Origin of the sequence: Nocardia sp. NPDC059177 (genome assembly GCF_042755165.1) — a bacterium.
Classification (GTDB): domain Bacteria; phylum Actinomycetota; class Actinomycetes; order Mycobacteriales; family Mycobacteriaceae; genus Nocardia.
The window spans coordinates 1-48,325 of the sequence record NZ_JBHZBX010000033.1; the positions used below are offsets into that span (position 1 = coordinate 1).

The following is a 48,325-nucleotide window of genomic DNA, read 5'->3' on the forward strand; positions in this document are numbered from 1 at the left end:
GTGGTCGTCGTCATCGTGGAGTAGGTCCGATCTCGCCCTGCGTCGGGCTGGATTTGCTGAGTGCCGGTGGACTCAACTCACCCTGACACGCAGGGGAAGCCTTCACCGCGCTGCGTGACTGGCACGAACGCGGAAGCATCACGGTCGCCGAAACCGTGAGCAGCGGACTGGAATCCGCGCCGAGCGCGTTGCGTGGGGTCTTCGAGGGCGGCAACCTCGGCAAACAACTGGTCCGGATCGTGCCGTCGTGACGTCGCCATCGCACCAGGCGGGTTTCAGGTGAGGGCGTGGGTGTCGAGGTAGGTGAGGGTGGCTCGGGCTCGGGTGGGGTCTGGGTGGTCGGCGAGGTGGGTGTGGAAGTGGTGGAGGGCGGTGTCGAAGGAGGGGGAAGGGGCGGTGGACGCCAGGAGGATGGCGATGACTTCCCAGGTTTCGGGGGTGGGGGTGGTACTGAGTTCCTCGGCGTAATGGGTGGGGTCGAGGAGGCGGAGGGCGCGGCGGGCATAGGTGTGGACTCGGGTGGGGAGGGTGGTGCGAATGGTGGTGATGTCGGCGGGGTGGGCGTGGCGGCCGGGGCGGGTGGGGTCGACGCGCACGGTCCAGGGTGGGGTGGGGTCGAGGAGCAGGCCGGGGCCGGTGGCTTGTTCGAGGGGGACGGTGGGCAGGCCGTGGTGGGTGGCTCGCCAGGTGCAGTATTCCCACCAGGCGCGAGGGGTGGCGGTCAGTTCCAGGCCGAAGGTGATGACCTGGTTGCCGTCGGTCCAGGTGCGCTGGAGGCGGGTGCGGCGGATGGTGGCGACACCCTCGGGGGCGTGGTGCACCCAGTGCGTGTCGGAGCCGTGGAAACCGTAGGGCTGCAGCAGCTTTCCCGCATCGCGTGTCAATCGGCGCACCGCCGAATCCGAGTCGACCATGACCGCACAGTAGCGGGCGGTACCGACAGGGACGGGCAGGCTCAGCGGGCGGGAAAGCGCAGGATCCGGTCGTCACCGGGGTGGGGGTCGCCGCGGCCGTCGGTGTTGGAGGTGGTGAGCCAGAGGGCGCCGTCGGGGGCGACGGTGACGGTGCGGAGCCGGCCGTAGGTGTCGCCGAAAGTGGACCGGGGATCGGTGGCGGTGCCGTCGGACAGTGTCGCGGTCCAGAGTCTTTCGCCGCGCAGGGCGGCGACGTAGAGGGTGTCGCCGGCGATGGCGATGCCGGAGGGTGAGGCTTCGGCGGTCGACCAGGTCAGCAGGGGGTCGGTGAAGCCGCGGTCGGTGCCACCGGGGCCTTCGACGGTGGGCCAGCCGTAGTTGTTTCCGGGTTCGATCAGATTGATCTCGTCGAGGCGGTTCTGCCCGAATTCGGCGGCGTAGAGGCGGCCGGCTCGGTCCCAGGCGAGGCCCTGGACATTGCGGTGGCCCAGGCTCAGGACCGGCGAGTTCGGGGTCGGGTTGCCGGGGGCGGGGTCGCCGTCGGGGGTCAGGCGCAGGATTTTGCCGTTCGGGCTCGACGGGTCCTGCGACAGGGCGCGGTCGCCCGCGTCGCCGGTGCCGACGTAGAGCATGCCGTCGGGTCCGAAGGCGAGACGACCGCCATTGTGGTTGCCCGCCTTGGCGATTCCGTCGAAGACGACCTCGAACGGGCCGCCGGGACGGAAGCGGACGATGCGGTTGTCGTTGTCGGCGGTGAAATAGGCGTAGACAACGCCGGATTCGCCGGGGGCGACCGCGAGGCCGAGCAGTCCCCCTTCGCCGCGGGCGACCACACCGGGTATCTCGGCGAAGAGTTCGGGGGTGCGGCCGGGTTCCACGCGCAGAATCCGGCCGGAATCGCGTTCGGCGACCAGGGCGGCACCGCCGGGGAGGAACGCCAGGCCCCAGGGCACGTCGATGTCGTGCGCGATTTCCTCCGGGGCGCCCAGGTCGGGCACTCCCCCGGCGCTGCTGGGCGCGGTGGCGGAGACGGGCGCCGGGGGCGGCGGCGCCTCGGCGGCGCAGGCGGATCCGGCCAGCAGGGCGACCGCGAGGACGGCGGCCCGCGACAGCACCGGCATGGATACTCCTCCGCGCTCGGGAGCAGGGCTGCCCTCCAGCGTAGGCGGTCGACTGCACTAGCATCGGGAGCCGGGACGCGAGGGAGGGCAAGCGGTGCACGACGGTGCGATTTTCGCCGGGTATACGGTCGAGCGCCGATTGGGGCAGGGCGGGATGGGTGCGGTGTATCTGGCCAGGCATCCCGCCTGCCGCGGTTGACCGCGTTGAAACTGCTGAACGAGGAGTTGTTCTCCGACACCGAGTTACGTGCCAGGTTCGAGCGGGAAGCCGACCTGGTCGCGCAGCTGGAGCACCCCAATATCGTCACCGTGTTCGACCGGGGCGCCGACGCCGGCCGGTTGTGGATCTCCATGCAGTATGTCGACGGGGTGGACGCGGCCACGGTCGAGCCGCTGACTCTGCCGCCGGATCGCGCCGTGCAGATCGTCGCCGAGACGGCCAAGGCGCTGGACTTCGCGCATCGGCGCGGGGTGCTGCACCGCGATGTGAAACCGGCCAACATCCTGCTGGCCAAGTCCGCGGACGCGCAGCAGCGGGTGTATCTGACCGACTTCGGGATCGCCCGAGTGGTCGACGACGCGGGCAGCCGGCTCACCCGGACCGGGACCTTCACCGCGACACTCGACTTCGCCTCACCCGAACAGCTGACCGGCGCGCAGATGGACGGCCGCGCCGACCAGTACTCCCTGGCCTGCACGCTGTACTGGCTGCTGACGGGCGCCGCGCCGTTCGAGTCGGTCCAGCCTGCCGCGGTGATCCAGGGGCACCTGCAGCAACCGCCGCCCGCACCGAGCACCGTGCGGGCCGGGCTGCCCGCCGCGCTGGACGCGGTGCTGGCGCGGGCGATGGCGAAACGGCCGGCCGACCGATACGCGTCGTGCACGGAGTTCGCCGAGGCCGCGCGGCAGACGCTGACCGTCGCCGCCGCGCCGCCCGCCACCCGGCCGGCGACCCCCGCGCAGCCGATGCCGGTTCCGCAGCCAGGCGCTGTGCCCCAGCCGGTCCCGGTTCTACAGCCGGGCGCTGTGCCCCAGCCGATCCCGATGCCGCAGCGCAGCGCTGTGCCGCCGCGACAGCCGATGCCGTACGCGCCACCACAGCAGCAGTACGCGCCGCAGTACGGCTACCGGCCGATGCCGCCGCGCGAGCGCTCGAACACCGGCCTGGTGGTGGGGTTGTCGCTGGGACTCGTCCTGGTGATCGCCGTGGGCGTCGGTATCTGGGCCGCGCTCGCCAATCGGACACCGCCGCAGCGCTATCTCGGGGAGGCGCAGCAAGCCTTCGCGCAGGTGCTGCCCCAAGCGGACGTGCCCGCGGGACAGGAATACGGCTCGGGTCGGGGATTCGGTGAAATCAACTGTAGTGGCAAAGTTTTCAGCGACCGCCTGAAGGTCGACTGGTTTTGGATGGCGGACCAGCCGGACCCGGAGATAGGTACACCGCTCGCGCAATGGCAATGCAGCTACGCGGGTAGCTATATGGTTCCCGAGGGCCTCACGCTCGCTCGGTCGGTGCGCAGCCAGGTGCGGCCCTGCCAACCGCCGCAGGTGCACATCGCCCGCCAGCCGATCACCTCCTGCTGGGCGCGGGGGTGCCGGTCGCGGGGGGACAGCGGTCGCGCGTCGACTGCCGCGGCGGTGCGCGGCTGCGGTGCGTCGCTGTGGCCGCGCAGCCCGTCGGCGAAGATGTCGGCGACCCAGCCGCGATGATTGTCGAGCAAGCTGTTCATTCTGACTCCGATGTCGAATCCACATGGCTCGGTGGATACACCATCGGCGATACCGGCGCCCCGGGCAATCCCTTCTCGGCGATATTGTAGCCAGTCACATACCGGCCGGTCCGTCTTTGGGAATCCCGCAACACCCCGGCCGCGCACGTTTTCCGCCACCAAGGTCTGCGAGAAAGCGTGTGAGTTTTCCAGTAACGACCGATAGTCCGGTAATTCCGCAGGGCGACAGCGGATTCTGTGACGACCTCGTCAGCACATTCTGGAGTTTTTCATGGTCGCCTCATTTGTCACGTTCCGGGCGATTTCCCGGCGCCTCCCCTACGCCCTGGCCGGCGCGGCCGTGATCACCGCCGCGTTCGCCGGCCCGCCACTCGCATCGGCCCAGCACGCCCCCGCCGGGGCCGCCACGTTCGCCCCGATCGGGTTCCGTGGCCCCGACACCGCGATCGTCATCCTCGGCTACGGCCTGCTGCCCGACGGCAGCATGCGGCCCGAACTCGTTGACCGGCTGACCGCGGGCTATGTCCAGTCGATGCTGGCGCCGCTCTCGCCGATCATCGTCACCGGCGGCAATCCGCACAACGGCGTCACCGAGGCCGACGCGATGACCGCGTGGCTGGTCGCGCACGGAATTCCCGAGTACCGGATCCATCGGGAGTCGCGCGCCGATTCGACGGTGCAGAACGCCGGATTCTCCGCGGAGATCCTGCGCGGGATCGGCGCGCGCGACGCCGTCATCGTCACCTCCGCCGACCATATCGACCGGGCGGTCGCGAACTTCCTCGGCGCCGGGGTCACCGTGGTGTCGGCGGTGACCCCGGACCAGCTGCCGCCGTTCGTCACGCCGTCGGTGCGGGAATCTTGGTGAGACCGGGGCCCGGATCGTCCGGAATCGGCTCACCGAGCCCGATCCGGCGCTGGATCTCCTTCATCCAGGCCGGGGCCCACCAGCAGTCGTCGCCGAGCAGTTTCATGGCGGCGGGGACCAGCAGCATGCGCAGTACGGTGGCGTCGATGATCAGCGCGGCGATCATGCCGTAGGCGACGTACTGCATCAGGACCAGGTCGGAGAAGGCGAAGGCGCCGGTCACCACCAGCAGGATCAGGGCCGCCGCGGTGATGATCCGGCCGGTGTGCGCGGTGCCGATGCGCACTGCGTCGGAGGTGCTCGCCCCGCGGGCGCGGGCCTCGACCATGCGCGAGAGCAGGAAGACCTCGTAGTCGATGGACAGGCCGTAGATGATGGCGATGATCATCACCAGCATGTTGGCCTGGATGGGCTGCGGGGTGAAGTCGAGCAGCCTCGCGCCGTGACCGTCGATGAAGATCCAGGTCAGGATGCCCAGGGTCGAGCCGAGGCCGAGCGCGCTCATGAGCGCGGCCTTGATCGGCAGGATCAGCGAACCGAAGGTCAGGAACATCAGCAGCGTCGTGACCAGCAGGACCAGCGCGATCATCAGCGGCATGCGCGAGAGCAGCGCGTCGAGGCTGTCCTGCTGGATGACCGGGACGCCGCCGACGAGCATCCGCACGCCGTCCGGCAGCTCGATCGAGCGCAGGTAATCGATGGTCGGGCCAGGGGCGTCGGAGTCGACGAGGGTGGTCTTGGTGCGGAAGACCTGCTTGTCTATGCGGGAATGCGAGGGCAGGTCGAAGGGCGCGGCGATGCCGGGAGCCGCGTTGGCCAGCTTCCACGCGTCACCGACCGCGACGCTGTTGTCGGAGACGAAGACCAGGTCGATCGGGTCGGAACGGCGGCCACGGAAGGCGTCGTCGATCTGTTCCTGGGCGACGCGGGTGCTGTTGTCCGGCGGCAGGTAGCGCTCGCTGAATCCGCCGAAGGCCAGGTTGCGGGCGGGCAGGATGAGCAGCAGCAACACGATGCACAGCACGCCGCCCACCTGGACGGGACGCCGCATCACCCACTGCGTGGTCCTGCCCCAGAAACCGTTCTCCACCTCGGCGGCTGTCCTGGTCCGGCGCAGTCGCCTGCTGCCCCACATGTCCACGCGCCGCCCGAGCACGGCCAGCATGGCCGGCAGCAGAGTGATCGCGGTGAGCGCCGCGAGCGAGACGGTGGCTATGGCGCCGTAGGCGATCGATTTCAGGAAGCCGTGGGGGAACAGCAGCAAGCCGCCCGCGCTGGCGATGATCATCGTCGCGGAGAACACCACAGTGCGGCCCGCGGTCGTCACGGTGCGCCGCACCGCGGTCGCGGTGTCGTGGCCTGCGTCGAGTTCTTCGCGGAAGCGGCTGACGATGAACAGGCCGTAGTCGATGGCCAGGCCGGCACCGATCATCGACACCACCGGTGCGACGAAGGAGTTCACCTCGGTGACGTGGGTGAAGGTGCGTACGATGCCGCTCGCGCCGAGCATTGTCAGCCCGCCGACGATCAACGGCAGCGCGGCGGCGACCACCCCGCCGAAGATGAAGAACAGCAGTAGCGCGACCAGCGGGAACGCCAGGAATTCCATCCGCCGGATATCGTCGGCGAGGGTGTCGTTGAGCGCACCGGCGACCGGCTGCAGGCCGCCGACCTGCACATCGATGCCGGGAATGGCGAAGGCGTCCTTCGCCTTACGGTTGCTGCGCAGCATCTCGGTGTCGTTGTCGCCGACCAGCGCCACCGCCGCGACCGCGCGCTGCCGGTCCGGGGTGGCGAACGGGGCGCCGCTGGCCCGGCCGGTGTCGGTGGGCCAGTAGGCGCCGTTGACGCCGGCGATCACGCCGGGGTATCGGCGCGGCAGGTCGTTGAGGTGCGCGACGATGGTGCGGCTGAATTCCGGGTCGTCGACGGTCTTTCCGGGTGGGGCGGTGTAGAGGACGACGACGTCGAGGTCGTGATTGCGCCCGAACGCGGCGTCGGCCAGCCGTGCCGCGAGCGCGGATTCCGACCCGGGGTCGTCCATGCCGCCGGAACTCAGGTGGTCGTGCAGGCCGAGCCCGTAGCCGCCGAGGGCCAGCAGGGCGGCGACGACGACGCCGAGCACGGCGAATCGGAAACGGTGGACGAGATGGCCCCAGCGCGTGAACACCCCATCCAAAGTACCGCTGCGCGGCGGGGTTTCCCGGAGTTCGGCGATCCGCTTGGTGGTATTCACAACCGGCGGAGCCCGCAGCAGCCCGGGTGGCGCCGAACTGAGTGCGGTCGACCGGCCGGTCTAGGACCGGGTGGGTGTGGCGAGGCCGAGTTCGCGCAGGGCGCCGGTGAGGAAAGTGTTGACCGCTGAGGTCTGTTCGAGCTGGACGAGGTGACCCGCGTCCGGAACCCGCACCACCGCACGCAGATCGGTGACGTTGGCGCGCAGGGTGGCGAGGGGGTCGCGGCCGCTGAAGCCTTCCATGTCGGGGTCGTTCTCGCCGTAGAGGAAGTAGGTCGGGACCTCGACGGTGGCCTCGGCGAAGGGGGCGGTGAGTTCCCAGTTGCGGTCGAGGTTGCGGTACCAGTTGAGGCCGCCGGTGAAGCCGGTGCGTTCGAATTCGGTGGCCAGGGTGTCGAATTCGGCCTCGTCGAGCCAGGGCCACGGCAGGGCGGGCGCCTGCGGGAGTACATCGAGGTAGCCGAGGCCGGGCGGGTTCTTCCAGGTGTCGAGGTAGTGGTAGTCGCCGGAGAGCGAGTAGTAGACGCGGGCCAGGAATTCCCGTGGGCGCGCGGCCAGTTCGGCGTCGGCTACGCCCGGTTCCTGGAAGTAGGCCAAGTGCAGGAAGTGCCGCTCGGCGGCCTTGGTCCAGAAGCCGGAGGGGGCGCGCGGTGGGCGGGGCGCGAACGGGTTGTTCAGCACCACGGCGGCTGCGACGCGGTCGGGGGCGCGCAGGGCCAGCTCCCAGACGAGCTGGGCGCCGAAGTCCAGGCCGACGAAGACGGCCTTGTCCGCGCCGATGTCGTCGAGCAGGGCCAGCAGGTCGCCGATCACCGCCTCGTTGGTGTAGGCGGTGACATCGTCGGGCGCCTCGGTCTGTCCGTACCCGCGCAGATCGGGGGCGATGGCGCGGAATCCGGCGGCGGCCACGGCGCCGAGCTGGCGGTGCCAGATGAAGCCGGTGTGCGGGAACCCGTGGCAGAACACGACGGGAAAGCCCTGTCCCTGCTCGGTGAGGTGCATTCGCGCACCGTCGGTGTCGAGGAATCGATGGGTCAGCTCCACTACCATCTCCAATTTCTAGAACGTGTTCTCATTTCACGGTAGTGTCCTGGAGTCATGAGCGGAACACCCCAGATGCTGGCCGGGCGAGTCGCGGTGGTGACCGGCGCCAGCCGCGGTATCGGCAAGGGCATCGCCCTGGAACTCGGCGCGGCCGGGGCGACGGTCTACGTCACCGGACGCACCACCGCACCGGGCAAGCTGCCCGGCACCGTGCACGCCACCGCCGCCGAGATCACCGAGCTGGGCGGGCACGGCGTGGCCGTGGTCTGCGACCATCGCGACGACGCCGCCGTCGAGCAGCTCTTCACCCAGGTCCGCGCCGAGCAGGGCAGGCTCGACCTGCTGGTGAACAATGTCTACAACTCCCCCGCCGCCGCGCGCTGGCTCGGCCGCAAGTTCTGGGACGTGCCTGCGAAGGCGTGGGACGAGACGTTCGAGGTCGGCGTTCGATCGCACTATGTGGCCAGCGTTTTCGCCGCGCCGCTGCTGATCGAGTCGGCGGGCCTGATCGTCAACGTGTCCTCCCCCGGCGCGCAGCGCTACATGCACAATGCCGTCTACGGTGTCGGCAAGACCGCACTGGATCGGCTCACCGCCGACCTGGCCCACGACCTGGACGGCACCGGCGCCACGGCGGTGTCGATCTGGCCCGGCATCGTCGACACCGAACTCCTGCAGCTGGTGCCCGCCGACGATCAGGGCCGCCGGGTGGTCACCCTGCCCGGCGAGGGCAGCTTCGATCTCGACGCGGCCGAGACGCCGCGTTTCCCCGGCCGGGCGGTGGTGGCACTGGCCGCCGACGCGGACCGGGCATCGACCCGCGCGGGCAAGGCCTGGAAGGTCGCCGACCTCGCGGTGGCCTACGGCTTCACCGATGTCGACGGTCGGATCCCGCGCGCCGACTGAACAGCCTAGAAATAGGTGGAACAGTGCGTTACAGTTACCTTGGGACATGCGCCGGAAACCACGCGCATCCCGGTGACCTGGGAGAGAAACAATGACGTTCTCGAAGACTACGACCCGTTCCCCGGACTATGCCGACACCCTGCTCACCCTGTCGGAGGGATCGGTCCATCGACGGTTCGATCCCTATCTCGACATCGACTGGGACGCACCGGAGCTGGCGATCGACCGCGATGACCCGCGCTGGGTGCTCTCGGCCGAGCTCGACCCGCTCGGCGCGACCAGCTGGTATCAGGACCTGCCGCTGGAGCGCCGCATCGAGATCGGCCGGTGGCGCCAGGCCAATGCCGCCAAGGTCGGGCTGGCGTTCGAATCCATCCTCATCCGCGGGATGATGCAGTACGCGATGGCCCTGCCCAACGGCTCACCCGAATTCCGGTACTGCCTCCACGAGATGACCGAGGAGTGCAACCACATCCAGATGTTCCAGGAGCTGGTGAACCGGATCGGCGACGACGTGCCAGGTATGCGGCCGTTGTTCCGGCTCGCCTCACCGTTCATCGGCGTCGCGGGCGGCTACTTCTGGGTGATCCTGTTCATCGGCATCCTCGGCGGCGAGGAGCCGATCGACCACTACCAGAAGGCGCTGCTGCGCTCGGGCACCGCCACCCAGCCGACGCTGCGGCGGATCATGGAGATCCACATCGCCGAGGAGGCCCGCCACATCTCCTTCGCCAACGAGTTCCTGCGCGCCCACATCGCCCGGATGAACCCGGTGAGCAGCGCGGTGTGCGCGGTGTCGTTCCCGATCGCGATGCGCTGGCTGGCCGACGAACTCGTCAAACCGCCGAAGTCCTTCGCCCGCAAGTTCGACATCCCCGACGAGGTGTTCGACGACGCGTTCTGGCGCAGCCCGGCCTCACGCAAGATCCTCAGCGGTTTCTTCGGCGACATGCGCACCCTGGCCGACGAACTCGGGTTCCGGAACCGGGTGACCAAGCCGCTGTGGAAGCTGCTGAAGATCGACGGCGGCTACACCCGCTATCGCGGCGAACCGGACCGTCGCGCGAGCTGACGTGGCCGCCGGTCAGGCGTGATAGGCGTCGGCCCCGGCGCGGGAGATGACGATATCGGGGACGACGGCGCGCGCCGAGAGCCGCAGGATCGCGTCCACCAGTTCGACGACGTCGTTGACCGTGAGCATGGTCTCGGGCGGGATCCGGTCATGGATCCAGGCGCTCATCTCGGTGTCGACATAGCCGGGCGCGAGCGCGGTCGCGGTGACTCCGTTGCCCGATTCCTCCGCGTTGAGGGTGGCCAGCAGCGAGATGAGCGCGGCCTTGGCCGCGCCGTAGACCGCGAGCCCGGCCTCGGCGTAAACCCCGGTGATCGAGGACAGCGCGATCACCTTGGCCCCGCGCGCGGGTTCGGCTGCCGCGCCGGCGCGCAGCAGCGGCAGCACTCCCTGGATGAGCTGCAACGGTGCGCGCACATTGACCGCGAGAGTCTTGTCGAAGCGGCGCATCGAGGACTCCGCCAGTGTGCCCGCGGTGCCGACGCCGGCATTGAGGATCAAGGCGGACAGGCTGTCGTGCCGGTCGGCGTGGGCGGCGACGACACGGGCGATGCCCTCCTCGTCGGCCATGTCGGCGGCGACGGGCACCACCTGCGGTGCGCCCGCCGCGCGCAGTTCCCCGGCGACCACCTCGAGGCGGTCGGCGTCGCGGGCGCTGATGGTCAGCGCGTAGCCCTGCTCGGCGAGCCGGTGCGCGATGCCGCGGCCGATGCCACGGGAGGCACCGCTGATCAGGGCGGAACGGGTGATGGTCACAGTTTTCCTCGCAGTGCGCGTAGTCCGGCGGCCATGAATTCCGGGGTGGCCTCGGCGGCGCGTTCGGCGGCCGAGCCCGCGTCGGAACCCTGGCGCGCACGGTGGGTGATGCCCTCGCCGATGACGCCGAGCTTGAAGTTGGCCAGCGCCAGATAGAAACCCCAGTCGCCGAGGTCGCGACCGGCCGCGGTGGCATAGGCCTGGGCGAGATCGTCGGGGCCGGGCAGGCGGTCGCTGGTCCAGGCGGCGCGGGAGCCGAGGACCAGGTCGAACACCGGTGAGCGGTAGACGCACATCAGGGCGGCGTCGGTGAGCGGGTCGCCGAGGGTGGACAGTTCCCAATCCACCACGGCGCGTACCTGTCCCGGGTCGGTCGCGTCGAGAATCGTGTTGTCGATCCGGAAGTCGCCGTGCACGATCGAGGCGCCCGAATGCTGCGGCACGGCCTCGGCCAGCGCGGCGTGCAGCGTGGCGACGTCGGGCAGTTCGCGGGTCTTGACCCGGTCCCATTGCGAGGCCCACAGTTTCACCTGACGGGCGACGAAACCGGCGGGCCTGCCGAACTCGCCCAGCCCGACCGCGGCGGGATCGACCGCGTGCAGGTCGGCCAGCACACGGACCAGTTCGCCGGTGGCGGCGTGCACCTGGTCGTCGGTGAGCGCGGCGAGGTCGTCCTGATCGCGTACGACGGTGCCCTCGACGAATTCGACGACGGTCATCGGGGCGCCCAGCGCGCTGCCCTCGGCGTCGAAGGCGACGGTCTTCGCGACCGGCACCGCGGAGTCCTGCAGCGCGCTGGTGACGGTGAACTCGCGTGCCATGTCGTGCGCCGAGGGGGTCAGCCCGGCAACCGGTGGGCGGCGCACCACCCAGCGCGATACCTCGTCGGCGGCGGCGAAGGTCAGGTTCGAGCGCCCGCCGCTGATCAGCTCGACCCGCAGCTCGCCGCGGACCTCGACACCGTGGTCGCGCAGGAACTTCTCCAGTGCGGCGACATCCATTCCGGGCAGGCTCATTCGCTGTCCCGCAGTGCTCGCTTGGCCGCGCTCACCGCGCGCTTGGCGATGGCCCACCGGTGCACCTCGGAGGGGCCGTCGTAGATCCGGAACGGGCGCACCTCGCGTGAGAGGCGAGCCAGCGGCAGGTCGGCGGAGACACCGAGGCCGCCGCACATCTGCATGCTGCGGTCGACGATGCGGAAGATCGCCTCGGCGGCGAAGGTTTTCGCGATGGAGGTGGAGTTCGCGGCCGCGTCGCCGTTGTCGAGTTCCCAGCAGGCGCGGGTCAGCAGGGCGCGGGTGGCGGCGATATCGATCTCGTTGTCGGCGATCATCTGCTGGATCATGCCGAGATCGCCCAGGCGGGAACCGAAGCCCTGACGTTCGGCCACCCGCGCCACCGCGACATCGTGGCCGCGGCGGGCCGCGCCCAGCCAGCGCATCACATGGGTCATTCGGGCGGGGCCCAGACGCACCTGGGCGTATTCGAAACCGCGGTCGACCTCGCCGAGCACGGCCGAGTCCGGGACCAGCAGATCCTCGAAGAACACCTCGCAGTGCCCGCCGATCATCGAGCGGTCCAGGGTGCCGATGTGCCTGCCCACACGGAGGCCGGGGGTGTCGGCGGGCGCCAGGAACATGGTGGCGCCGCCGCGCTGGCCGGGTTCGCCGGAGGTGCGGGCCATGATGATGAAGAAGCCGGCGCCGTCGGCACCGGTGATGAACCACTTGTGACCGTTGATCCGCCAGCCGCCCTCGGCACGCACGGCGCGGGTGGTGAGCGCGGCGGGGTCCGAGCCCGCGCCGGGGGCGGGTTCGGTCATCGCGAACGCCGAGCGCACCTCGCCACGGGCGAGCGGGGCCAGGTACTGCTGCTTCTGCTCCGGGTCGGCGATGTGGGCGAGCATGTGCACATTGCCCTCGTCGGGGGCGGCGATGTTCAGCGCGGTCGGACCGAACAGCGAGTAGCCGGCCTCTTCGAAGACCGGGGCGCGATCGGACATGCCGAGGCCGTGGCCGCCGTATTCGACCGGGGCGTGCGGGGCGAAGACACCGGCGTCGCGGGCGGCCTGTTGCAGTTCGATCCGGATCTTCTCGCCACCGGCGGCGGCGATGTCACCGTCGTGCGCGTCCTCGAGCCCGAGCACCTGCTCGCGGACGAAGGCGCGGGTGGCCGCGACCAGCCGCTGCACCTCGGCGGGATGGGACAGCTCGATCGCCACGGATCGACTCCTCGCTCTCACGAGCCGAACGTTCGCTCGGCTGTCGACATTATCGACAGTGACATAACTGAGTTAACTGTGTCAATGAACGGCCACTCGGATAGTCCCGTGTTCAGTTATTCTGAACACCATGAACACCTCTGAACAGGAGGCGCTGGGTGCGCGGGTGCGCCGCGCTCGCACCGCCGCCGGGTTGTCACTGCGGGAGACCGCGGGCCGGATCGGCGTCAGCCCGGCGACCCTCAGCGCGATCGAGAACGGCAAGACCGGCGTCTCGGCCGCCCGGTTGATCGCGCTGGCCGAGGTGTTCGGCATCGCCGCGTCGGCCTTGCTCGGCGAACAGCGCACACCGGCCACCCACCACCCGAGGACCATCGATCCCGGGGGGCACGCACCGGATGCCTGGCGGGTGTTCCCGCCGCTCGCCATCGATCCCGTGCTCGCCGCGGCCATCGCCGCGTTCGTCGAGACCGGCTACCACGGCGCCACCATGCGCACGATCGCCCAGCGTGCCGGCATGAGTGTGCCGGGCGTGTACCACCACTACCGGGACAAACAGGATCTGCTGGTCCGGGCCCTCGACCTGACCATGGACGAGCTGCACCGGCGCGTCGGTGCCGCCCGCCGGGAGGCCGGGACCGCGCGGGAGCGGGTGGCGCGCGTGGTGGAGGCGCTCGCGCTGTTCCACACTCATCGCCGCGAGCTGGCCTTCATCGGCGCGAGCGAGATGCGCAGCCTGACACCGGCGAACCGGCGCCGGATCGCGGCCTCGCGCAACGAGATCCAGCATCTGCTCGACGCCGATATCGACAGCGCCCTCACCGAGGCGGGCCTGGCCACCGATCGTGCCCGCGCCGCCGGACGGGCGATCTCGACCATGTGTACGTCACTGCCACAATGGTTTCGGCTCGACGGCACGGCGACACCGGAGCAGATCGCCACCGACTACGCGGCCTTCGCACTCGGCATGCTCGGCATCGGGTAGGACTGAGGGCCGACGGCCGTTCCGGTGACGGCGCACCCGAATTACGGTGCGCGGCAACCGAAACGACCCGTCTACCGCGTGGCCGTCGCGTGACGCCGTACTGCCGGTGTGTGCGACCCGCCCCCAACTGTCCGGGGCGGGTCCTTCCCCACGCACCATGCGGCGCCGCCACGTCGCACGGCCCTCACCATGGTAGGCGCTAGGGCCCGCAGATCGAGGGAGGCGCACGGGAGCCGGGCGTGGATGTTGCGTCGTGGCGCGGTTTCTCAGGGCGCGACGGGTTCCGGACCGAGCGTGCGGAACCACGCGAGGTAGGCGGTGGTCCGCGCGCGCAGCGCGTCGGCGGGCCAGCCGGGCGGCCGGAGTTCGGCGGGCAGCACCGGGTCGGTGGTGAGGTGGTCGAGCCCGGCGCAGACTGCGGTGAATCTCGCTGTGGGATCGGTGGTTTCGATGGCGGCCAGGAGCCGGGTGGCGCGCTCGGCCCAGTCGGTGAGCGGCCACAACCGGCCGGTCAGCCGGACCGGGTCGTCGACCGGGTGGGTGCGCAGGCGGTGGACGGCGTCGTCGAACCCGGCCGGCCAGGGCCGGTCGAGGTTGGCCGGGCGCATCCAGACGCCCTCACGCAACTCGGCCATGCGCAGCGACAGCAACGCCGCGCGCAGGGCGGCGCGATCGGCGGCGGGGCGGCCGGTCGCGGTGACGACGACCTGGTCCCAGTCCCCCGACCACGGCCGGGTGATCGGCGCGACGAGTTCGCCGCGCCGGGCGCGCAGGGCCGGAACGAGGGTGTAGGCGCGCTGTTCGCGCACCAGATCACCGGCGGCGACCATCCGGGAGACGGCCACCCGCACGGTGGGCTCGGGATAGCCGATGGCGGTGGTGGCGGCACAGATCTCGCGGGCGGTCATCGTGGGGGAATCGGCGGCGATGAGGATGCGGACCAGCGCCGAGCGCGCCGACACCGGGCGGATGTCGACATCGGAGCCGGTCACAGCGGTCTGCACGAGCCCGAGTCTACATATTTCACTATTGCCACAGTTGTTCTTCATCTGTAACGTCCTGGTGCACAGCCGCCTCGCGGCGCCGTCGACGACAAGGAGTCTCCATGGCCACCCCGTTCCCGCTGGCCGGACGCACGATGATCATGTCCGGTGGTAGCCGCGGTATCGGCCTGGCGATCGCGGTCGCCGCCGCGCGCCAGGGCGCCAATATCGTGCTGCTGGCCAAGACCGATGTGCCCGACCCGCGCCTGCCCGGCACCATCCACACCGCGGCCGCCGAGATCGAGGCGGCGGGCGGCCAGGCGCTCGCCGTGGTCGGCGACGTCCGCGACGAAGCCTCGGTGGCGAACGCGGTGGCCAAGGCGGTGGAACGCTTCGGCGGAATCGACTACTGCGTCAACAACGCCTCGGCGATCGCGCTCGCCCCGACCGAGGAACTGCCGATCAAACGCTTCGATCTCATGCAGCAGATCCAGTTGCGCGGCACCTATCTGCTCTCCTCGGCCTGCCTGCCGCACCTGCGCGCCAGCGAGAACGCGCACATCCTGAGCCTGTCGCCGCCGTTGAACCTCACTCCCAAATGGCTCGGTTCCTACCCGGCCTACATGCTCGCCAAGTACGGCATGTCCCTGCTGACGCTGGGCTGGGCCGCCGAGTACGCCGAGCACGGCGTCGCGGCCAACTGCCTGTGGCCCGAGACGCTGATCGCGACCGCCGCGGTGCAGAACCTGCTCGGCGGCGACGACGCGATCGCCAAGGCCCGCACACCGCAGATCGTGGCCGACGCGGCCGTGGCGATCCTCGGCAAGGACGCGCGCACCACCACCGGCAACACCTTCCTCGATGTCGAGGTGCTGCGCGCCGAGGGCATCACCGATCTGTCGGCCTACGGCGGCGCGGGCGAACTCGAGTACGACATCTTCGTCGACCCGCCGCAGGACTGAGCCGCTCACAGGTCGATGACGACCTTGATGTCGGTGTGATCACCCGGATCGAAGGCTTCCAGGGCCCGCTCGAGCGGCAGGCGCCGGGTGATCAGCCGGGTCAGCCAGGTGGCGTCGGCCTTCGCCAGCGCGGCGGCGGCGAGTTCGTAGTGGTGGCGGTTGGCGTTGACCGAGCCGAAGACCAGCGCGTTGTCCAGCACGATATTGCGGTTCAGGCCGCCGATATCGACCTCGGTGTCGGTGCCGGGGGTGGACACCCCGGTCAGGCACACGATCACGCCGGGGTTGTTCACCTCCATCGCCGCCAGGGCGACCGCGGGCGCTCCCGTCGCCTCGATGACCACATCCGGGTCGATCTCGTCGGCCACCTCCGCGGCCGAGCCGGTGTGGAAGGTGCCGCCGAGATCGGCGACCAGCCCCGGTTTCGGGCCCTGGTCGGAGCGGTCGAGCACATGTACGTCCAGGCCGCGCTGGGCGCCGAGCAGCGCCGCCAGCAAGCCGATCGGCCCGGCGCCGGTGACCAGCACCGATTTCGGTTCGAACCAGGCCCGATTGTTGATCCGCTCGATCTGGTCCCAGGCCTTGGCGACCACTGTCGTCGGTTCCATCAGCACCCCGACTTCGGCCAGCGCCGGATCGAGTTTGACGGTGTAGTCGGCCAGGACCGACCAGGACGTCGACCCGTAGCCGTCGATCTCCTTGATCCCGCGCTCGACGTAGTCGCCGTTGCGGCACATGTCGAACTGGCCGCGCGCGCAGGCACCGCACGGCACCGGGTCCGGCCTGCGCACGATGCCGACGACGAGATCGCCGGGAGCGAAACCACTTCCGTCGGGCGCGGTGCGCACCCGGCCCAGTGATTCGTGCCCGAGGACAAGGCGGTCCTTGCCGGGCGGCGCCCAGCCGTAGAGACCGCCGGCGATCTCGCGGTCGGTCCCGCAGATCCCCAGCGCTACACCGTCGACGAGAAGCTCGCCGGGCCCGGCGACCGGGTCGGGCACGTCCTCCACCTTCAGTGATCCGGCCTGGTTCGGCATCACCGTCAACGCACGCATGTCGTCTCCTTGTCGCCCGCCTGCTCGAACACCTCAACTCTCCGCCGCCACACTGATCCGATCCAGCGACACGCCCTTGGTCTCGGACACCCGCCGGGAGCAGAACAGCAGCGCGACCACCCCGTCCGGGCATCGAATCGTGACCAGGTCCGTCCTTTTTGTCTGGTTACAGTGGAAGGTGTGCAGATCGACGTGACGCCACTGCCCGGCGTGGGGGTACGCAAGGATTTCTCGGTGCGCAAGAGCGGGCGGCGGATCGGCATCATCGAGCGCCGTGACGGCACCATCGAGCTGATCGTCGGCAGACCGGGGAACCCGGAGGTCACCGATCAGATCGCGCTGTCGGCGGAGGAGGCCTCGGCACTGGCCAGCCTGCTGGGCGCGCCGCAGGTGGTCGCCCAGCTCGAGGCCGAACATCGTGAATTCGACGGCGTGCACACCCGGCAGTTCCCCGTCGCGGCCGGCTCCCCTTTCGACGGCCGCCCGCTCGGCGAGACCCGCCTGCGCACGCGCACCAAGGCCTCGATCGTCGCGGCGATGCGCACCGGCGCGGTGATCGCGTCACCGGGACCGGAATTCCTGATCACCGCGGGTGACGTGCTGATCGTGGTCGGCTCGGCCGAGGGCCTCGCGGCCGCCGCGCGAATTCTGCACGACGGCTGAGCCTTCCGGGCGCTATCGGTGGTGCGACGACCAGACGGCGACCGCGCTCCACTGCACCAGGCGCGCGGCGGCGGCCACATAGAAGGCATAGGCCATCAGCACGAATACAGCCCCGTAATTTCCTGCCCAGTCCCCCAGACGGAGCAGTGCGACCACGCCGAGTCCGAGCAGGACCAGGCCGAGGATCAGGCCGGGCATGGCCAGCGGAGCGAGTGAGGAATCCGCGACACGGCGGTCGCGATCGGTAACTGACAGATTGCTGTCTGGTTCGAAGTAGATGCTGCTCATAACCATCAGGCCCCTTCCGGATCACCACCCCGGCACAGCAGGTCGGCGATCCCTCCTGGATCTTGCGGTCCGTTCGTGACGAAAGGTCGTCTTCGACCCTCTGGAGATCACAAACGGTTAACGTTCAGCTATTACGAGCGTGCCAGCTCTTCAGCAGAATAACAGTTCTTGTGATCTCCATCACATAGAACACCTGTGCGACACAACTCGGTAACGCACGACGCTTCGGCCAGGAACACCACCCGGAACTGGTCAAACCTCGCAGCAACTGGACGCTTGCTCGAGAATTCGACACGGATGTGATTTATCGAACCGTTATGGCCCCTGACGTGCGCAAACGCGTTACCGACGCCACAACCCGCACCGGAACACCGCCCGGCCCCGCCCCTTCGACGGCGGCATAGACCGCACACCCGAACTCGGAACCGGTACGCGCCGAACCGATTTCGCGCCGCGAACGGCAGCGAAACCGTGCCGACACACCGAAGTTCTCCTACGATGGGCGGCGACATGAACCAGCAGATCAGGAGAGGTCGACGATGACCGACGGCGCGAATGTGATCGACCAGTCCCAGCCGAGCATCGCCCGGGTCTACGACTACATACTCGGCGGCAAGGACAACTACGAGGTCGACCGCGCGGTCGGCGACCACTTCAAGAACAACCTGCCCGGCTCGGTGGCCATCGCGTTCACCAACCGCCAGGCCCTCACCCGCGCCGTGCGCGAGATGGCCGAGGCCGGGATGACCCAGTTCCTCGACTTCGGCTCGGGCCTGCCCACCGCCGACAACGTGCACCAGGTCTCGCAGGCGGTGAACCCCGACATCCGGGTGGTCTACATCGACAACGACCCGATCGTGCTGGCGCACGGGCGCGCGCTGCTGGCGACCAACGAGAACACCACCGTCATCCAGGCCGACGTGCGTGATTCCCTCGCGATCCGGGAGCACCCCGAGGTCAACCGGCTGATCGACTTCGACAAGCCGGTCGCGGTGATCTTCAGCGCGATCCTGCACCACCTCAACGACGACGAGAACCCCAAGGCCGTCGTCGACTACTGGGCCGGCCAGATCCCCGCGGGCAGCCAGGTGTTCATCTCGCATTTCCGCTCGGGTGACAATGCCGAGACCATCGAGGCCGAGGGCAAACTGCAATCGACCTTCGGTCGCGGCCGCTGGCGCACCGACGCGGAGATCATCGACCTCTTCGGCGACCTCGAGATCCAGGAACCGGGTGTCGTCCCGGCCGCGCGCTGGCACCTGCAGGCGGCGGAAACCGCCCAGATCGGCTCGGCCGAGCGGGAACTGTCGGTCTGGGAGGAACTCATGACCGCTGCCATCGCCATCAAGCGGTAAGCGGTTCGTCCGGGGCCGGAAAACCGGGAAAATTTCCGGTCCCGACATTTTTGCATTCGTCTGGGCGAATGCGTCACGGTCGACTATCGTCCATCTTGCTTTTTTCGATGCCGCTGGATCGTTCGTGTCGCTTCGCCGAATCACGTGCCGCGTGAGATCCACGCCTCGTGCGTCGGCGACCCTCATCAGACGAAGGACGCCGGTCACCATGCCCGCACCCGTTATCCTCGATGGCCGCATCGTACGGCTGGAACCGCTTGCACCCCATCATGTTCCCGGTCTGGTCGCCGCGGCGGCCGCGCTCGACGGACAGGCCGGGTTCACCCTCGTCCCGCACGGTGAACAGGAGGCGCGCACCTATGTCTTCCAGGCCGAAGCCGCCCAGTTGGCGGGGAGCGCGCTGGCCTTCGCGATCGTCACCGGTGGCGACGACTGCGTGGTCGGGGCGACCCGTTTCACCCGGCTCGACTATTGGCAGGGCCCGCTGACCTGGCCGTTGTCGGCCGAGCCGATGGCCGCGCTGCCCGGCGGGGCGATCCCCGACGCGGTCGAGATCGGCAACACCTGGCTGATTCCCGCGGTTCGCGGCGGGCGGGTGAACCTCGAGTCCAAGCTGCTGCTGCTCACCCACGCCTTCGAGAGCTGGGGTGTGCGCCGGGTGACGCTGCGCGCGGACGCGCGCAATCAGCGGTCCCGTGCGGCGATCGAGCGGCTCGGCGCGGTGAGTGACGGTGTGCGCCGGGCACATTCGCGCGGACTCGACGGCGCGGTGCGCGACACCGCGTTCTACTCGATCCTGCACGACGAGTGGGCCGGGGTGCGCTCGCGCATCCTCGACCAGCTCGCCGCGCGGGCCGCCCACGCCCCGCTCATCCCGCCGACCGCGGAGTCGTTGCGGCCCTTGGCCTATCGTCGCTGAGCCGGTCAGCGCCGGGTGGACTCGATCCGCTCGGCGACGATCTCGGCGATCTCGGCCGGGCGTTCCTCGGGCAGCCAGTGCGAGGCGCCCTCCAACACGACCAGCCGGTAGTCACCGCGCACGTACCGTTCGGCGAGTTCGGCGCCGCGGCGGCCCAGCGCGGAGTCTCCGGTGCTCCAGACATGGGTCACCGGTGCGTCGATCCGGCCGGTCGGTGCGCCGGTGCCGGCGAAAGGCAAGGCGCGGTACCAGTTCAGGCCACCGGTCAGCGCGCCGCCGTCGATGATCTCCGCGCGCACGCGGTCGATCGCCGTGGGTGACATCCCGGTCGAGGCCAGCGACCGTTCCAGCAGCGCCGGGCGGGAGCGCAGCAGCCGTTCCGGCAGCACGGGCAGCTGGAACAGCGCCATGTAGTACGAGCGCAGCAGCTGGTCGCTGGTCACCAGCGACCGCAGGAACGCGCCGGGGTGCGGCACCGACAGGGTGACCAGCGAGGCGACCAGGTCGGGCCGGGCCGCCGCCACCGCCCACCCGACCATGGCACCCCAGTCGTGGCCGACCAGGTGCACCGGGCCCCGGTCGATCGTCTCGATCAGCGCGGCCACGTCGCCGACCAGTTCCGGGATGCGATAGGCGCGCCGTCCCCGCGGGCGTGCGCCCGGGGAGTAGCCGCGCTGATTCGGGGCCACGACGCGATAGCCGCGCGCGGCGAGCAGTTCGGCCAGCTCGGTGAGCGAGGTCGCGGTCTGCGGAAAACCGTGCAGGGCAACGACGACGGGGCCGTCGAGGGGACCCGAGTCGACCACGTCGAACTCGAGTCCGGCCCGGGTGTAGGAGGTCAGACGGGTTCCCACAGAGTCCTCCGATCGTCGCGGGGTCCACGCTACGCCTATCGGCCGGTACCGCCGTGTACGACGGCGACCTCGGTCCCACCCAGGTCGAACGCGCGATGCAGCACCTGCACGGCGTGGTCGAGATCGGTGTCACGGACCAGGACCGATATGCGGATCTGCGAGGTGGCGATGAGATCGAGGTTGATCCCCGCGGCGGCCAGCGTCTCGCAGAAGGTCGCGGTGACGCCGGGGTGGGTCTTCATGCCCGCGCCGATCAGCGACACCTTGCCCACCCGGTCGTCGTAACGCACGTCGGCGAAACCGATCTCGGCCCGGCGCGACCGCAGCAGCGCGACCGCGCGGGCGCCGTCGGCGGCGGGCAGGGTGAAGGTGATGTCGGTGCGGCCGGTGCCGGTGTTCTGGACCACCATGTCGATGCCGATCTCGGCGTCGGCGACCGCGCGGAACACCTTGGCCGCGTAGCCGGGCTCGTCGGGCAGGCCGACCACGGTCACCTTGGCCTCGTTGCGGTCGTGCGCGACGCCGGTGAGGACGGCCTGCTCGGCGGGGATGTCGGCCATCGAACCGAAGACGGTGGTGCCGATCCGGTCGGTGTAGGACGAGCGCACGTGCACCGGAACCTGGTAGCGGCGCGCGTATTCCACGCACCGCAGCATCAGCACCTTGGACCCGCAGGCCGCCATCTCCAGCATCTCCTCGTAGGAGATCTGGTCGAGTTTCTGCGCGTCGGCGACGATGCGCGGGTCGGCGGTGAACACGCCGTCGACATCGGTGTAGATCTCGCAGACATCGGCGTGCAGCGCCGCGGCCAGGGCGACGGCGGTGGTGTCGGATCCGCCGCGGCCCAGCGTGGTGACATCACGGCTGTCCTGGCTGACGCCTTGGAACCCGGCGACCAGCACGATCTCGCCGTCGTCGAGCGCGCGGCGCACCCGGCCCGGATCGACTTCGATGATCTTGGCGTTGCCGTGCGCGCCGGTGGTGATGACGCCGGCCTGCGAGCCGGTCAGCGATCTGGCGTCCGCGCCCAGCGCGTGAATCGCCATGGCCACCAGGGCATTCGAGATGCGCTCGCCGGAGGTGAGCAGCATGTCCATCTCCCGGGGTGGCGGTGCGGGCGACACCTGGCCCGCCAGGTCGAGCAGATCGTCGGTGGTGTCGCCCATCGCCGAGCACACCACGACCACGTCGTTGCCCTGCTTCCTGGTCTCCACGATCCGCTCGGCGACCCGGCGGATCCGCTCGGCCGTGGCGACCGATGAGCCGCCGAATTTCTGTACCACCAGGGCCATTGGCGTTCCTCTCCCCTGCTCGCCCGCACGCGATCCGCGGGTGACCCTTCCGAGTATCCAGGGATTCCCGGCCGATCGGGGCGATTGGTACGTGAAAACGACTGCCGCCGAAGAGATTCGACCGGGATACTGACGGTCCGGGGGTGGCGCGTGTCGCGGGCGGTCCCCGATCTCGGCACCTTCTCGGCGGTTAGGCGATTTCCATGACCACGCTTGCATTCGACCCTGCCCGTTCCCCCCTCGCGGTCGCCGTGCTCGGCACGGGGACACTGGCAGCGGAGGTCACCCGGATACTCCACGAAACCGGCGCCGACCTTGGGGAACGCATCGGTGCCCGGGTAGTGGTGCGGGAATCGCCGGGCGATCTGCTGGTCGACGCGAGCGAGTCCGCGACGGCGATCACGCCGGTGCTCGCGGCGTTGCGGGCCGGTCGTTCGGTGGTCACCGGTAATGCGGCGCTGATCGCCGAACACGGTCATCTGCTCACCGCGGCGGCCGAAGAACACGGCGCCGACTTGTATTTCGAGGCCGCGGTGGCGGGCGGTGTTCCGGTGGTGCGCCCGCTGACCCAGTCGCTGTCGGGTGATCGGGTGCGGCAGGTGCTCGGGGTGCTGCCCGATCGGCGCTCGGCGGTGGCCCAGGCGGCGATCCTGGCGACGCTGGCCTTCCACACGCGGGTGGAGCCCGGCGACGTGGCCTTCGAGGAATTCGGTGCGGCGGCCGCGCACGACTTGACGGCCGCGGAGTCCCTGTCGTTGCGGCTGCGCATGCTCACCGTCTGTTCCCGGGTCAGCGAAGGCCCGGAACTCGGCGGCAAGGAGCGCATTTCGGTGCGTGTCTCGCCGGCGCTGCTCCCCGCCGATCATCCACTGACCCAACTGGATTCCGCGCTCGGTGCCGTGTCGGTGGCCGCCGACGGTGCCGGGCAGTTGATGTTCTCCGGCAGTGGCGATCCCTCGGCCACGGCGTCGGCCCTGCTCGGCGACCTGGTCACGGCCGCCCGCAACCGGGTGCACGGCGGCCGGGCACCCCGCGCGTCGTACTACGCCGAACTGCCCGTCGCCCCGCTCGGCGACACCCCCACCCGCTACTACCTGAACCTGCATGTCACCGACCACGCCGGCGCCCTCGCCCGGGTCGCGGCGGTGTTCGCCGACAACGGCGTCGGCATCGCGCGGGTCCGCCAGGAACTCCACGACACCGACGCCCATCTGATCGTGCTCACCCACCGCGCCAGGGAATCCGCGCTGGCCGACACCGTCGACGCACTCACCGAATCCTCCTGCGTCCGCGCGGTGACCACCCGGTGGCGAGTCGAGGGCACCGACGACTGACCCGCGCCGCCCGCCGACGGCTCCCTCGCCGACCATCTGCGCTGACCACCGAGGGCCGGGGCCCGGGTCGAGTAGCCAGGCCCCACACGGTCAGTCGCCGCGGCGCGCGTCGGTCGGTTCGTACCGGCCGGTGAAGTCGAGGATCCGCGGGGTGACCACCTTCGGGATCTCGTGGAACAGGCCGTGCCCGGAGTTCGGGAAGACGATCACCTCGCAGCGCGGCAGGTTGTCGCGCAGTCGCTGCTCGGCGATCGCCGTATCGACCACCAGCGACTTGCCGCCGAACATCGCCAGGGTCGGGGTGGTGATGGTGACCAGTCGCTCGTCGGTGAACATCTTCGGGTAGCCGATCGCGGGAACATATCCCAGCGCCGCCTTCACGCCGTCGAATTCCGCGTCGGTGAGCGTGACACCCGGATTGAGCCGGGCGTTCATCGACCGCAGGTTCTTGTCGGTCGGCCGGGCGCCGACCCGGATCATCATCCACAGCAGACTCCACTTGACCTTGGTCAAGGTGCCGCCGGGTTCGATGATGGTCAGACTGGCCAGGCGGTGCTGCTGCGTCGTGGCGATCGCCATCGCCTGCCACGCACCCTGTGAATAGCCGACCAGGTGCACCCGGTCGGCGCCGAGCCCGTCGAGTACCTCACCGAGCCAGGTACCGAACTTCGTCTCGTCGATCGGCTCGGTCTGCACGCTGAGACCGGGGACGCCGATCATCTCGGGCATGTGGACGACATGTTCTCGGGCGAAATCCTCGATCACATGGTTCCAGGCCAGACTGTTGGCGCCCAGCGAGTGCAGCAACACGATCGGGATACCCGTTCCCGCACCAGCCGTGCGCACCCGGGTGGTGCCGAAGGAGGTGGTGACGTCGACCGTGGTCGACGGAACCGGCATCGCCTTCTCCAGCTCACGGTAGTTCCTGACGTATTCCTCGCGCGCCTTGTCGCTCTTGAACCGTCCGATCTTGGCCATTTCCGCCCCGTTCCTCGTTGGTGATATCACCGTACCATAAAGATGGTATGGGCGTACCATCAAGGCTCGCCGGACAGCACGGAAACGAGGAGGAGCGGTGCCACGCTTGGCTGATCACGAGGAGCGACGCCGATCGATCACGGGGGCGACGCGGCGGGTCATCGCCCGCGGCGGGCTCGACGCGGCGACCTTCCAGTCGGTGGCCGCCGAGGCCGGGGTGTCGGTGCGGTCGGTGCAGTACTACTTCGGCAGCAAGCGGGAGTTCCTGCTCGCCACCCACCGCGCGGTGGTCGAGGATTCCGGGACGCGACTGCACCGGGCATTGGCCGAGCTCGGCCCGGCGGCCGGTCCCCGCGACATCGTGCGCGCCGTCCTGGTCGGGCTACTACCGCTCGACGAGCCGAGCCGCCAGAACGCGATCATCCTCGGCATCTTCCACGCCGCGACGCTGACCGGCCCCCATCTGGAGGCCGCCGACACCGCCTCGACCCCGAACTACATCGTCGAGGCGGTCGCGGCGCAGCTGCGCCGCCTGCGCGGCCCCGATGCCGACGAGGCGGTCATCCGCGCCGACGCCGAGGTGACCCTGCTCGCCGTCGCGGGACTGGCCCAGGGAATGCTCACCGACACCGGAATGGCTTCGCGCGCCACCGAACTCGTCGACCACCTGCTCCACCGGGTGCTACCGGGTGTGGGCCAGTGCTCCGCCCTTCAGGGCGGGGGCGAAGAGCCACCCGGGAGGCCCCCGGGGCTGAGCGTGCCCTAGACCCGACTGTTCTGTCGGACCCTTGGGATAGGCTCGAAATGTGCAGCTCCGGTACAACTTCCGCGTCTATCCGACGCCCGGCCAACGGATCGCGTTGGCGCGGGCGTTCGGGTGCGCGCGGGTGGTGTACAACGACGCGCTCGCGGCACGGATGGACGCGTACAGGTCCGGTGCGCCGCGTCTGTCGGCTGGTGAGTTGTCGAAGCGGTTGACCGAGTCGAAGAAGTCGCCGGAGCGTGCGTGGCTTGCCGAGGTGTCGTCGGTGGTGTTACAGCAAGCCCTCGCCGATCTCGATACCGCGTACCGCAATTTCTTTCAGTCGGTGACCGGGAAGCGGAAGGGTGCGCGGGTGGCGCCGCCGAGGTTTCGTTCCCGCAAGGACAATCGGCAGTCGATCCGGTTCACCCGCAACGCGCGTTTCGCGGTCACCGAGGGTGGGAAGCTGCGTTTACCGAAGATCGGGGATGTCGCGGTCCGTTGGTCGCGTGTACTGCCCTCGGACCCGTCGAGTGTGTCGGTGGTCAAGGATGCGGCGGGCCGTTATTTCGCGTCGTTCGTGGTCGAGGTGAACCCGGAGTCGTTGCCCGGCATCGACACCGAGGTGGGTATCGATCTGGGACTGGCGACGTTCGCGGTCTGCTCGGATGGCAAGACCATCACTTCCCCGAGGTTTCTGCGCCGCGCCGAACGCAAACTCCGCAAGGCGCAACAGGCCCTGTCCCGCAAGGACAAGGGCTCGAGGAATCGGGTCAAGGCGCGTGTCCGGGTCGCCAAGGCCCACGCGCAGGTGGCCGACACCCGCAAAGACTTCGCGCACAAGCATTCCACGGCGATCATCCGCGAGAACCAAGCGGTGTATGTCGAGGATTTGTGTGTGAAGGGTTTGGCGCGGACCAGGTTGGCGAAGTCGGTTCATGATGCCGGGTGGGGCATGTTCACCCGGATGTTGGAGGACAAATCCGCCCGGTATGGGCGCACCTTGGTCAAGGTGGATCGGTTCTTTCCGTCGTCGCGAATCTGTTCGGACTGCGGACGCGTGGACGGGCCGAAACCGTTGTCTGTCCGTACGTGGTCCTGCCCGTGCGGGGCGGTCCACGACCGTGATCTCAACGCTGCACGAAACATCCTCGCCGCCGGACGGGCGGAGAGGTTAAACGCTTGCGGAGGGCTGGTAAGTCCTGCCGCGTAGCGGGAGGCGCGTCCCGGTGAAACAGGAACCCACCGAGAGCGCCCGTGCGGGCGCTGGTAGGAATCCTCGGCCTTCAGCTTCAGGCCGGGGAGGACGTCAAAGACTGAACGCCACCGTGCGCAGGATCAGGACCGCGACGAAGACCACGGTGAAGGCCAGGTCGAGGGCTGACCCGCCGAGCCGGACCGGTGGCAGGAACCGGCGCACCGGCGCGATCACCGGCTCGGTCGCGGCGTGGACCACCGACCGGGCCTTGACGGCCCACGGCGGCAGCTTGCCCAGGATGTCCACCCAGTCCAGCACCATCCGGGCGAGCAGCAGCAACAGGAACACCGTCAGCAGGTAGCCGACCACGGTGCCGATGAGACTCATGACGCACTCCTTCGACAAGTCGCACATCGACGACCTCGTACCGGTATCAACGTGCCGGGCGGTGGCGGGGTGTCCGCCGCCGGTACTTCTCAGCCGATTATCAGCCGCTCGACCATGTGACACGCCGTAGCGGCCGTCAGTCGGGGTGTCCCGGAAACGCGGCGAGCCCCGGGCCGGGACCCGGGGCTCGCGTGGGGACGATCTACTTCTTGCGTTCCTTCTTCTCGCGCACGCGCACCGAGATGCGCACGGGCGAGCCGTCGAAGCCGAACTCCTCGCGCAGGCGGCGCTCCAGGAAGCGGCGGTAACCCGCCTCGAGGAAACCGGTGGTGAACAGCACGAACGTCGGCGGGCGGGTGCCTGCCTGGGTGGCGAACAGGACGCGGGGCTGGCGGCCGCCGCGCATCGGCGGCGGGGTGGCCGCGATGACTTCCTTGAGCCAGGTGTTGAGGCGGCCGGTGGAGATGCGCTTGTCCCAGGACTCGAGCGCGGTCTCCATCTGCGGCACCAGCTTCTGCACGGCGCGGCCGGTGTGCGCGGAGATGTTGACCCGCTGGGCCCACGGCACCCGCACCAGATCGCGGTCGATCTCGCGCTCGAGCATGTAGCGGCGGTCCTCGTCGACCAGATCCCACTTGTTGAACGCCAGCACCAGCGCGCGACCGGAGTCCGCGACCAGGCTGATCACCCGCAGGTCCTGCTCGGTGATCGGCACCGAGGCGTCGATCAGCATGATCGCGACCTCGGAGGCCTCCAGCGCCGACTTGGTGCGCAGCGAGGCGTAGAACTCGGTACCGGTGGCATTGGACACCTTGCGGCGCAGACCGGCGGTATCGACGAACTTCCAGGTCTTGCCGCCCAATTCGACCAGCGAGTCGACCGGATCGACGGTGGTGCCCGCGACATCGTGGACCACCGAACGCTCATCGCCGGACAGCTTGTTCAACAGGCTGGACTTGCCGACGTTCGGCTTGCCGACCAGCGCCACCCGGCGCGGTCCGGCGGCGCCGGTGCCCTCGCGCGGGGTCTCGGGCAACGCGGCGAGCACATCGTCGAGCAGGTCACCGGTGCCACGGCCGTGTGCGGCCGACACCATGCGCGGCTCACCCAGACCCAGCGACCACAGGCTCGCCGCCTCGATCTCGACCTTCTGATCGTCGACCTTGTTGGCCACCAGGATCACCGGGATCTTGGAGCGGCGCAGCTTGCGCACCGCGGCCTCGTCGGTCGCGGTGGCGCCGACGGTCGCGTCGACGACGAGCAGGATCGCGTCGGCGGTCGCCATCGCCACCTCGGCCTGGCGGGCCACATGCTGCTGCAGGCCCTTGGCGTCGGGTTCCCAGCCGCCGGTGTCCTGCACCAGGAACCGGCGCCCGGCCCAGCTCGCCTCGTAGGAAATACGGTCACGGGTGACGCCGGGAATGTCCTCCACGACGGCCTCACGACGGCCCAGAATGCGGTTCACCAGGGTCGACTTGCCCACGTTCGGGCGGCCGACCACAGCGACGGTGGGCATCGCGAGATGCTCGTCACCCTCGTGCTCGCCTTCGAAATCGGCGATCTCCCAGTCGGTTTCGTCGGACCAGACGCCGTCGCCGACCAGAACCTCTTCGTCGATCACCGCGAACCTCCTGTCGTGGCCGAAAGCTGCTGGGCCACCACGCGATAGAGCTCGTCGATGGTCTCATCCATCGTCAGGTCACTGGTGTCGACGAGCACCGCGTCGGCTGCGGGGCGCAACGGCGACACCGTGCGGGTGGAATCGAGGGTGTCGCGGCGCTGCACGTCGGCCAGTACGGCCGCGTAGTCGTCGCCGCGGCCCTCGCGGATGTTCTGGGCATTGCGCCGCTGCGCGCGCGCCTGGGCGGAGGCGGTGAGATAGATCTTGGCGTCGGCGCCGGTCAGCACGACGGTGCCGATATCGCGGCCCTCGACCACGATCCGCCCGGCCACCCCGGTGATCTCGCGTTGCAGGGCGACGAGCTGTTCACGCACCTGCGCCACCGCCGACACCGCCGAGACCGCCTTGGTGACCGCGTCGCCACGGATCTCGGCGGAGACGTCTTCGCCGTCGAGCTCGATCACCTCGTGGCCGGGATCGGTCCCGATCGACAGCGGCAGTGCCGCAACGGTTTCCGCGATCGCCACCGGGTCGGCCAGGTCGACGCCCGCGCGCAGCACGCACAGGGTCGCGACCCGGTACATGGCGCCGGTGTCGAGGTAGCGGGCGCCCAGGCGGGCGGCCAGCCGGCGCGACACACTGGACTTGCCGGTCCCCGACGGGCCGTCCATGGCGACGACGAGGGTGGCGTCGTTGGTCATCCGGTTGCCGGCGAAGTCCATCGGGAGATCCACTCCGTTCACAGCTGCACCGCCTCGTAGAGTTTGCCGATCTCGTCGCGGCCGAGCACCCGCAGCGTGCCGGGGCGCTGGTCACCCAGCGCGACCGGGCCGAGGTGGGTGCGCACCAGGCGGATCACCGGGTGGCCGACCTCGTCGAGCAGCCTACGCACGATGTGCTTGCGGCCCTCGTGCAACACGAGCTTGACCAGCGAACGGCCCTCGTGCGCCTCCAGCAGGACGAACTTGTCGACCTTGGCCGGGCCGTCCTCGAGCTCGACGCCGTCGCGCAGGCGCTTGTTGATCAGGCGGTAGTTCACCTCGCCGTTGACGGTGGCCAGGTAGGTCTTGGGCACCTCGTAGGACGGGTGCATCAGCCGGTGCGCCATCTCGCCGTCGTTGGTCAGCAGCAGCAGACCCTCGGTGTCGGCGTCGAGCCGGCCGACATGGAAAAGGCGCTGACCGGCCGCGATCCGCTCGGCGACGATATCGCCGACGCACGGCCGGCCCAGATCGTCGGACATGGTGGACTGCCAGCCCTTGGGCTTGTTCAGCACCAGGTGCACCAGTTCGTCGCGCACGACGACGCGAGTGCCGTCGACCCGCACGACCGCGTTCTCCGGATCGACCCGAAGACCCTGCTCGCGCACGATCTTGCCGTCGACCTCGACGCGGCCCGCGGCGATCATGTCCTCGGCCGCGCGACGCGAGGCCACCCCGGCCTTGGCGAGCACCTTCTGCAGCCGTTCGCCCTCGCCCCAGGGCAGCTTCTTCGGGCCCTCGGCGTTGTCGGCGTGCTGGTGCCGGGCCGGCTTGGCGTTGTTCAGGATCGTCGGCGCGACGACCTTGCGCTGCGGCTTGGGATTCTTGGTCTTGCGGACGGGCGCCTGCGAGGTCGCCGGGCGGGCGGTGCCGCCTGCCCGCTGGCCGCCGCGCGCCGGGCTGCCTGCCGAGCCGGAGCTGCGCTGGTACCCGCCCTCACCCGCACGCTGGTAGCCGCCGCGGCGGTCGTCGCCGCCACGCTGGTAACCGCCGCGACGATCGTCGCCGCCACGCTCGTAGCCGCCTGCGGAACCACCGCGTCGATCGTCGGTCGCGCCGCGCTGATAGCCGCGTCCCGCCGATCCGCGCCGGTCGTCGGTGCCGCCACGGGTGAACCCACCCGAGGCGGGGCGGCGGCCGCTCGACTCACCGCGCTCGTAGCCGCCGGTGCCGCGGCGGCCGCCCGCGTCGTTGCGGCTGCCCGACTGCCCGGTGCGCGCGGTGCCGCCGCGGGTTCCCGCGGTCCGGGGCGCGCCGCTACGGGGCTGGTCGCTGCGTTTTCTTCGATCCGGTGTGCCATCTCGGCGAGCGGAATTATTCATCTGTCCTGTCAATCGTCGGTGCCGAGGTCCATGTCGGACTCGGCGGGTTTTTTCAGCCTGGTGAACCGGGGATCGGTTTCCAGGCTCTCGCTGATCTCGTCGATCAGGTCGACGCCGGGAAGCAGCGGCGCCAGCGGAGGCAGGTCGCCCAGTGAGGCGAGCCCGATCCGTTCGAGGAACAACTCGGTGGTGCGGTACAGCGTGCCGTTGGTCTCCGGGTCCTGACCCGCTTCCGCGATCAAGCCCCTTGCCAGCAGCGTGCGCATCACTCCGTCGACGTTCACCCCGCGAACCGCGCTGACCCTGGTCCGGGTCACCGGCTGGCGGTAGGCGACCACCGCCAAGGTTTCCAAGGCGGCCCGGGTCAGCTTCGTCCGGGCCCCGTCGAGCAGTACCCGCTCGACATAGGGCGCGTACTCCTGTCGAGTATAGAAGCGCCACCCGTCACCGACGAAACGCAGGTCGATGCCGCTGCCCCGCGCGGACAGCTCCGCCGACATCGCACGCAACGTCGCCTCGATCCGTTCCGCGGTGTCGTCCAGGGCCGCTGCCAGCTGTTCTGCCGGTGCGGGGGCGTCGACGACGAGCAGCATGGCCTCGAGCGCCGACCGCAGTTCTTGCTCATCGAGCGGCTCCGAGGTGAAATCCGACACTGTCTCGGTCATGTGTGCCTCCTCGGCTGATCGCGAACTCTCGGCGGTTCCGCCGGGCTCGACCCGATCATCCATAGTCCTCGTCGAAGGTGAGTGCCGCCGCCTCGGTATCGGGGTCGAGCTCGCCGAGCCAGCTCACCGCCAGCGGGCCGAGCGGATCGGGCTGGTCGAAGGCGATGGTCTTGCCGCGGTACAGCTCGAGCAACGCCAGGAACCGGGCGACGATCTCCACCGGGACCGTGCAGTCGGCCACGATCTCGGCGAAGGTGGTCCAGCCACCCGGCCCGCGCTCCTTGAGCAACGCCAGCACCAGTTCGGCCTGCTCGGCCACCGAGATGGTGTGCTGGTGCAGATGCCCGAGCCCGACCTCGGCGATCGGACGGGGCCGGAAGGCGGCAGCCGCGATCTCGGCGAAGGCGGCGATGTCCACGCCCAGGGTCACCTCGGGCAGCAGGCCCTCGAACTGTTCCTCGAGCGCGACCGAACGCGGGTACCGGCGCAGCGCGGCGGCCTCCAGCTCACCGAGCAGTTCGGCGACCTGTTTGAACGCGCGATACTGCAGCAGCCGGGCGAACAGCAGATCGCGCGCGTCCAGGAGTTCCAGATCGTCGGCGTCGGTCATCTCGCCCGAGGGCAGCAGCCGGGCCGCCTTCAGGTCGAGCAGGGTGGCGGCGACGACCAGGAACTCGGTGGTCTGGTCGAGGATCTTGTCCGCGCGCAGCTTGGTGTTCTCGGCGAGCTCGGCGGTGAGCGCCTTGGTGTAGGCGATGAATTCGTCGGTGACCTGGTGCAGCGCCACCTCGGTGACATCGAGTTTGCGCGAGCTGATCAGCGTGAGCAGCAGATCGAACGGCCCCTCGAAGTTCGTCAGCCGCAAATGGAACACAGTGTTGTCGGCGGCCGGGGCAGGGTCTTCGGGTACTGCGGGAACCGCGGGTGAAGCGTCGATCACCGGCCCGACCGGTGGATGACTTCACGTGCCATGGCCCGATACGATTCCGCGCCCGCGGATTTCGGCGACCAGGTGGTGATCGGTTCGCCCGCCACGCTGGCGTCGGGGAAGCGCACGGTGCGCGAGATGGCGGTGTCGTAGACCAGCTCGCCGAACACCTCGACCACCCGCGACATGACCTGGCGCGAATGCAGCAGGCGCGCATCGAACATGGTGACCACGATGCCGTAGAGGCTCAGGCGCGGGTTGAGCCGGTCGCGTACCTTCTCGACGGTGTCGTTGAGCAGCGCGAGACCGCGCAGCGAGAAGTACTCGCATTCCATCGGAATGATGACGCCGTCCGAGCAGGCCAGCGCGTTGACGGTGAGCAGGCCCAGCGACGGCTGGCAGTCGATGAGGATGTAGTCGTAGCGATCGCGCACACCGGCCAGTGCCCGGCCCAGCGACTGCTCGCGGCCGACCTCGTTGACCAGCTGGATCTCGGCCGCGGAGAGATCGATATTGCTGGGTAACAGGTCCATGCCGTCGATCTTGGTGGTCTGCAACACATCGTCGACGGTGGCCTTCCCGCCGATGAGCAGGTTGTGCACGGTGAGATCGAGATCGTGATGGGCGACGCCCAGTCCGGCCGAGAGTGCGCCCTGCGGGTCGAGGTCGACCAGCAGCACGCGCCGGCCGTATTCGGCCAGGGCCGCACCGAGATTGATGGTCGAGGTGGTCTTACCCACGCCGCCCTTCTGGTTGCACATGGCCACGACCAGTGCGTCGCCGTGATTCTGCACGCGCGGCGGCTCGGGTACCAGTCGCAGCGGGCGCCCGGTCGGGCCCATCTCGACGGCCTCGGCGACCTCGTCCGGTCCACCGTCCCACGGTGTTTCCGCTGTCGTCACGATCCGCTGCTCCTTATACGTATTCCTGCCGGTAACCCCTGTCGAGGGTAGCGAGACCGATTCGGGCCCGGACTCGCTTTCGTACGGTCCAGCTCTGGGGGTAGACGCTACCGCTCGGACCGGTGAGGTACAGCATGGCAACGCCGGGCGTGTTCGCACGATACCCGCTGGAAGCCGACCCGTGCCGACGGTTCAGGTGGCGCGGGGGTGCGCGGTGGCCCAGACCTCGCGCAATGTGCTCACCGTGACCAGGGTGTAGATCTGGGTGGTGGTCACCGAGGCGTGCCCGAGCAGCTCCTGCACGACGCGCACATCGGCGCCGCCGTCGAGCAGATGCGTGGCGAAACAGTGGCGCAGGGTGTGCGGCGAGACCGCGGCGGTGATGCCCGCGCGTTCGGCCGCGGTCTGCAAGACCTGCCAGGCGCTCTGCCGGGACAACCGGCCGCCGCGCGCGTTCAGGAAAAGGGCGCCCGCGCAGCCCTTTCCACTCGCCGCGAGGGTGGGACGGCCGCGGACCAGGTAGGCGTCGACGGCGGCCAGCGCCGGTCGGCCGACCGGGACGAGCCGCTGCTTGCCGCCTTTGCCGTGCAGTACGACACAGCGTTGCCCGGCGTCGATGTCGTCCACGTCGAGCCCGACCATCTCCGAGATCCGCGCCCCGGTGGAGTACAGCAGTTCCAGCAGCGCGCGATCACGCAGGCCGCGCGGCCCACTGTCGGCCTCGCTCTCCCCACCCGCGGCTTCCAGCAATCGCAGGACCTGGTCGTAGGGCAGTGCTTTGGGCAGCCGCCTGCCGGGCGCGGGCGGCTTCACCGCATGCGCCACATCGGTGTCGGTGATGCCCTCGGCCGCGGCGAACCGGTGCAGACCACGCACCGCGATCAGGGCCCTGGCCACCGACCCCGCCGCCAGCGGCGGATGATCCGCCCCACCCGAACGCAGCGCCATGGTGAACTCGGCGACATCACCCTGGACGACCGCGGTCAGGCTCGCGATCCCGCGCTGGTCCAGAAAACGCTGGTAGCGGGCCAGATCCCGGCGATAGGCGCCGAGCGTGTTGCGCGCGGCACCGCGCTCGACCGCCAGATGGTCGAGGTAGGTGTCGATCTCGCGCGCCAGCACGCCCGGCTAGCCCCCGCCGACCGCGACCGCCGAGGACCCGCTCACGCGTCGCTACCGGAAGCCGCCGCCCGCGCCTCGTCGGCCTTGCGGCGCAGGAACGCCGTCGGCTGACCCGGCCACGGCGCGTCGGCGGACCGCAACGGCACCCCGCTCGCCTGGGCCGCCGCGAACGCGAGCACACCGGCCACCGCCGTCGCGTTCACGATCTCACCGGCCAGCGCCGCCCGCACGGCCTCGGCGACCGGCATCCGCACCAGCTCCAGATCGGCTTCCTCGTGTTCGGGGTCGGGCCGGTCGGTCGGCGTCAGGCCGGTCGCGACGAACACCCGTAGTGCCTCGTCGGTGAAACCCGGCGACAGCGCCACATCCACCAGCACCGACCACGACACGGCGGCCAGGCCCGTCTCCTCGGCCAGCTCGCGCTGCGCCGCGGTGAGCGGGTCCTCGCCGTCGATGTCGAGCAGCCCGGCGGGCAGCTCCAGCAGCCGGGTGCCGATCGGATGGCGGTACTGGCGGATCAGCACGATGTCGCCGTCGTCGTCGAGCGCGAGCACCGCGACCGCGCCGTGGTGCTCGACGACCTCCCGCTCGGCGATCCGCCCACCCGGCATCGCGACCTGATCCTGGCGCAGGGCCAGGATCGCGCCGCTGTAGAGCACCCGGCTGGCGACCGTCTCGAAATCGTGACTACCGGGCGCGCTCATGCTGGCCTCTCTCAGTGGTCCGCGGCCTGCTCCGCGAGCTCTTCCTCGGGGAAGTCTACGGGAAGGCGTTCGGCCAGTTTGTATTTCAATGCCGCGTTGATCAGCGCCGCGAACAGCGGATGCGGCCGGGTCGGGCGGCTCTTGAGCTCGGGGTGCGCCTGGGTGGCGACGAAGAACGGATGCACCGAGGCCGGGTACTCGACGAACTCCACCAGGTGGCCGTCGGGCGAGGTACCCGAGAAGACCAGACCGCTCTTGGCGATGGCCTCACGGTAGGCGTTGTTCACCTCGAACCGATGCCGGTGCCGCTCGGAGACCTGCTCGGAACCGTACGCCTGCGCGACGACCGAACCCTTCTGCAACGTGGCCGGGTAGGCGCCCAGCCGCATGGTGCCGCCCAGATCGGCCTCGCCGGCGACGACGTCCTCCTGATCGGCCATGGTCGAGATCACCGGGTTCTTCGTGTCGGGCTCGAACTCGGCCGAATTGGCGTCATCGATGCCGACCGAACGCGCCGCCTCGATCACCACACACTGCAGGCCCAGGCACAGACCCAGCAGCGGGATACCCCGATGCCGGGCGTAGCCGATCGCGCCGAGTTTGCCCTCGATACCGCGGATACCGAAACCACCGGGGATCAGCACCGCGTCGACATCACGCAGCGCAGCCTGCGCGCCCGCCTCGGTCTCGCACTCGTCCGAGGGCACCCAGCGGATATTCACCTTCGACCGGTGCGCGAAACCACCGGCACGCAGCGCCTCGGTCACCGACAGGTAGGCGTCGGGCAGGTCGACATACTTGCCGACCAGCGCCACCTCGACGGTCTCACGCGGGGAATGCACGCGGTCGAGCAGGTCACCCCACACAGCCCAGTCCACATCACGGAACGGCAGGCCCAGCTTGCGCACCACATAGGCGTCGAGGCCTTCGCTGTGCAGCACCTTCGGGATGTCGTAGATCGACGGCGCGTCGGGCGTGGAGATGCAGGCCTCCACATCGACATCGCACATCAGCGCGATCTTGTTCTTGAGCCCCTGCGGCACCTCACGGTCACAGCGCAGGATCAGCGCGTCGGGCTGGATACCGATATTGCGCAGCGCGGCCACCGAATGCTGCGTCGGCTTGGTCTTGAGCTCCCCCGACGGCGCCAGATACGGCACCAGCGACACATGCAGGAAGAACACATTGTCGCGGCCCACATCGTGGCGGATCTGCCGCGCCGCCTCGAGGAACGGCTGCGACTCGATGTCGCCGACGGTGCCACCGATCTCGGTGATCACCACATCGGGCACCTGCCCCTCGAGATCGGGACCCTGCATCGCCATGATGCGGTTCTTGATCTCGTCGGTGATGTGCGGGATCACCTGGACGGTGTCGCCCAGATACTCACCGCGCCGCTCCTTCGCGATCACCGTCGAATAGATCTGACCGGTGGTCACGTTCGCGTCCTTGGACAGGTCACGATCGAGGAAGCGCTCGTAGTGGCCCACATCCAGATCGGTCTCGGCACCGTCCTCGGTGACGAACACCTCGCCGTGCTGGAAGGGGTTCATGGTTCCCGGATCGACGTTCAGATACGGGTCGAGCTTCTGCATCGTCACCCGCATACCGCGCGCGGTCAGCAACTGACCGAGGCTGGAGGCGGTGAGACCCTTACCCAAAGAGGAGGCGACGCCACCGCTCACGAAGATGTGCTTGGTGGCATTTCGAGCCTGATTCCGTGTTTGACCCACGGAACTCCAGAGTAGCAGCGGTCCGCCTCTCCGCGTATTTTGCCGGTCGTTTGCGACGGGGTGTCTTGGGCACCGGGCCGGCGGAGAGGTGGTCGGCGAGTTCTGGGCGTACCCGGTGAGTTACCCATGTTCTGACGAGATCAGGTGTCTCGTTCCGACGTAGGGGGGTTGTCAGCGGGGCATGGCGACCATGGTGAGGGATGTCGCGGTTGGGCTGGTGCCGTAGCGGCCTGCGCCGCCGTCGAGTTGTTCGGTGAGGGCGAGAGCGGTTGTCACGCGCCCTGTTTCGCGGTCGATGTTGTCGACGGTGGTGATGGTGGTGGCCAGTGGGGCCTGGGCGCGGACGTGCGCGATGGCGCCGTTGCCCTCGGCGGCGCCATCGCGGCCGGCCAGGACGGCGCCTGCGGCGCGGGCGCGGACGGCGCCGGTGAAGCGGGCGATAGTCGCGCCCTGTCCGGTGTCGGAAACGACACCATCGCCGGTGACGACGACGGCGAGTTGCGCGGGTCGCACGGGAGTGTCGCCGTAGCTGAGGAAGCCGCCGCCGCGCAGGGTCTCCAGGACCAGGGCGAGTTCCTGCGGGGTGCTGCGGGGTGCGTTGGTCGCCGGGTCGAGCAGCAGGGTCAGGCCGAGCAGATCGCCGGCCATGCTGCCCTGGTCGACGGCGCCGGTGTGCAGCTGGGCGCCCGCGGGAACGATATTGGTCAGCGCCGAGCGCATCCGGTCGCCCTCCCCCGCGTCGACGAAGGCGTCGGTCAGCGCGATCCGGCCGGTCACCGCGGCGCCGGCGGTCTCGAGCGAGCGGCTCACCCCGTCGATATCGGCGGCATCGGCGTCCGGAGTGCTGAACACCACGACGCTGCGGTCGGCGAGGGTGCCGCCGAGGATCCGGTCCGCCGATCCGGCGATGAACCGGTCGGCGGTGTCGAGGCGGGCGGTGAGCTGTTCGTTCTGCGCGGTCAGCGCGTCGACCTGACCACGCAGGTCGCCGCGCTCGGACCGCAGCCCCGACAGCATGTCCGCGGCCAGCGTCTGAGAGCCGAGTACCACCCCGATCGCCAGCGCGAGAAAGATCGCCGCGATCGAGATGGCGTGCTGACGCAGCGAGATCACCACAGCCCCCGCACCCACAGTACGAAACGATCCCAGTACGCGATCGCCCAGTCCAGCACCTCGGATCCGTTGTGCGAAGCGAGGATCACCACCACGATCGCCACCAGCGCGGCCAGCACCACCAGCGCCAGCGCCGCGCCGGAGGACCGCTGCCGGTACAGCGTCGCGACAGCGTTCGCGTCGACCAGTTTCGCGCCGACCTTGAGCCGGGTCAGGAAGGTCGCGGGGGTGCTGTCGCGGCGGCCGCGATCGAAGAAGTCCTCCAGCGAGGCCGGCGCACCGGCCAGCACGATCAGCGAGGCCCCGTGATGATCGGCCAGCATCAGCGCCAGGTCGGCGGGCGAACCCGAGGACGGGAAGGTGGTGGCGCCGATACCGAGATCCTGGATCCGCTCCAGCCCCTTGGCGTGCCCGTCGGTGTCGGCGGGCAGGATCATCTCCGCGCCCGACCGCAAGGTGTCGGTACTGATCTCGTCGGGCTCGCCGACGATCAGGTCCGGGGTGTACTTGAGCTTGCGCAGTGTGTCGGCGCCGCGGCCGACGCCGATCAGGATCGGCGCGTACTCCTTGATGAACGGCTTGAGCCGTTGCAGTTCCTCGAGATGCCCCGGCCCGTCGGCGATCACGACGACGTGCCGGTTGCGTAGCTCCAGTTCGATATCGGGCACGCCGATGCCGTCGATGAGCAGCGCGCTCTCGGTGCGGACGAATTCGGTGGTGTTGCCCGCGAATGCGTCGAGGTGATCAGCGAGGCCGTTGCGCGCGGCGATCATGCGGTCCGCGATGGACGACTCGTCGAACTCGATGCCCTCCACCAGGACCTCGGGTTCCTTCCTGGTCAGCTTGTCGGCGTAGACGATGCCCTCGTCGATGCGGATCTTGGTGCCGTCCTTGATCCGGCCGAACGCGTCGGAGGACACGGTGTCCATCAGCACGATCCCATTGGCCACCAGCACTTCCGGGCCCAGGTTCGGGTAGCGGCCGGAGATCGACGGCGAGGTGTTGATCACCGCGACGACGCCGGCTTCGACCAGCCGGTCGGCGGTGAGGCGATCCAGATCGGTCTCGTCGAGGATCACGATGTCCCCGGGCCCGACCCGCCGCAACAATCGACGGGTATCCCGGTCCACCCGGGCGATCCCGGCGACACCGGGCAGCGTTTCGGTGTTCCTCGACAACAGCGCCGGCATCCTCATGGCCCGATGATGAGCGCAAACCCTCAACCTTTGGTGGAGGCGCGCCGGATCAGCCCTGTTCGCGCAGCGCTTCGGCCACCCGCAACGAGGTCGCGTGCAGCCGCCCGAACAGGTCGAGGACCAGCTCGAGTTGCTCGTCGGAGTAGTCGTCGAGCGCGGTGGCGAAGCTGCGGGCGAGCAGCTCGTAATGCGGGGCGATCTCGTCGATCTTCGCCGGAATCGCGCTGACGATCACCCGGCGCCGGTCCGCGACATCGTGTTCGCGGCGCACATACCCCGCCGCCAGCAGCCGGTCCACCATCTTGGTCACCGCCCCGGTGGACAGCGCGGTCTGCGCCGCGAGCTCCCCCGCGGTCGCCGGACCGCCCAGGCGCAGCATGTTCAGGCACCGCAGATCCGTGACGTGCAGGCCGAGCTTGTCGGCGACGGCCTGGTGCAGCATCACGCCGTCGGTGGCGCTGCGCTGCGCGGCCACGGTCAGCGCGGCGGCGAGCGCGGCCCTCTTGTCGGACATCCCTTGACACCTTCCGAAACTTCCGGAATCATCTTCCTTGGTAAGATTATTACCAATGCAGATACTTTCCGGATCGACTTCTGACCGTCCGATCTTAGTTCCGGGAGAGCACCCATGACCCAGACCCACACCGACGAGCAGGCCGTGCGCGCGCTGTTCGCCGCCAACACCGCCGCCTGGGCCGCCGGCGACGCACGCGCCTTCGCCGCGACCTTCACCGAGGACGCCGAATACGTCACCTGGTTCGGCCGCCACTACACCGGCCGCGCCGCCATCGAGGCCTCGCACGCCGCGCTGTTCTCGTCCTTCCTGAAGGGCACCCGTCTCGACGGCGAGATCACCCGGCTGCGGTTGCTGACCCCCGATGTCGCCGTGCTCGACGGCCGGGGCGCGGTACTCAAAGGCACACGCACGCGCAACCGGCGCAACACCAAGGACTACGTCTACGTCGCCGTGCGCCGCGCGAACGGCTGGCGATTCGCCGCGTTCCACAACACCAAGTACCACTGGTTCTTCGACACCATGGCGGCCAGGTCGGAACGAGGCAGGTAAATACCCGTATGCTGCGGGTCACAGATATCTCGGACAGGAGACACAGCCATGCCACGCAGCACCGTCGAGACGGTTTTCGACGCCCCCCGCGACATCGTCTACCGCCTCTTCACCGAGCGTGAGAGCGTCAGCCCGCACCTGCCGGTCACCGTCAAGCTGGTCAAGGCGGGCGACCCGGCCACCGGCGTCGGCGCGCAATACGCGCTCGGCCTGGGCAAGGTCGCCATCACCGAGGAGACCACCGCGCTGGTCCCCGGTGAGCGGATGGAGTACAAGATCGTCAAGGGCGCCCCGGTCAAGCGCCACGTCGGTATCATCACCTTCGCCGACACCACCGCGGGCGGCACCCGCGTGGTCTACACCATGGAGTCCGAGCCGTCGCTGCCCGTGCCGGCGCCGGTGCTCGAATTCGGCCTGCGCCAGCTCATCAACCAGTTCCTCGGCGGCGTCCGCAAAGCCCTGAAGTAGGTCCACGGTGCCGCCCGCATCCCGGTGCGGGCGGCACTGCTTCAGGCCGGAGTCCGCTCCGCCCTGGCCGTCTCCAGCAGTTCCTCCGCGTGCGCGCGACCGGTCTCGGTATCGTCCAGGCCGGCCAGCATGCGCGCCAGTTCGACGACCCGTTCGTCGTCGGTGAGCGTGCGAACGCCGCTGTCCACCTTGCCCTTTCCGTCATCGGACTTGTTCACCACCAGATGCGTGTCGGCGAAGGCCGCGACCTGGGGCAGGTGGGTCACCACGATCACCTGATGGGTGCGCGCCAGCCGCGCCAGCCGCTTGCCGATCTCCACCGCGGCCCGGCCGCCGACCCCGGCGTCCACCTCGTCGAACACCATGGTCGCGCCGTGATCGGACCCGGCCAGCACCACTTCCAGCGCCAGCATCACCCGCGAGAGCTCACCGCCGGAGGCGCTCTTGCTCAACGGCAGCGACTGCGCGCCGGAATGCGCCGAGAGCCGGAACTCCACCTCGTCGACCCCGGTGGCGCCCGCGTGCAGCGCGACACCGTCGAGGTCCAGCGGCGCCGAATCCTGTGCCCCGGCCTGCATCGGCCGCACCTGCACTTCCAGCCGCGCCTTGCCCATCGCCAGCCCACCCAGTTCCGTGCTCACCGCGGTGGCCAGCTTGCCTGCCACCTTCGTGCGCGCCGCGCTGAGTTTGCGCGCCGCCTCGCGCACCTTGCCCGCGGCGGTCTCCACTTCACCGGCCAGCCGGGCCAGCGCGTCCTCGGAGACATCGAGCGAGTCGAGGCGGGTACGCGACTCCTCGGCCCAGGCGATCACCCCGTCGATATCGGGGGCGTACTTGCGGGTCAGCGACTTCAGTTCGGCCTGGCGGGTGAGCATCGAGTCCAGCGCGCCCGGATCCGACGGCAGTTCCGACAGATAGCCGCTGATCTCGGTGGTCACGTCGACGACCACCGCGATCGCCTCGCCCAGCCGGGGCGCGAGCGCGGTCAGCGCCGGATCGTCGGCGGAGTCGAGCCGGGCCCTGGCACCGCCGAGCAGGTCGAGCACACCGCCACCGTCGGCCGGCGCGTCACCGGGACCGGACAGCGCCTCATGCGCGGCCACCGCCGCCTCGCGCAGCGAATCCAGGTCGCTGAGCCGGCGGATCTCGGCGACGAGCCGGGTATCCTCGCCGGGTTCCGGTGCGATGTCGTCGATTTCGGCGAGCGAATGCTTCAACCGGTCGGCTTCCAGCGCCAGTTCCCTGCTACGGGCCGTGCGTTCGAGCAGTTCGGCGCGCGCGTCCAGCCAGCTCCGGCGGTGCACCTGATATTTGCGCAGCAGCGCGGCCACACCGTCGCCGGCGAACTGGTCGAGCGCGGCGAGCTGCTGTTCGGGGCGTTGCAGGCGCAGCTGGTCGTTCTGGCCGTGCACGGTCAGCAGCCGGGAGGTGAACTCCCCCAGCACCGCCGCGGGCACACCGCGACCACCCAGATGCGCGCGCGAACGCCCGTCACTGTTGACGGTGCGTACCGCGATCACACTGCCGTCCTCGTCGGCCTCGGCGGCCGCCGACTCCAGCACCTCCCGCACCGCGGCGCGGGCGGTGTCGTTGACATCGTCGACGACGAACCTGCCCTCCACCACGGCCTTGGCCGCGCCGAGGCGCACCCGCCCCGCGTCGGCGCGCGCACCGCTGAGCAGGTGCAGGCTGGTGACCACCATCGTCTTGCCCGCACCGGTCTCGCCGGTGAGCACGGTCAGGCCCGCGTGGAACTGCGCGGTGGCCGTCGAGATGACGCCGAGTCCGTCAATTCTGATCTCGGTCAGCATCGGTGTCCTTTCTGCCCCGCCAGCCGGTCACCGGCAGCTGGAACTTGCGCACCATCCGGTCGGCGAAGGGCGCGGAATCGAGCCGCACCCAGCGCACCGGCCGGTCTCCGCGCACCACTTCGGCGCGCCCACCACGCGGCAGCGCCAGCGTGCGCCTGCCGTCGAGGAACACGATCGCGTCGTGCCCGGTCGCCACGGTCTCCACCGCGATCAGTGATTCGGGGCTGGTCACCAGTGGCCGGGCGAACAGCGCGTGCGCGTTGCTGGGGATCACCAGCATCGCCTCGAGCTCCGGCCACACCACCGGTCCGCCCGCGGAGAACGCGTAGGCGGTCGACCCGGTCGGGGTGGAGATGAGGATGCCGTCGCAGCCGAACGCCGACACCGGCCTGCCGTCGACCTCGAGCACCACCTCGAGCACGCCCATGCGCTGGGCGTTCTCGATGCTGGCCTCGTTGAGCGCCCAGCCGCGTTCGACGACCACGTCCTCGACGCGGACGCTGACGTCGATGGTCAGCCGGTCCTCGACGCGGTAGTCCCGGTCGACGACCTGGGCGAGCGCCTCGTCGAGGTGCTCAGCCTCGGCCTCGGTGAGAAAACCGATGCGGCCCAGGTTGATTCCGAGCACCGGCACCCCGGTCGGCCTGCCGAGTTCGGCGGCCCGCAGGAACGTGCCGTCGCCGCCGAGCGCGAGCACCATCTCGCAGCCCTGCGCCGCCGACGGGCTGTGCGGGACCACCCGCACCGGATAGCCGGCGGGCTCGTCCTCGAAACGGGTGCTGTCGGCTTCGTCGGCCAATACCCGCAGGCAGATGCCTGCGGCGGCGAAGATCTTCGCCACCCGGTGCGCGGTCTCGATGATCTCCGCGCGTCCCGGATGGGCGACGAGCAGGATCTCCCGATCGCCGGCGTGCGTGCTCACTGCGGACCCTCCTCGACGGCCTTCGCGACCAGCGCCGCCACCTGCTCGGCGTCGTAGCCGAACGAACCGACCTTGCGCAACCACAGGAAGTACTCGACATTGCCCGACGGGCCGGGCAGCGGACTGGCCACCACACCCTCGGTGCGCAGGCCAAGCGCGGCCGCGGCGGCGGCGACATCGCCCACCACCTCGGCGCGCAGCGCCGGATCGCGCACGACCCCGCCCGCGCCGACCCGTTCCTTGCCGACCTCGAACTGCGGCTTGACCATCGGCAGCAGATCGGCGCCGTCGGCGGCGCAGGCCGCGATCGCGGGCAGCACCAGGTTCAGCGAGATGAACGACAGGTCACCGACCACGACATCGACTGTGCCGCCGATACTCTCGGCAGTGATGTTGCGGACATTGGTGCGGTCGAACACCCGCACCCGCTCGTCGTTCTGGAGTCGCCAGATCAGCTGGCCGTAGCCGACGTCGACCGCGGCCACCTCCCGCGCGCCCCGTTCGAGCAGCACATCGGTGAAGCCACCGGTCGACGCGCCCGCGTCCAGGCACCGCTTCCCCGCGACGCTCATCCCCTGCGGTTCGAAGGCCGCCAGCGCGCCGAGCAGCTTGTGCGCGCCGCGCGAGGCCCACGACACCTCGTCGGGCTCTTCCCGCACGATCAGCGGGGTGTTGGCTTCCACGGCCGTCGCCGGTTTCACCGCGACGGTTCCGGCAATCAGGACCCGGCCCGCGCCGATCAGTTCGACCGCGTGTTCTCGCGATCGCGCCAATCCGCGGCGAACCAGTTCGGCGTCCACCCGCGCTCGCCTGGCCACCTCAGATCTTGTCCACTGTCGCCAGGGCGTCCACCAGCACGTCGTGCGCCTGTTCGAGGATGCGCGCGCGGCGGGTGATGTCGGCACCGGTCTCGGTGTTCTCCGCGGGGGTCGCCGCGGGCCGTGGCCCGAGCTCGGCGAGCAGCTCGTCGACCTCGGCCCTGATCCGGTTCGGGTCGGCCGGTTCCTGACTCGCCAGGTGACTGCCCGGCAGCGGAATGCCGGGACGGGGTGGCTGCGGGGCGCCGGTCGGCGGTGAACTCGGAGTACTCATCGTGGGGTCAACGCTATCGGATTTCGGCATCGCCTGCGCGCACCCGTACCGCCCGGCCGGGGTGCTGTCGCAACACCTCCGCGACGGCATCGGGCGCGACGGCATCGGGTAGCGGCTCGGTGTTGAGCGCGTCGAGGGAGGTGGCGATATAGGTCGGGATCCGGGCCGGTGGCGCGGTGCGTACCTCGTCGAGCGTGCTGACACCGGTCAGCACGAGCAGCGAGTCCAGGCCGAGGCCGTGCGCGCCCTCGATGTCGGTGTCGAGCCGGTCACCCACCACCAGCGGCGCGGTGGCGTCCGCGCGGGCGAGCGCGTCGGCCATCAGTGGCGCGAACGGTTTGCCCGCGACCAGGGGTTCCAGGTCGGTGGCGGCGCGCAGGGCGGCGACCATGGCGCCGTTGCCCGGGGCGAGGCCGCGCTCGTTGGGCAGGGTCCGGTCGGCATTGGCCGCGATCCAGAGCGCGCCGGCGCGCAGCGCGTACGCGGCTTCGGCCAGGTCCGGCCACGCGGTCGCCGGCGAGTGGCCCTGCACGACGGCGGCGGGCGGTGTGTCGCCGAAGTGGCGCACCGGCACCAGGCCGACCGCCTTCACTTCGGCGGCGAGGTCGTCGGTGCCGACCACCAGCACCTGCGCACCGGGTTCGAGTCGCTGCGCGAGCATCCCGGCGGCGGCCTGCGCGCTCGTCACCACGTCGTCGGTGGTGGCCGGATAACCCAGTTCCACCAGGTGATCGGCGACCAGTCCCGGACCGCGTGAGGCATTGTTGGTGACATAGATCAGCCGCTGCGCCGACCCCCCGTCCGGCACGAGCGCCACGGGCGCGCCGTCGATCACCTCGGGCCCGCGGTACAGCGTGCCGTCCAGGTCGAGCAGCAAAGCGTCATATCGATCGCGTAGCCGGTTCACACACCCTCACTCCGTCGTCATTGCCGGGCCACGTACTCCCGCGAGCCTAGGCGAGGCCACCGACACCCCCGGCCGGCCGAATCGTTCTCGCCGTCTTCATGATCGAGCATCCGGATGCGATCGGTGCACGGTGTACCCGGTTCGGTGCCGTCCGGGTGACCCACCTCACCCCCGACCGCCTATCGGGCGAGCAGCGTGTCCACCGCGAGATTCATCGCGAATTCGTACTCCCCCGGCATTCGACCTCCCACAGCCCCGAACGCAGAGCGGCCGCAGACCGGGCACCCCATGCGCTGGTGCCCGGTCTGCGGCCGTGAATGTGCGGTTCTCAGGCGCCGCCGGTCAGTTCGGCGGCGCGCTCCTCGGCGTCGGTTTCGCCGTCTTCGTCGGCGGCCGCGGCATTGAGGAACCATTGCAGGCCGTCGTCGGTGCGGCCGGCCGCCACCAGGGCGTCGGCGTAGGCGTAGAACAGACGCGCCGCGGCGGAACCGGTGCGGGCCGGGTCGAGGTCGGGGGTCTGCAGGGTCACCACGGCCTGGTCGAACTGGCCGAGGTCCATGCGCGCGCCGGCGACGACGATGCGCAGCTCGGTGGCTTCGTCACCGCTGAGCCGCTGCGCCTCTTCGCTGCGGCCGAGCTCGATGGCCCGTTCCGGACGTCCGAGACCACGCTCGCAGTCGGCCATCACGGCCAGCAGCCCGGAACCACCCGACATGCGTCGCGCGGTCCGCAGCTCCGAGAGCGCCTCGGCCCATTCCTCGGCGTGATAGGCCACCACGCCTGCGGTCTCCCTGACCACCGCGATCCGGCCTGCCCGCTGCCGTGCGGCCCTGGCGTGGGCCAGCGCCAGCCGCGGGTCGTCTTCGAGCAGTTCGACGGCCATCACCATGTGCCGGGCGACGGTCTCGGCATTGTTCTTGTCCAGGCTCAGCAGATCGCGGCGCACGGCCGGATCCAGGTCGGCGGCCTGCACGTCCTCGGGCAGATCGGGCTCGTCCGGACGCGCATTGCGCCGATCGGTGGGCCGCCCGCCCGCGGTGCGCGCGCCTTCGCCGCCACGACGGCGATCCTCGCGCTCGTAGTCCCGCGCGGATTCGCGATCGGCGCCACCACGCCGGTGATCACCTTCGTCTTCGTCGGCTTCGGCTTCGGACCGGTCGCCCGCCACACCGGTCGATCCAGCCGTCTGCTCGGACTGCACAGTGGACGCGATCTGCTCCGCGGGCTCGTCCGCCGCGATCTGCTCAGGAGACTCGTCGGAGCCGGCCTCGACGGATGCGGCGGTCGCTTCCGCCGGCCCCTCCGCCGTCGCCGACGCTTCGACCTCGGCGGATTCGACAGCAGGCACCGCCTCGTCGACGGCGTCCTCGGAACCGGCCGAGATCACGCCGAGCACATCGCCTTCGCGTTCGCGGCGCTTCTCCCGGTAGGTGCCGTTGAGTGGAGCGCCATCCTCACCGACGTACTCGGTGCGACCCGCGTCGCCACCACGCTTGAAGCCGCCGCGCTCGTCGTCGCGACGCTGGTACCCGCCGGGCTTCTCCCCGCGCTTGAACCCGCCGCGCTCCGAACCACCACGCGAACGATCGTCGTCGCCCCGCTTCTGGTATCCACCACGATCGCCCGCATCGCGACGCTGATAGCCACCGCGATCGTCGCCCTCGTTCCGACGGAAACCCCCGCGATCCGAACCACCGCGTGCACGGTCGTCGTTGTCGCGCTTGAAGCCGCCACGATCAGAACCGCCGCGTGAATCGTCGCCACGGCGGAAACCACCACGATCGGAGCCACCCCGTGAGCGATCATCGTCACGCCGGAAACCACGGTCAGAACCGCCACGCGAGTCATCGCCACCGCGCCGGAAACCACCGCGGTCCGAACCGCCACGCGAATCGTCGCCACGGCGGAAACCGCCACGATCGGAACTGCCGCGCGAACGATCGTCGTCGCGCCGGAAGCCGCCACCCGAGCCCTCTCGGCCCTGGTAGCCCCCACGGTCACCGCCCTCGCGACGGAAACCGCCGCGATCGTTGTCGTCCCGCTTCTGGTAGCCGCCACGATCGCCTTCGCCGCGGCGCTGGTAGCCACCGCGGTCCGAGCCACCGCGTGAATCGTCGCCACGGCGGAAGCCACCACGATCGGAACTGCCGCGCGAACGATCGTCATCGCGGCGGAAACCACCACCCGAGCCGCCACGGCCCTGGTAGCCGCCGCGGTCGCCGCCCTCGCGACGGAAACCGCCACGATCGCCACCGCGGTCCGAACCGCCGCGCGAACGTTCATCGCCTTCGTCGCGACGGAAGCCGGAACCGCCGCGGGGGCGGTCGTCATCGTTGCGCCGGAAGCCACCGCGATCGGAGCTGCCGCGCGAACGGTCGTCATTGTCGTTGCGGCGGAAACCGCCTCGATCGCCGGAACCCCCGCGACCCTGATAGCCGCCACGGTCACCGCTGTCGCGACGGAAACCGCCGCGATCGTTGTCCTCGCGCTTCTGGTAGCCGCCGCGATCGCCCTCGTCGCGGCGCTGGTAGCTGCCGCGGGGACGGTCGTCGTCGTTGCGGCGGAAGCCGCCGCGGTCGCCGGAGCCGCTGCGACCCTGGTAGCCGCCGCGGTCACGGTCGCCACGGTCCGAACCCCCGCGGGCACCACGATTGTCGTCGTTGCGGCGGAATCCACCGCCGCCTTCGCCACGCCCGGCGCCGCGGTTGTCACCGTGGCTGCCTCGGGGACGATCGGTCGGTTCGCCGCGCCGGCCGAAACCGCGGGCGTCTCCGTCCCGGCGGAAAGGCTTCCGTCCGTCGTTGTGTTCCGACACGGCGATCCCTTTCTAGGTTCCCCGCCTCCGGGGAGTGTGCTGGTTGCCCCGCCTGCAAGAATTCAACCACGGGCGGAGGACGGGGCATCGTCCGCCCGGCATTCCGGGCCCGTTCAGGGCCCACAAACGCCGATAGGGGACCCAAATCTGGGTCCCCTATCGCGAAGGATGTTCCGGCGGTGTCCTACTCTCCCACACCCTGTCGAGTGCAGTACCATTGGCGCAGGTGGCCTTAGCTTCCGGGTTCGGAATGGGACCGGGCGTTTCCCCACCGCTATAACCGCCGTAACACTATGAAACTAGACAGCGCTCCC

The 48,325-nt window shown here is 69.7% G+C and carries 45 protein-coding genes, 1 rRNA gene and 1 pseudogene; 14 read left to right on the forward strand and 33 right to left on the reverse strand.

What is annotated here, in order from left to right:
- Positions 1–275 precede the first annotated feature (275 nt).
- The gene (locus ACFXK0_RS27465) at positions 276–914 is read right to left on the reverse strand and encodes a hypothetical protein (protein ID WP_379413874.1); all 639 of its coding nucleotides are present in this window, start codon (positions 912–914) and stop codon (positions 276–278) included.
- A gap of 41 nt (positions 915–955) precedes the next feature.
- The gene (locus tag ACFXK0_RS27470) at positions 956–2,035 is read right to left on the reverse strand and encodes a PQQ-dependent sugar dehydrogenase (RefSeq protein ID WP_379413875.1); all 1,080 of its coding nucleotides are present in this window, start codon (positions 2,033–2,035) and stop codon (positions 956–958) included.
- Positions 2,036–2,230: 195 nt separating this feature from the next.
- Between ACFXK0_RS27470 and ACFXK0_RS27475 the strand changes: the two genes are divergently transcribed.
- Positions 2,231–3,745 carry a protein kinase gene (locus ACFXK0_RS27475; RefSeq protein WP_379413876.1) on the forward strand — a complete coding sequence of 505 codons (1,515 nt, stop codon included), beginning with the start codon at positions 2,231–2,233 and terminating at the stop codon, positions 3,743–3,745.
- Between the two features lie 291 nt (positions 3,746–4,036).
- Positions 4,037–4,633: a YdcF family protein gene (locus ACFXK0_RS27480; RefSeq protein ID WP_379413877.1), complete on the forward strand. Its 597-nt coding sequence runs from the start codon at positions 4,037–4,039 to the stop codon at positions 4,631–4,633.
- Here ACFXK0_RS27480 and ACFXK0_RS27485 read toward each other — a convergent pair.
- Both ACFXK0_RS27485 and ACFXK0_RS27490 read right to left on the reverse strand, forming a co-directional pair.
- Complete coding sequence (locus tag ACFXK0_RS27485) at positions 4,605–6,803, reverse strand: MMPL family transporter (protein WP_379413878.1); 2,199 nt, start codon at positions 6,801–6,803, stop codon at positions 4,605–4,607. The two genes, ACFXK0_RS27480 and ACFXK0_RS27485, sit on opposite strands and share 29 nt — an antisense overlap.
- 126 nt (positions 6,804–6,929) lie before the next feature.
- Positions 6,930–7,919: an alpha/beta fold hydrolase gene (locus ACFXK0_RS27490; RefSeq protein ID WP_379413879.1), complete on the reverse strand. Its 990-nt coding sequence runs from the start codon at positions 7,917–7,919 to the stop codon at positions 6,930–6,932.
- A 48-nt stretch (positions 7,920–7,967) separates the two neighbouring features.
- On the opposite strand from ACFXK0_RS27490, the gene ACFXK0_RS27495 reads away from it, so the two are divergent.
- Both ACFXK0_RS27495 and ACFXK0_RS27500 read left to right on the forward strand, forming a co-directional pair.
- A complete protein-coding gene (locus ACFXK0_RS27495; protein WP_379413880.1) occupies positions 7,968–8,819 on the forward strand; it encodes an SDR family NAD(P)-dependent oxidoreductase in 852 nt (283 codons plus the stop codon).
- A 91-nt stretch (positions 8,820–8,910) separates the two neighbouring features.
- Positions 8,911–9,891, forward strand: coding sequence for a diiron oxygenase (locus tag ACFXK0_RS27500; RefSeq protein WP_379413881.1), 981 nt, complete (start codon positions 8,911–8,913; stop codon positions 9,889–9,891).
- A gap of 12 nt (positions 9,892–9,903) precedes the next feature.
- On the opposite strand, the gene ACFXK0_RS27505 is transcribed toward ACFXK0_RS27500, so the two are convergent.
- Genes ACFXK0_RS27505 through ACFXK0_RS27515 form a run of 3 tightly spaced genes read right to left on the reverse strand, consistent with a single transcriptional unit; the run spans position 9,904 to position 12,868 of the window.
- Positions 9,904–10,641, reverse strand: coding sequence for an SDR family NAD(P)-dependent oxidoreductase (locus ACFXK0_RS27505; protein ID WP_379413931.1), 738 nt, complete (start codon positions 10,639–10,641; stop codon positions 9,904–9,906).
- A gap of 2 nt (positions 10,642–10,643) precedes the next feature.
- Complete coding sequence (locus ACFXK0_RS27510) at positions 10,644–11,663, reverse strand: phosphotransferase family protein (RefSeq protein WP_379413882.1); 1,020 nt, start codon at positions 11,661–11,663, stop codon at positions 10,644–10,646.
- A complete protein-coding gene (locus tag ACFXK0_RS27515) occupies positions 11,660–12,868 on the reverse strand; it encodes an acyl-CoA dehydrogenase family protein (RefSeq protein ID WP_379413883.1) in 1,209 nt (402 codons plus the stop codon). The genes ACFXK0_RS27510 and ACFXK0_RS27515 overlap by 4 nt, the downstream gene beginning before the upstream one ends.
- A 130-nt stretch (positions 12,869–12,998) precedes the next feature.
- Here ACFXK0_RS27515 and ACFXK0_RS27520 point away from each other — a divergent pair, with 130 nt between their 5' ends.
- Positions 12,999–13,853, forward strand: a complete 855-nt coding sequence (locus tag ACFXK0_RS27520; RefSeq protein WP_379413884.1) for a helix-turn-helix domain-containing protein — start codon at positions 12,999–13,001, stop codon at positions 13,851–13,853.
- 266 nt (positions 13,854–14,119) lie between these two features.
- Here ACFXK0_RS27520 and ACFXK0_RS27525 read toward each other — a convergent pair whose 3' ends face one another.
- A complete protein-coding gene (locus ACFXK0_RS27525) occupies positions 14,120–14,857 on the reverse strand; it encodes a PaaX domain-containing protein, C- domain protein (protein WP_379413886.1) in 738 nt (245 codons plus the stop codon).
- A gap of 101 nt (positions 14,858–14,958) precedes the next feature.
- Between ACFXK0_RS27525 and ACFXK0_RS27530 the strand changes: the two genes are divergently transcribed.
- Complete coding sequence (locus ACFXK0_RS27530) at positions 14,959–15,798, forward strand: SDR family oxidoreductase (RefSeq protein WP_379413887.1); 840 nt, start codon at positions 14,959–14,961, stop codon at positions 15,796–15,798.
- Between the two features lie 5 nt (positions 15,799–15,803).
- On the opposite strand, the gene ACFXK0_RS27535 is transcribed toward ACFXK0_RS27530, so the two are convergent.
- Positions 15,804–16,853, reverse strand: a complete 1,050-nt coding sequence (locus ACFXK0_RS27535; RefSeq protein WP_379413889.1) for a glucose 1-dehydrogenase — start codon at positions 16,851–16,853, stop codon at positions 15,804–15,806.
- Between the two features lie 180 nt (positions 16,854–17,033).
- On the opposite strand from ACFXK0_RS27535, the gene ACFXK0_RS27540 reads away from it, so the two are divergent.
- Positions 17,034–17,516: a cation:proton antiporter regulatory subunit gene (locus ACFXK0_RS27540; protein ID WP_379413890.1), complete on the forward strand. Its 483-nt coding sequence runs from the start codon at positions 17,034–17,036 to the stop codon at positions 17,514–17,516.
- Between the two features lie 12 nt (positions 17,517–17,528).
- Here the strand turns inward: ACFXK0_RS27540 and ACFXK0_RS27545 are convergent, their stop codons facing one another.
- Complete coding sequence (locus tag ACFXK0_RS27545; RefSeq protein ID WP_379413892.1) at positions 17,529–17,804, reverse strand: hypothetical protein; 276 nt, start codon at positions 17,802–17,804, stop codon at positions 17,529–17,531.
- A 539-nt stretch (positions 17,805–18,343) separates the two neighbouring features.
- Between ACFXK0_RS27545 and ACFXK0_RS27550 the strand changes: the two genes are divergently transcribed.
- Both ACFXK0_RS27550 and ACFXK0_RS27555 read left to right on the forward strand, forming a co-directional pair.
- Positions 18,344–19,159 (forward strand): SAM-dependent methyltransferase, encoded by an 816-nt coding sequence (locus ACFXK0_RS27550; RefSeq protein WP_379413893.1) that lies wholly within the window; start codon positions 18,344–18,346, stop codon positions 19,157–19,159.
- A gap of 208 nt (positions 19,160–19,367) precedes the next feature.
- A complete protein-coding gene (locus ACFXK0_RS27555; RefSeq protein ID WP_379413895.1) occupies positions 19,368–20,078 on the forward strand; it encodes a GNAT family N-acetyltransferase in 711 nt (236 codons plus the stop codon).
- Positions 20,079–20,083: 5 nt separating this feature from the next.
- On the opposite strand, the gene ACFXK0_RS27560 is transcribed toward ACFXK0_RS27555, so the two are convergent.
- Both ACFXK0_RS27560 and ACFXK0_RS27565 read right to left on the reverse strand, forming a co-directional pair.
- Complete coding sequence (locus tag ACFXK0_RS27560; protein ID WP_379413896.1) at positions 20,084–20,932, reverse strand: alpha/beta fold hydrolase; 849 nt, start codon at positions 20,930–20,932, stop codon at positions 20,084–20,086.
- Positions 20,933–20,967: 35 nt separating this feature from the next.
- Positions 20,968–22,224, reverse strand: coding sequence for an aspartate kinase (locus ACFXK0_RS27565; protein ID WP_379413898.1), 1,257 nt, complete (start codon positions 22,222–22,224; stop codon positions 20,968–20,970).
- Between the two features lie 203 nt (positions 22,225–22,427).
- Here ACFXK0_RS27565 and ACFXK0_RS27570 point away from each other — a divergent pair, with 203 nt between their 5' ends.
- Positions 22,428–23,558 (forward strand): ACT domain-containing protein, encoded by a 1,131-nt coding sequence (locus tag ACFXK0_RS27570; protein ID WP_379413899.1) that lies wholly within the window; start codon positions 22,428–22,430, stop codon positions 23,556–23,558.
- 90 nt (positions 23,559–23,648) lie between these two features.
- On the opposite strand, the gene ACFXK0_RS27575 is transcribed toward ACFXK0_RS27570, so the two are convergent.
- Entirely contained in the window at positions 23,649–24,536 is an 888-nt protein-coding gene (locus ACFXK0_RS27575) for an alpha/beta fold hydrolase (protein WP_379413900.1), read from the reverse strand.
- A gap of 97 nt (positions 24,537–24,633) precedes the next feature.
- On the opposite strand from ACFXK0_RS27575, the gene ACFXK0_RS27580 reads away from it, so the two are divergent.
- Both ACFXK0_RS27580 and ACFXK0_RS27585 read left to right on the forward strand, forming a co-directional pair.
- Positions 24,634–25,302, forward strand: a complete 669-nt coding sequence (locus tag ACFXK0_RS27580; RefSeq protein WP_379413902.1) for a TetR/AcrR family transcriptional regulator — start codon at positions 24,634–24,636, stop codon at positions 25,300–25,302.
- Between the two features lie 40 nt (positions 25,303–25,342).
- Positions 25,343–26,491, forward strand: coding sequence for an RNA-guided endonuclease InsQ/TnpB family protein (locus ACFXK0_RS27585; protein ID WP_379413903.1), 1,149 nt, complete (start codon positions 25,343–25,345; stop codon positions 26,489–26,491).
- A 96-nt stretch (positions 26,492–26,587) separates the two neighbouring features.
- On the opposite strand, the gene ACFXK0_RS27590 is transcribed toward ACFXK0_RS27585, so the two are convergent.
- From ACFXK0_RS27590 to ACFXK0_RS27650, 13 genes are all read right to left on the reverse strand, one after another.
- Positions 26,588–26,863 carry a YggT family protein gene (locus ACFXK0_RS27590; protein ID WP_379413905.1) on the reverse strand — a complete coding sequence of 92 codons (276 nt, stop codon included), beginning with the start codon at positions 26,861–26,863 and terminating at the stop codon, positions 26,588–26,590.
- Positions 26,864–27,065: 202 nt separating this feature from the next.
- A complete protein-coding gene (gene der / locus ACFXK0_RS27595; protein WP_379413932.1) occupies positions 27,066–28,481 on the reverse strand; it encodes a ribosome biogenesis GTPase Der in 1,416 nt (471 codons plus the stop codon).
- Positions 28,481–29,185, reverse strand: a complete 705-nt coding sequence (gene cmk, locus ACFXK0_RS27600; RefSeq protein WP_379413934.1) for a (d)CMP kinase — start codon at positions 29,183–29,185, stop codon at positions 28,481–28,483. Before cmk ends, der begins: the two co-directional genes overlap by 1 nt.
- Positions 29,186–29,223: 38 nt before the next feature.
- Entirely contained in the window at positions 29,224–30,567 is a 1,344-nt protein-coding gene (locus ACFXK0_RS27605; protein WP_379413907.1) for a pseudouridine synthase, read from the reverse strand.
- Between the two features lie 8 nt (positions 30,568–30,575).
- Positions 30,576–31,232 (reverse strand): SMC-Scp complex subunit ScpB, encoded by a 657-nt coding sequence (gene scpB / locus ACFXK0_RS27610; RefSeq protein WP_379413908.1) that lies wholly within the window; start codon positions 31,230–31,232, stop codon positions 30,576–30,578.
- A 55-nt stretch (positions 31,233–31,287) separates the two neighbouring features.
- Positions 31,288–32,172, reverse strand: coding sequence for a segregation and condensation protein A (locus ACFXK0_RS27615; RefSeq protein ID WP_379413910.1), 885 nt, complete (start codon positions 32,170–32,172; stop codon positions 31,288–31,290).
- Positions 32,169–33,002, reverse strand: coding sequence for a ParA family protein (locus ACFXK0_RS27620; protein ID WP_379413936.1), 834 nt, complete (start codon positions 33,000–33,002; stop codon positions 32,169–32,171). Before ACFXK0_RS27620 ends, ACFXK0_RS27615 begins: the two co-directional genes overlap by 4 nt.
- Before the next feature lie 252 nt (positions 33,003–33,254).
- Complete coding sequence (gene xerD / locus ACFXK0_RS27625; RefSeq protein WP_379413912.1) at positions 33,255–34,184, reverse strand: site-specific tyrosine recombinase XerD; 930 nt, start codon at positions 34,182–34,184, stop codon at positions 33,255–33,257.
- A gap of 41 nt (positions 34,185–34,225) precedes the next feature.
- Positions 34,226–34,888 (reverse strand): NUDIX domain-containing protein, encoded by a 663-nt coding sequence (locus ACFXK0_RS27630; protein WP_379413913.1) that lies wholly within the window; start codon positions 34,886–34,888, stop codon positions 34,226–34,228.
- Positions 34,889–34,899: 11 nt separating this feature from the next.
- Positions 34,900–36,621: a CTP synthase gene (locus ACFXK0_RS27635; protein ID WP_379413915.1), complete on the reverse strand. Its 1,722-nt coding sequence runs from the start codon at positions 36,619–36,621 to the stop codon at positions 34,900–34,902.
- Positions 36,622–36,792: 171 nt separating this feature from the next.
- Positions 36,793–37,734, reverse strand: a complete 942-nt coding sequence (locus tag ACFXK0_RS27640) for a copper transporter (RefSeq protein ID WP_379413937.1) — start codon at positions 37,732–37,734, stop codon at positions 36,793–36,795.
- Positions 37,731–38,930 (reverse strand): putative cytokinetic ring protein SteA, encoded by a 1,200-nt coding sequence (gene steA / locus ACFXK0_RS27645; protein ID WP_379413916.1) that lies wholly within the window; start codon positions 38,928–38,930, stop codon positions 37,731–37,733. Before steA ends, ACFXK0_RS27640 begins: the two co-directional genes overlap by 4 nt.
- Positions 38,931–38,979: 49 nt before the next feature.
- On the reverse strand, positions 38,980–39,444 hold the full coding sequence (locus ACFXK0_RS27650; RefSeq protein WP_379413918.1) for a MarR family winged helix-turn-helix transcriptional regulator: 465 nt from the start codon (positions 39,442–39,444) through the stop codon (positions 38,980–38,982).
- 114 nt (positions 39,445–39,558) lie between these two features.
- Between ACFXK0_RS27650 and ACFXK0_RS27655 the strand changes: the two genes are divergently transcribed.
- Together ACFXK0_RS27655 and ACFXK0_RS27660 are read left to right on the forward strand one after the other, a co-directional pair.
- On the forward strand, positions 39,559–39,996 hold the full coding sequence (locus ACFXK0_RS27655; protein WP_379413920.1) for an SgcJ/EcaC family oxidoreductase: 438 nt from the start codon (positions 39,559–39,561) through the stop codon (positions 39,994–39,996).
- A gap of 48 nt (positions 39,997–40,044) precedes the next feature.
- Positions 40,045–40,464: an SRPBCC family protein gene (locus ACFXK0_RS27660; RefSeq protein WP_379413921.1), complete on the forward strand. Its 420-nt coding sequence runs from the start codon at positions 40,045–40,047 to the stop codon at positions 40,462–40,464.
- Positions 40,465–40,505: 41 nt separating this feature from the next.
- Here ACFXK0_RS27660 and recN read toward each other — a convergent pair whose 3' ends face one another.
- The 7 genes and pseudogenes from recN to rrf form a co-directional block, all read right to left on the reverse strand.
- Positions 40,506–42,275 (reverse strand): DNA repair protein RecN, encoded by a 1,770-nt coding sequence (gene recN, locus ACFXK0_RS27665; protein ID WP_379413923.1) that lies wholly within the window; start codon positions 42,273–42,275, stop codon positions 40,506–40,508.
- The gene (locus ACFXK0_RS27670; protein WP_379413925.1) at positions 42,253–43,197 is read right to left on the reverse strand and encodes an NAD kinase; all 945 of its coding nucleotides are present in this window, start codon (positions 43,195–43,197) and stop codon (positions 42,253–42,255) included. The genes recN and ACFXK0_RS27670 overlap by 23 nt, the downstream gene beginning before the upstream one ends.
- Complete coding sequence (locus tag ACFXK0_RS27675) at positions 43,194–44,015, reverse strand: TlyA family RNA methyltransferase (RefSeq protein ID WP_379413926.1); 822 nt, start codon at positions 44,013–44,015, stop codon at positions 43,194–43,196. Before ACFXK0_RS27675 ends, ACFXK0_RS27670 begins: the two co-directional genes overlap by 4 nt.
- A 1-nt stretch (position 44,016) precedes the next feature.
- Positions 44,017–44,289: a hypothetical protein gene (locus ACFXK0_RS27680; RefSeq protein WP_379413928.1), complete on the reverse strand. Its 273-nt coding sequence runs from the start codon at positions 44,287–44,289 to the stop codon at positions 44,017–44,019.
- 13 nt (positions 44,290–44,302) lie between these two features.
- A complete protein-coding gene (locus tag ACFXK0_RS27685) occupies positions 44,303–45,196 on the reverse strand; it encodes an HAD-IIA family hydrolase (protein WP_379413929.1) in 894 nt (297 codons plus the stop codon).
- 328 nt (positions 45,197–45,524) lie between these two features.
- A pseudogene (locus tag ACFXK0_RS27690) lies at positions 45,525–46,379 on the reverse strand (hypothetical protein); the annotation flags it as partial.
- 1,803 nt (positions 46,380–48,182) lie between these two features.
- Positions 48,183–48,299: ribosomal RNA gene (rrf, locus tag ACFXK0_RS27695) — 5S ribosomal RNA — on the reverse strand.
- Between the last annotated feature and the right edge of the window lie 26 nt (positions 48,300–48,325).

Bases quoted from the DNA above. Each gene is read 5' to 3' on its own strand.
- ACFXK0_RS27465 (WP_379413874.1), bottom strand. From the start codon at position 914: ATGGTCGACTCGGATTCGGCGGTGCGCCGATTGACACGCGATGCGGGA.
- ACFXK0_RS27470 (WP_379413875.1), bottom strand. From the start codon at position 2,035: ATGCCGGTGCTGTCGCGGGCCGCCGTCCTCGCGGTCGCCCTGCTGGCC.
- ACFXK0_RS27480 (WP_379413877.1), top strand. From the start codon at position 4,037: ATGGTCGCCTCATTTGTCACGTTCCGGGCGATTTCCCGGCGCCTCCCC.
- ACFXK0_RS27490 (WP_379413879.1), bottom strand. From the start codon at position 7,919: ATGGTAGTGGAGCTGACCCATCGATTCCTCGACACCGACGGTGCGCGA.
- ACFXK0_RS27495 (WP_379413880.1), top strand. From the start codon at position 7,968: ATGAGCGGAACACCCCAGATGCTGGCCGGGCGAGTCGCGGTGGTGACC.
- ACFXK0_RS27500 (WP_379413881.1), top strand. From the start codon at position 8,911: ATGACGTTCTCGAAGACTACGACCCGTTCCCCGGACTATGCCGACACC.
- ACFXK0_RS27510 (WP_379413882.1), bottom strand. From the start codon at position 11,663: ATGAGCCTGCCCGGAATGGATGTCGCCGCACTGGAGAAGTTCCTGCGC.
- ACFXK0_RS27520 (WP_379413884.1), top strand. From the start codon at position 12,999: ATGAACACCTCTGAACAGGAGGCGCTGGGTGCGCGGGTGCGCCGCGCT.
- ACFXK0_RS27530 (WP_379413887.1), top strand. From the start codon at position 14,959: ATGGCCACCCCGTTCCCGCTGGCCGGACGCACGATGATCATGTCCGGT.
- ACFXK0_RS27535 (WP_379413889.1), bottom strand. From the start codon at position 16,853: ATGCGTGCGTTGACGGTGATGCCGAACCAGGCCGGATCACTGAAGGTG.
- ACFXK0_RS27545 (WP_379413892.1), bottom strand. From the start codon at position 17,804: ATGAGCAGCATCTACTTCGAACCAGACAGCAATCTGTCAGTTACCGAT.
- ACFXK0_RS27550 (WP_379413893.1), top strand. From the start codon at position 18,344: ATGACCGACGGCGCGAATGTGATCGACCAGTCCCAGCCGAGCATCGCC.
- ACFXK0_RS27555 (WP_379413895.1), top strand. From the start codon at position 19,368: ATGCCCGCACCCGTTATCCTCGATGGCCGCATCGTACGGCTGGAACCG.
- ACFXK0_RS27565 (WP_379413898.1), bottom strand. From the start codon at position 22,224: ATGGCCCTGGTGGTACAGAAATTCGGCGGCTCATCGGTCGCCACGGCC.
- ACFXK0_RS27570 (WP_379413899.1), top strand. From the start codon at position 22,428: ATGACCACGCTTGCATTCGACCCTGCCCGTTCCCCCCTCGCGGTCGCC.
- ACFXK0_RS27575 (WP_379413900.1), bottom strand. From the start codon at position 24,536: ATGGCCAAGATCGGACGGTTCAAGAGCGACAAGGCGCGCGAGGAATAC.
- ACFXK0_RS27590 (WP_379413905.1), bottom strand. From the start codon at position 26,863: ATGAGTCTCATCGGCACCGTGGTCGGCTACCTGCTGACGGTGTTCCTG.
- cmk (WP_379413934.1), bottom strand. From the start codon at position 29,185: ATGACCAACGACGCCACCCTCGTCGTCGCCATGGACGGCCCGTCGGGG.
- ACFXK0_RS27605 (WP_379413907.1), bottom strand. From the start codon at position 30,567: ATGAATAATTCCGCTCGCCGAGATGGCACACCGGATCGAAGAAAACGC.
- scpB (WP_379413908.1), bottom strand. From the start codon at position 31,232: ATGACCGAGACAGTGTCGGATTTCACCTCGGAGCCGCTCGATGAGCAA.
- ACFXK0_RS27620 (WP_379413936.1), bottom strand. From the start codon at position 33,002: ATGGGCCCGACCGGGCGCCCGCTGCGACTGGTACCCGAGCCGCCGCGC.
- ACFXK0_RS27630 (WP_379413913.1), bottom strand. From the start codon at position 34,888: ATGAGCGCGCCCGGTAGTCACGATTTCGAGACGGTCGCCAGCCGGGTG.
- steA (WP_379413916.1), bottom strand. From the start codon at position 38,930: ATGAGGATGCCGGCGCTGTTGTCGAGGAACACCGAAACGCTGCCCGGT.
- ACFXK0_RS27650 (WP_379413918.1), bottom strand. From the start codon at position 39,444: ATGTCCGACAAGAGGGCCGCGCTCGCCGCCGCGCTGACCGTGGCCGCG.
- ACFXK0_RS27655 (WP_379413920.1), top strand. From the start codon at position 39,559: ATGACCCAGACCCACACCGACGAGCAGGCCGTGCGCGCGCTGTTCGCC.
- ACFXK0_RS27660 (WP_379413921.1), top strand. From the start codon at position 40,045: ATGCCACGCAGCACCGTCGAGACGGTTTTCGACGCCCCCCGCGACATC.
- recN (WP_379413923.1), bottom strand. From the start codon at position 42,275: ATGCTGACCGAGATCAGAATTGACGGACTCGGCGTCATCTCGACGGCC.
- ACFXK0_RS27680 (WP_379413928.1), bottom strand. From the start codon at position 44,289: ATGAGTACTCCGAGTTCACCGCCGACCGGCGCCCCGCAGCCACCCCGT.